Genomic DNA, 57,671 nt, shown 5'->3' on the forward strand with positions numbered 1-57,671 from the left:
TTTAGACTTAGTCGACAAAGGCGAAATTTACCGTAATAATCAACCAATGTTGTGGGATCCAGTTGATCAAACGGCTTTATCTCAAGCTGACATTGAAGACCAAGAAAAAACTACAATGATGAATGATATAATTTTTCATACCAGCAAGGGTGAGAAGATTATTATTGCTACCACTAGACCAGAAATGCTACCAGCTTGTGTTGCAGTATTTTACAATCCAAATGATGATAGATACCAACAACTGAAAGACCAATTTGCCATAACACCGCTATTTGATGTTAAAGTACCTATTCTAGCGGATGATTTAGTTCAAATAGATAAAGGAAGTGGACTTGTGATGTGCTGTACTTTTGGTGACACAACCGATATAACTTGGTGGAGAACTCACAATTTACCTATGAAAATTATTATAGATAAAAAAGGTATCATAAATATCCCGACTGAATTATCAAATTCACATCAGTTAAATGGTTTAAAAATAAAAGATGCTAGAAGTAAAATTATAGAAATCTTAAAAGAGCAAGACCTATTAGTTAGACAAATAGAAATTACTCAAACAGTAAAATGTGCTGAACGTTCAGGCTCACCGCTAGAGATACTTACGCTACCTCAGTGGTTTGTTCGCACGATAAAACATAAAGATGTTCTAATGCAACGTGCATGTGAGCTGAATTGGCATCCAAAAACTATGAAAATTAAGCTTGAGAACTGGATAAATAGCATATCATGGGATTGGTGTATAAGTCGTCAACGCTATTTTGGTGTACCTTTCCCTGTTTGGTATTCTAAAAGAATTGGCGAAATAGGCAAACCCCTATTTCCAGATATCAAACAACTGCCAGTAGACCCTCTTCGAGACCTACCAATTGGCTATTCTAGAGAAGAAGTAGAACCGGATTACGATGTTATGGATACTTGGGCTACCAGTGCAGTATCACCACAATTAAGTAGTCATGGTATCTCTGAAAAGTTTAACGTAGATATCGAGCGTCATAAAAAATTATTTCCTGCTGACCTACATCCGCAAGCTCATGAAATCATTAGGACATGGGCCTTTTATACAATACTTAAAGCCCAATTACATGAGAATACCCTACCTTGGAAAAACATTATGATTAGCGGGTGGTGTCTAGCGTTTGATCGTAGCAAAATGTCAAAATCTAAAGGCAATGTTATTGTGCCACAAAAATTGCTTGAGCAATACGGTGCTGATGTAACACGTTATTGGACTTCTAAATCTAAGCTTGGGGCAGACACTGTTTACTCTGAAGACGTAATGAAAAATGGCAAGAGGCTTGTTAATAAATTATGGAACGCTGCTAAATTTGCTACTATTCACTTCGATAAATTAGACTCACTAGATAAAAATGCTGAAATATCTGATATAGAAAGCAAGATTTGTCATAAGTTTGACCAGTGGTTAATAGTTAAACTAGTTGAGTTAGTAAGCAAAGTTGAATCAGATATGCAAAATTATGAGTATGCCAATGCTGTGGATTTGATAGAAAAGTTTTTTTGGTCAGTATTTTGTGATAATTACCTCGAGATAACTAAAACCCGAGCTTATAATATGGATGGTTCAGATAATAAAGGGCAGTATAGTGCCATAATAACCTTATATCATTCTATAAAAATCTTACTTAAATTATTAGCTCCTTTCCTTCCACATATAACAGAAGAAATTTGGCAAATTTTGTATAGTACAAAATCTATACATACAAGGGGCAACTGGTCTCAAATCAAAAATTTATCTTTTCCGGTAGATCAGATTCAGCCTGATAGACTTATTGAAATACTAGACTTGGTTAGGAAAGCTAAAGCAGAAAAGAATTTGTCAGTCAAAGCTGATATTGAGATACTAGAAATTATAGGAGAAAAACTTTCTGATGACCTAATAATAGATCTCAAAAACGTTACGTCTGCTCGCACCATAGAATTTGTTGAACAATTTTCATCAACAAATCAAGTATTAAAGAATGGCGATGTTGTAATTAATGTAATATATACTCAAATGCTTTGAAAAATTGATAAATCAATTTCTAAGTTTTTAGAGTTTAACACAAATAAAATTAGTATAGTTAGCTTTTAGTGAGATTAAACAAAATGACTACCATTATCTACCTAATAGGTAAACTAGGGACTGGCAAGTATACTATAGCAAAGGAAATAGCAAAAGCTGGCTACAGCATATGTGACAACCAACATATCAATAATCCTATTTTCTCACTTCTAAATTATGATGGGTTGACTCCCATTCCAGAATTTGCTTGGGATACAATTAAACATATACGAGATGGTATTTTTAATTTTCTAAGCCAAGAAACTTATAATAACTATGTTCTTACTAATTGTCTCTATGAGATTGATGGTGATCATAAGCTTTTTAATCAAGTACAACAGCTAGCATCGAACCGTAAGTCAACATTTATTCCTGTAAAATTATTGATTTCAGAAGAAGAAAATATTATGAGAATTCAACAACTAGATAGGCTGCTTCGTTACAAATCAATCGATATACAAGATGTTTATCCAAAATATCCTTTGATTCAAATTTCTCATCCTAATTTATTTGAGCTTGATGTTACACTCCTTCCTGCTAGTGAGGCTGCAAAGAAAATTTTGCAGCATGTTAGGTTATACGCGAATTCGGGATAAGAATTAACTAATTCTTATCCCGAATTGGGGTGTTATATACTCAAATACTTTGAAGAATTGATAAATCAATTTACAAGTTTGGTGTGTAATATTTTAGCCTTCCCTACGATATTATATAATTTATTTTTTGCTTTTATTTATTACGATACAAAATTTTATTTGTTACAATATAAATTTTATGATAACCTAAATATCAGGAAACTTTAAAAGGTTACGGGGGCATAGTTTATGACTACAAATCAAACAGGACAAAACAAAGTTCTTTGCCTTTCAGGTGGTGGGGTAAAAGGAATAGCTGAGTTAGTTGTACTAGCGAAAATAGAAGAAATAACCCAGCAACCTATATCTAAATTATTTAATATTATTTCTGGCACTAGTGTTGGAGGATTAATTGCAGCCTTATTAACAATTCCTAAAGAAGAAGGATCAACAGAACCTCGTTATTCAGCTAAAGAAGCTTTAGAATTATTTGAAAACACTGCTCCTGAAATCTTCCCTCAAAGCTGGTTTAACTGGGGAATAATAAAACACAAATATAGTCAAGAACCTTTGAAGAAAATGCTAGAAAAGCATTTAGGGGATAATAGATTGGATGATAGTCTATGCCGTCTTATTATACCAGTTGCTGATTTGAATGAAGGAAAGAATAGTATGAAGATTTTTGATAGTCATGATCAACATAGTCCACATGTTAGAACAAAGGACGTGCTTCTTGCAACTACAGCAGCACCAACCTATTTTAAAGCTGTTGTTAATAAAGAGGCCGTAAAAGATTATGATTATGCTGCGGGTAAGCCTTATGCTTTTGCCGATGGTGGTCTTGGTGCTAATCGTCCAGCTGCTACAGTGCTACAGGTGCTTAAAGAAGGGCTTAGTTATCATGAACAAGCAGACATTATGGAACGCACTATGATTTGTTCTATCAATTTTGGAAAAGGTGAGCAAACAAAAGCCCAAATACCATCACCTAATTTTGATGGAGCATTAGGGTGGTTGCTTAACGGCTTAATTGATACACTTATGAAAAACGACGAGGAAGCTGACGTAAATGAGGTTAGGTTAGATCTAACAGGTGAAGGACAAAATACAGAGATATGGCTGCCTATCCCAAAAGAATGTAAAAACTTAGACGATTCTAGCCAAAATAATATAACAAAGTTAAAGCTAGTCGCTGAGCAATATTTAGAAAATAATTCCAAGTTAGTACAAGATCTGTGTGATAGGTTAAAAGCTGATTGGAATGATAATCTTGAGCAATCTGAAATCTCAAATGCACTGGTAAGTTCTGAGGTTAATGATGAAGGGTATGAAAATGATAGCATCTCAGAATCTGATATAACTTCTACAAAACCTAGAGTCACTGCAATGATAAATACTGAAGTTAGTGATGAAGGGTATGAAAGTGATAGCAACTCAGACTATTCTGATATAGTGGTGGCTACTGCAGAACCTGAAGTCTTAAATGCAATGGTAAGTAATGAATTAGAATCTAGTAGTACTATAGTGACTAATGGAGAAACAGATTTTGCTGTAAGTAGTGAGAAATTTACAACAACACTTCAGTGGATTAAAGAATTATATGCAAAGGATTCCAAATGTGCATTAGAATATTTAGAATATGTTAATAATGTATCTCCTGAAGAGTTAGATCTTACTACAATTGCATCACTACCTGAAGAAGTACAGAAAACCGTTCAATGGATTGTAGGGTTAGATACAGAAAGTCGTTCAGAGCTATTAGAAAATATTAAGTCATTAATAATTAGTACCTCTCATGATTATAAGGATAATATTTATTGTGTTCAAGAAGTGACTAAACTTGAGGGACAGGATACACTATACGAGCATGCTGACGACTTAGTTGACTGTTATTAGAAAGTAAAAAATGCATTACTTTGCCAGTCGATCGACTTTTAAATTTCTCTGATTGCAGACTTTAAGCTTTTGTTGTATGTTACATAAAAAACTCTAAAGAACAATGGCAATATCTATTAAAGAACTTGAAGAAATTATACGTTATAGTTTTCCAAATGCCAAAATAAAAATTGTTGATTTAGCTGGAGATCAGGATCACTATTCCTTAGAAATACAAGATGATGCTTTTCTTGGAATTAGTCTAATTAATCAGCATAAGATGGTAAAAAAAGCTTTAGCAGAAATACTGAATAATAATAAATTACATGCTATCACCATAAAAACTACCAGTTCTCCATTAAATATAGTCAAATAATCATACACCTGCATTCCCAACATTGGGGTAGTTATTGTTCTATACTACTATCATAAGCAAAAGTTAGTGTTACAGTTGTGCCTATGCCTATTTTACTTTGTATATCAAATTTACCTCTCATTAGTTCAACCAACTTTCGAGTGAGTGGTAAACCAAGACCAGTCCCTTGATATTTTCTGCCAACGGCACTATCAATTTGACCAAATGTTGAGAGTACTTTTGGAATATCTTTCTCATCAATTCCTATACCAGTATCTATAACTTGCACATAAACTAGTCCTTGAGATTCATTCTTTTCAGCATGAATTGTTATAGAACCTAATGCGTTGGTGAATTTTATAGAATTAGATAAAAGGTTAAAAAATACTTGTTTAAGCCTTTTAGGATCTGCTTTTATAATAATATGATCTTTTGGTAGTTTTTCAATTAATGCTACATTCGCTTGGTCAGCTCTTGGTTGCATTATCCTTATAGTAGAAGTAATTAATTTATTTAGGTCTAACTCTACAAAATCAACTAATAGCTTGTCAGCAGATGCTTTTGACAAGTCTAATATATCGGTTATTATACCTAGTAAATGCTTGCCTGCGTTATGAATATCTTTTACATAAGCATCATGTTCCTTATTGTAAGGTGTAGACATCATAATTTCTGAAAAACCTATAATAGCATTTAGAGGGGTACGCAGCTCATGACTAACATTGGCAAAAAATTTAGTATGAGCAGAACTTTCATTTCTAACCTTAGTTACTGCTTCCTCTAATGCTTTATTAGCCTCAAATTGTCGGTCTATAATTTTTTGTGCATAATTTGTGTTACTCATAACTATAACTAAAAATATTACCAAAATGATAACAAAAGTTAATAATACTTTTCTTTCAAGCTCTATAATACTTGACCATAAACTAGTAATATTGGTATGTATCTCTAATACACCATCAACAGGATAGTTCAATGGATCACGGTTTATTATTGGGATATAACTTGTTATACAAGATGCTTTCTTTACCTCCCCTGATATATGTAACATGGCTCTAGGAATTAATAGATGAGTTGTTATCCCTTTAAAAGCTTTGTTAAAGGCTTGTTCTATACTCAATTCTTTTAAAAAATATCTATCAATTTTGGTAATAATTTTTTGATACAGAGTATCTTCAGGAAAATTCATGTGACTTGTTACTTGAATTGGCGAACTAGTTATAATTTTATTACCTTGTAGATCATACAAAGAAATATATGCATTAAGATTAACAAAAATATCAACTGAAGTAGTTGCAAACTTAATAAAATCTGTATCTTGTAATAAATTTATATAACCAAATTCATGTATCTTATCTACAGCAGTTCTATTCCTATCCCAAACATTTTTTGTATAAACATCAGCTATTTTAATATTTGTTTCTCCGACTTGCTTTAAAATCATTTCTTCAATAATGAAGTAACGATAGTAAATCATATTTACAATAATGTTTATAAATAAGCCAATGGATGACAGTCTAATAATATATTTATTTTGAATCATTAGGTTTGCACATATATTACTTACACATATAGACACAGGACAATATTAAAGTCATAACTAATAGCTGATATTTCCTTTGTAACCTTATCATTCCTAATCACGCGAATTCGCATAGGCGTCAACTTAAGAATCTAGCATGTCATTGCGAGGAGACCATAAGGTCAACGAAGCAATCTATATGACAAGTTTCATGGATTGCCACGCTCACGTACGTTCGCTCGCTAATAGACGGTTTTTTAACTTTCAACAGTTATGCCCAATTACCCTACCCATTGTATACTGCTCGTAAATGAAGAGTTGGTAGACGATAGTATAACTTCAAGAAGAGCTAGGCAGTAGCAAAGTCGAGCTGCTAGGCGTACATGAGTAACGGAGCAGCTTCGATCTTTGGTCGCGGGAACGCCAATTCTTGAAGTTCTACCTGAGTATACCCTTTATTTTTTCAATTCATTACTACTTTTATTAGTCAAGATTAATCCCATAATTAAATCATAAGCTCTAGCAAATTGATAATCTTTTTTATAAAGATCAGATAATTGTTCTAGAGTATTTTTTGGTTTGGTATTTTTTGTAATATCATTTGTTTTCTTAATAAGTTCTTTATTTTTATCTGTAGTATCTACTTTTTTATCATCGTTTTTATTATTATCGTTTTTTAGATAATTCTTTAGAGAAGATTCAGAAAATCTCACATCTGTTGATTTTGTTTCGGGATACTCAACTTTTGCCATCTCAACCACTATGTCAGGTTCAATACCCTCTGCTTGAATTGAACGACCACTAGGAGTGTAATATTTAGCTGTTGTAAGCTTTATAGCAGCTCTAGGACTAATTGTAGCAAAGCTTTGTACGGACCCTTTACCAAAAGATTTTGTTCCAAGTATTACTGCTCTTTTATGATCTTGCAATGCACCAGCTACGATTTCTGCAGCTGAAGCAGATCCAACATTAATAAGAGCAACAATAGGGACAGATGGTGCTTTTTCTGCAAATTTATTACTAGTCAATACTGAGTTACTATTTTTGCTTCTGCCTTTGGTAGTAACGATTACCCCAGAATCAATAAAATATTCGCTAACCGCAACAGCCTGATCTAACAGACCACCACCATTATTACGTAGGTCTAAGATAATACCTTTTAGACCATTTTTACTTTCATTTTTTAAAGTTTTTATAGATTTTTTTAATTCTGAAATAGTATGTTCATTAAAACTCCCTATCCTTACGTAAGCGATATTATTTCTTTCTAAATGGGCTTTTACTGGTGTAATTGTAACTATTTCTCTAGTAAGTTCAATTTCCTTTGGCTTACTTTCACCTTCCGTGATTACCAATAATTTTACCTTTGCCCCTGGTTCTCCACGCATCTCTCTGACCGCTTTATTAAATCCTAAATTTGATACAAACTCATCATTAACCCCCACAATATAGTCTCCAGCTTTTATACCTGCCCTATAAGCGGGTAGATCATCAATAGGGGAAATGACTTTGATAGCACTATTGTCATATTGCACTTCAACACCAATACCTCCAAATTCTCCTTTAGTGTGGTCAAGAAAATATTCTAGATCCTCATCAGTAATGTAGTTAGAATGAGGATCTAGCGAAGTTAACATGCCATCTATAGCTGCATCAGTCATTTTTTGTTTTTCAGGTTCTTGGACATAGTCTCTATTAACACGTTCAAAGATATCTTGGAATTGTTTTAAATAAGCTGAATCTGGTAATTCTTTCTTCTTTACTTCTTCAGCAAATGTTATATTAGAAAAAATGATAGAACTTGATAATAATATTGTAATTAAACGTAAGAACATAGTACTCCTGTAATTTATAAGTAGTTGGTAGATGATGCAATTTTAAATATCTAGATTATTTATAATAGTATCCATTTTAATTAAAGCCTGATCATAAATAAACTGGAAACGTTTTTCTGGTTTCTTGCCCATAAGATTGTCTACCATCTTAGCAATATTATCAAAATCATCTATAGTAACTTTTAAAAGTGACCTATTTTTTGGATTCATTGTTGTTTCTTTTAACTGAGCTGGCATCATTTCCCCCAGTCCCTTAAATCTACCAATGTCTATTTTAGCTTTACTATTTTTTAATAATCTAGCAGTTAAATCAGTCTTTTGTTGATCATTTACTGCATAGTAAGTTTTATTAGACTGTGTTAGTCGATAAAGTGGTGGTTTTGCAATATATAAATGACCCGATGATACTAGCTTTGGCATACGAAGGTAAAAAAACGTCATTAACAGTGAGGCGATGTGAGCTCCGTCAACATCAGCATCTGTCATAATTATTATTTTTTCATAACGTAAATTTTCTTCTCGGTAATTTTTAAGACTACCGCATGCTAGTGCTACTTCTAGATCTTGAATTTCTTGATTATTAGTAATCTTTTCTAGAGTTGCATTGGCAACATTTAGGATTTTGCCCCGAAGGGGCAAAATAGCTTGTGTTTCTCGATCTCTTGCCTGCTTAGCTGATCCTCCAGCTGAATCTCCCTCAACCAAAAATAGCTCCGTCCCATTAGGAGACGTTCTTGTACAATCGGCTAATTTACCTGGTAGTCGCAATTTTTGTGTAGCAGTTTTACGTAAGGTATTTTTTTCATTACGCTTATTTATTCGGAATTCAGCAATATTGACTATATGCTCAACTAATTGGTTTGCGGCTACTTTATTACTGCTCAACCAATGATCAAAATGATCCTTAATAATGTTTTCTACTATTTTATTAACCCCTGGTGAAACCAATTTTTCTTTTGTTTGTCCTTGAAATATTGGATCCTGGATAAATATAGAGAGAACAATAGAAGAAGTTTCAAGAATATCTTCAATAGTAAGTATAGTTGTTTTTTTATTACCTATCATTTCGCCGTATATTTTTAAGCCGCGAAGTAATGCATTACGCAAACCTTGTTCATGAGTTCCGCCAAGGGGGGTGGGAATAGTGTTACAATATGATTGTATGAAGGGTTGGTATTCATTTTTATGCCACGCAATTGCCCATTCCACTTTTACGTGATCTTGGTCCCAGTCAATATTACCACAAAAAATCTCTCCACTAACTAAATCGTCATGATTTATTTTTGATATTAAATAATCCTTCAAACCATTTGGAAAATGGATCAGAGCTGTTGTCGGTACATCACTTTTAGTCTCAATCTCACATTGCCACTCTATCGTTACTCCCCTGTACAAATAGGCCTTTGATTTAGCTAATTCGTATATTTTTTTAGGAGAGAAACATGATTTTTCACCAAAAATTTCTGGGTCAGGATGAAAATTTATAGATGTTCCCTTTAATTTTTTTGCAACATCTTCACTTTCTAAATCATTCAATTTATGCCCTTTAGAATAAGATTGCTTAAATAATTTACCCTGCTTGTACACTTTAACTTCTAAATAGTCTGATAAAGCATTAACAACAGAAATACCAACTCCGTGTAATCCACCTGCTGTTTGGTATACATTATTCGCAAATTTACCTCCCGAGTGGAGCTGAGTTAGAATCACCTCCAAAGCAGATTTTTCAGGAAATTTGGGGTGATTATCGACAGGAATTCCTCTACCATTATCAGAAATAGTGATACTGTTATCCACATGCATTTTTATGGTTATAATGTTAGCAAAACCAGCAACAGCTTCATCCATAGCATTATCCAGTACTTCCGAAACAAGATGATGCATAGCATTTTCGTCTGTTCCGCCAATATACATACCAGGACGCTTGCGTACGGGTTCAAGCCCTTCTAATACTTCAATATCTTTTGCAGTATATGAATTATTAATTTTAGGCTTTTTATCATTAAAACTAAATAGATCAGACATATTATGGTATTAACTTACAAGTTTTTCCAAATCATTCGAGTATACTCAGGTAGAACTTCAAGAATTAAGGTCGTCGTGTCAAAGGCACAACTGTTGAAAGTTTACAAATACCTATACCACAGCGTCATTGCGAGGAGACCGTAGATCGACGAAGCAATCTATATGACAAGCTTTATGGATTGCCATGCTCACGTACGTTCGCTCGCAATGACGGTTTAAGCCTTACCACAGCACTTCGCGATGACGATTTTTTAACTTTCAACAGTTGTGCCCTGAAGACGACAACGCAATTCTTGATTTTCATCGAGTATATATACTATTTTGAAAGATAGAGGAAAGCAAGCAAACATACAGCAACTGCCTGAAATATAACCCGTAGCGACATTAATTTTGAGCTAAATCTTTTATCAAATTTTCCACCAATAGCCATAGATACAATCCCTATCACTAAGACTAATGTAGTCAAGCTTAAAGCAATTAATGTATATATCATTAAAATTCCTCGAAAGAGTTATTATAACCTATTAACAAATAATATAAAATCCGAAAATTAATTATCTTTCGTTCAAGAGATTTATTGCATCTATACAGGCAAATGTGGCAATTTTTGTTATCTCACTTGCCGATGATCCCATTTGTACTATTTGTACCGGATATTCAAAACCATTAATTATTGGTCCTATAAAAACACCTCCAGCTAATTCTTGCAGCAGTTGTGTTGATATTGCAGCCGAATGTAGACCGGGCATAATTAATACATTAGCAGAACCTGATAGCCTACAAAACTTATATGAATTACGATTAGGGTTCAGAGCAACATTAGCTGACATTTCACCATCATATTCAAAATCTAGACTCATACTATCTAAAATTCTAACAGCTTCCCGTACTCTATTTGCCTTTTCCCTCATTGGATTACCAAAAGTTGAGAAAGAAAGTAGTGCAACCTTTGGCGTCATTCCCATATTTTTTGCTATATTAGCAGTCTGCAAGGTTATTTCTACAATGTCCTGCTCATTTGGCAGTTCAGCCACACTATTATCAGCAATAATTATATTATGCTCCTTGGCAATCAGAATGGAATAGCCTAAAATTCTGTTATTTTCTTTGGCTTCCATTACCTTCATAATATCCTCTAAGCTACTATAATAGCTCTTTGTAACACCAGTAACCATACAATCAGCATCGCCACAAGCTACCATGATAGCCGAGAATATATTTCTATCACTTTTAACTAGTCTAGCACAGTCACGGTATAAGTAACCTTTACGCTGTAACCGGCTATAAAGAGTATCTATATATTTATCAAGATTTTGGTTAATAGCAGCATTCATTATGGTAATACCATCTAAATCATAATTCATACCTATTCTATTTAAAACAGCAGATATTTTATCATATCTACCAACTAGGATAGGATGAGCATGCGAAGCATCCCGCATGCTCATAGCAGCTATGATTACCTCTTCCTCCTCACCTTCAGCAAAAACTATTCTTTGAGGTGTTGACTGTTGAATTCTCTCAAATAATAGATTCATGTAATGAGAGGTAGGATTTAACCTACTTTCCAGCTCCTTTGCATAATTCTTAACATCAAATTCGGTAATTTTAGCAACCCCACTATCTATAGCAGCTTTAGCTACCGCTACCGGAACAGTGGTAATTAATCTTGGATCAAATGGTACAGGAATTATGTAATCTGGACCAAAAACCATTTTTTTACCAGGATATGCTTTATAAACTTCATTCGGAACAGCTTGTCTTGCTAATTCAGCTAAAGAAGTTGCTGCCGCTATTTTCATTTCCTGATTAATAGTAGTAGCTCTAACATCTAAAGCTCCACGGAAAATATATGGAAATCCCATAACATTATTAATCTGATTATTATAATCAGAGCGTCCGGTAGCAATAATCGCATCGCTTCTAACTAGCTGTATATCCTCCGGAGTAATCTCTGGGTCTGGATTAGCCATGGCAAAAATGATAGGATTTGCAGCCATGCTAGCTACCATTTCTTTCGATACTGTTCCTTTAACGGATAAACCAAGGAATACATCGGCTGACTTCATAGCATCACTCAGAGTCCTGAGATCGGTCTCGACTGCATATAATTCTTTCCATTTGTTCATGCCTTCTTGCCGACCTTGGTAAACTACCCCAATTTTATCACATAGTATAACATTTTTTTTGTCCACACTAAGAGCAATTAGTAATTCAATGCAAGCAATTGCCGCTGCCCCTGCACCACTTATGACAATTTTTAGACTATCAAGTGAACGATTGGTAAGATAAGCTGCATTAATTAAACCTGCAGCAGCAATAATAGCCGTACCATGCTGATCATCATGAAAAACCGGTATCTGCATACAGCTTTTTAATTTTTCTTCAATTATAAAACATTCAGGAGATTTAATATCTTCTAAATTAATACCTCCAAAACTGTAATTAAGATATTTTACTGCATTAACAAACTCATCAGGGTCAGTCGTATCTATTTCAAGATCAATAGAATCAATATCAGCAAAGTTCTTGAATAAAACGGCTTTTCCTTCCATTACGGGTTTCGACGCAGCTGCCCCTATACTACCAAGACCAAGAACTGCCGTACCGTTAGTTATTACAGCAACTAAGTTGCCTCTAGCAGTATATTTATAAATATCATCTATATTTTTCGCAATTTCGAGACACGGAGCTGCTACCCCTGGCGAATAAGCCAAAGCCAAGTCATGTGCAGTATCCAAAGGCTTAGTTGCCGCAATAGCAATTTTGCCTGGCTTACCTTTTTGATGATATTCTAAGGCTTTGAGATAATTTATTTTATTCATTTCACCCATGATGTTATTCCTTCTTAATTACTGCAAGTGTTTATTAACCTCATTATTGGATTAAAATTAAAAATTTTAATCCAATAATGGCTAGAATATCAGAAAAATGCATTCTTGAAGCGGCTGGTACGAATGCATTTTAATCTATTATCGCTAATCATCTTATTTTTATACCAATAAAAATAAGATGATTAGCAAATGAAATATTTAACAATCAGGCGTGATAGCCGCTTTAAGCCTGATTGTTTACATTCTCATTCCAATTTCGGATTAATGAAATTAATCCGAAATTGAGTTTATTAGTTATATCATCCACATAAGAACTGACAATGATACTATTGAAAAAAGTGTTGTGAACGTAATGATTGATGCCATAGATTCCGGATCACCACCAAGCTGGCGTGATAGAACGTAAGCCGTGCTAGCACACGGCAGGCAGCTATACAGGACACCAACTGATTTAGCAGTACCAGTTATTGACATTAGTGACAACACAATTATTGTGACAACAGGAAAAGCCACTAACTTAACAAAACTAGTAAGCAATACATTTTGTAAAATAGCACCACGCATAAAAAATTTGAGACTTGCCCCAACATTTAGCATACCTATAGCTAAAGCAGAGTTGGACAAGCTAGATAAGGTTTTTTTTATACCAAGATGTAATTCTAAACCAGAATAATTAAAAAGAAATCCAATTATACTAGCTATAATCAAGGGATTTTGTACTATCAATTTAAGTATCAATATAAAGCTAGCTTTAGGCGACTTAGCTACTGAACTATCAGGGATATAACGTGCAAAAATCATTACTGATATGATATTAGTAAAAATGATCATATAGGATGAAATCACAGATACTATAGCAAGTCCCTCCTGACCCAAAAGAGGACTACTAACACCAAAAAAGATATAACTATTAAAACGTATTGCACCTTGGAAAGTTGAAGTAAACTGAACCTTGTCAAAATTGGTTTTCTTCTGATAAATAATTAAAGCCAAAGAAATAATAGAGGTGGAGATGATTAATGCAAATACCAGTTTTATTATAGACGATGCATTTAAATCGGCTGCAGATATATTATTAAAAAGCATAATAGGGAAAAGAAAAAAATATGATAATTTCTCTAATCCTCGCCAAAATTCTTCAGAAGTCAACCATTTCCTTTTGATAATACTACCAAACAAGGGAATCAACAAAACAGGTAATGTACTAGAGAAGATTTCGTTCATCAGTTTACAATTATCCCAATTACCAATTGCTAGACAATTAGCAATTGGCTGTAAATATATGTTATACCCCAATTCAGGATAAGAATTGACAAATTCTTATGCCGAATTCGCGTGTTACTCGATAATCAAGTTTTTCCTTAACCGTCATAGCAAGGCTCTTTAGATGCCGTGGCGATCTAGGTAAACAGCGAAGCTGTTTTTTTAGAGTAACGCTTCGCGTATCCTAGATTGCCGCGTCGCCGCCTTCAGCGGCTTCTCGCTAATAGACGTATTTTTTAATAATTCTAAAAAACTTGATTATCGCGTGTTACGATTAAAATTTTACTTCGCATAATATCAGAGTTTGATTGCAAATCAAGACGTATACTCATCCTGATTTGAGTATACATCAAATTTCTTGATTATTTTGCTTAAATCTTATAGAACTCATAGGGAAGTCTAATGAAGGTTCTAAGATGAGGGAGCTATTTTTATTGTATGTACCTAAATTAATTATATATAAAATACTTAGTGGAATCAAATATTCTGATATACTCTAGAATAGAAAATCAAGAATTGCGTTGTCGTCTTCAGGGTTCGTAGGTAGCCAGTACTAAATGTACGCTCCGACCATCGACCCTTCGACTCCTGCTACTATCATGATTTTGATTCTATCGTCTATCAACTCTTCATTTACGAGTAGTATATATTCTAGTAAACTTAAATTATTTTTAGACCGTGATGAATCATAACATAGTTAACTTAGCAGCTGCCATTGTCTTGTCCCTTGGTATTATTTTTGGATGGCAATATTTTTACGATAAACCAAGATTACAAAAATTAGAACAGCAAAATAAAATATATAATAAGCAAGTTCAAGAGTTAAAGAAAAAGAATGTTCAAGTAGAAGCATCTAAAGAAGCTGAATCCTTTGTTGCTACCAAGAGAATTCAGATAAACTCAGAATTACTTTCCGGATCGATTGCTTTAAAAGGGTTAAGGTTTGATGATTTGGTTTTATTGAAGTATAAGCAAGATCTATCAAAAGACAGTAAACCTGTTGTATTATTTGCTCATTCTCAGTCAGAAGAAGCCTATTTTGCAGAAATAGGTTGGTTTGATAAAACTGGTAGTGCTATTCTTCCTAACAGTGAAACTCTTTGGCAAGCTGATAGTGATGAGCTTACTCCTACAAAACCTGTGAATTTATCATGGATCAACAAAGATGGGGTTAAATTCTTGGTTACTATTAGCATGGATAGTAATTACTTGTTCACCATAGATCAGACTACGGTGAATGATAGTAAGCAGCCAATATCAGTGCAGTATTATGGACTAATTAACCGTAAATATACTGGCAAAGAGAAAGTAGCTAATATCCTGCATCAAGGACCAATTGGTGCTATTGATGGTAGGCTTAAAGAACATTCCTTTGATGACTTAAAAGATAAAAAGACTGAAAAATTTCCGCAAGGTGTTGTTGATTGGATTGGCATAACAGATAAATATTGGCTAGCTTCCTTAATTCCGGATAAAATTAGTAAGTATAGTTCTAATTTCAATTGTGTAATAAAAAACGGTATTGAAAAATATCAGGTTGACTTCATCTCACCAACTCAAACCATAGAAGTAGGAAACAAATTTATTATATCACAAAAATTATTTGCCGGAGCAAAGAAAGTTGATTTATTAGATAAATACGAAAAGCAATATAATATTACGCTATTTGACCGTGCAATTGACTTTGGTTGGTTTTATATAATCACTAAACCACTCTTTAACGTTATGAACTTTTTTTATCACTATGTTGGTAACTTCGGTATTAGTATCTTGATCGTAACTGTTATCATAAAACTGCTAATGTTTACTCTAGCTAATAAATCATATCGTTCGATGAAAAAGACCAAAAATCTTCAGCCTGAAGTCGAGAGAATTAGGGCTTTATATGCCGATGATAAAATGAGGCTTAACCAAGAAGTTATGGCATTGTATAAAAGGGAAAAGGTTAACCCCATAGCTGGTTGTCTCCCCCTTATTGTACAAATCCCAGTATTTTTCTCGATTTATAAAGTGTTAAATGTAACTATTGAGATGCGTCAAGCACCATTTTTTGGTTGGATAAAAGATTTATCTGCTCCGGATCCAACAACAATTTTCAACTTGTTTGGATTACTGCCATTTACTTGTCCAAGCTTCCTGATGATTGGTGTATGGCCTATTCTCATGGCTCTGACTGCGTTCTTACAGCAAAGGATGCACCCAGAGCCAGCTGATCCAGTTCAAGCTCAAGTAATGAAATTTATGCCACTGGTTTTTTTAGTAATGTGTAGTAGTTTTCCAGCTGGAGTAGTGATTTATTGGTCTTGGAGTAATATTTTATCAATAATTCAGCAATATTACATCAATAAGTTAGACAATAATGTCGGTTGATAAGGTTACAAAACTTTTCCGTCAAGAAGTAAAATTCATAGCTGGTGTGGCAAAAATAAGTCAGTTTCCTAGTATGTTTTTGCCAGAAATTGCATTTGTTGGCAAATCAAATGTTGGCAAGTCAAGTTTGATTAATAGTATATGCAATAATTCAAGTCTTGCTAGGGTGTCTAATACTCCTGGTCGTACTAGGCAAATAAATTTTTTCTCCCTTGCCGATAAACTTATGTTAGTTGATCTTCCTGGATATGGCTTTGCAGAAGTGCCAATATACATCAGACAGCAGTGGGAAACCTTAATAGCATATTATCTCAGAACGAGTTTAAACCTCAAATTAGTAAATTTATTGATTGATGCTAGAAGAGGAGTGAAGCAAAATGATATGGAAATTGCTAAATTGTTACTTTCTTGCAATAAAGATTTTCAAATTGTTTTCACAAAGTCAGATAAGATAACACATAGAGAAAACCTAACGACGATAACACAGAATTTTCTTGCAACTTTAGGCTACTCCTGTAATGTAATTTATACAAGTAGCAGGAGTAAAGAAGGTGCAAAAGAATTGCAGTTTAATTTGGCAAAATGCATTAAATTATAAAGAAAAGGAAGGTAAAGGTTTTGCCCGTGTCAAAGATACTAGCCTAATTAAAGACATAATAAGACGTAGTAGTGAAGTTAGAGATCAAGTCATGGTATTTAAGCTACCGTCATTAATTATTGATGATGACAAATTGTTAACGAATTTTGCAGAGGTAATACAGTTACTTGACAGTTGTGGCATTAAAATCTTTATAGTTCATGATCATACTAATTTGGTAAATGATACGCTAAAATTGTTTGGCTGTGATGAAAAATTTATCAATAATATTAAGGTAGCCGATTATAAGAGCTCACAGATTATGGAAATGGTTCTGTCTGGCTATATTAATAAGCGTATAGTTTCAAAGCTCTGTAGTTTAGGTTGTTATGCTATTGGTATTTCCTGCAAAGATGCTAATCTTATTCAAGCTAAGAAATCAAAATTATCATATAGGAGAGACAGTAATCAAGCTGTAATAGATATTGGATTTGTCAGTGAACCAGTTATAATAAACCCCGAGATTTTAATAAATTTTGAAGATAGCAATATTATTCCTGTTATAACACCAGTAGCTAGTGATGAAAAAGGCAATACTCATCTGCTGGATGTAAATCTGACGACCTCGATAATTGCTTCCTCATTAGATGCAGATCATTTAGTATTATTATGTGATGGGGTAGAATTTGCCGGAGAGAAGTATATACGAATACGAGATGTTAATGTATTGAAAGAGATGTTGAATAATACTGTTGATCCTGAAACAGTTAGCTTGCTTGAAGCAGCTTTAAGTGCTATTCAAAACAGTAGCAATTATGTACATTTTCTCAATTCGGCTTTCCCTGAGTCTATATTGTTAAGTATGTTTACAAGTAAAGAAAGTGAGTTGCCAATTATATAAAAAGATGTGGGCAGTAATATATGTTACCTTAGATAGGCGATACATACAAAATTAGCAAGATATATGCTCCTAGCTTAAACGTCATTGCGAGGAGCCACTTTGGTGGCGACGAAGCAATCCAATAAATGTGGATTGCCACGACCACTACGTAGTCTCGCTAATAGACGTCTTGTACTTGTTCTGCAATTTTTAAATTGCCATGGGGATTATACGCAAGGTGGGTTAATTAGAGTTAAAGAGGGTTAATTTATGTCAGGCAGTTTAGTATCAGACCCTTTATTTGTTGGTTTAACAAGACCCGCAATGATATTTGGTGTGAGTATAAAATTTGCAGCACTTAATATGATTATATCTATGTCATTATTTATTCAAAGTAATAGTATCATGAATTTGCTTGTTGCTTTTGTGATTCATATGATAGGGTATGTAATATGTTTTAAAGAACCAAGATTTATAGAATTGCTTTTAAATAAATCTTCTAGATGTAGTCAGTGTCCTAATAAATCATTCTATGGAGCGAATTCATACGGTATCTAGGTTTTATGAGCAAAGTATAAAATGACAAAATGATAAAATGATAAAATTATCTGTAACAAAAACAGCCAAAGAGTCGAGATCTAGGAAAGAAAAACCTACTTCTCATTTTATTCCTTATAAATGCCATTGGGATAGTAATACTATTTTAACTAAAAATAATGAATTATTACAAGTAGTAAAAATAGGTGGTTTTTCCTTTGAAACAGCCGATGATGAAGATTTAGATATTAAAAAAAATATCAGGAATTCGTTACTTAAAAATATGTCATCAGGCAATATTGTGATGTATTTCCACACGATCAGGAGACGTAAACCAGTGGTTTTTGATGGGTTTGAATATACCTCTGACCCTACCATAAGAGTACCTAATGATTTCACAACTTATTTATCAAATGAATGGCGTAAGAAACATGCAGGTTCTAGGTCGTTTTTTAATGAATTATATGTTAGTATTCTTTATAGACCAGATAAAGCTGGAGTTGCTATAATCGAATATTTCATTAAAAAGCTGATGCAAAAGTCTGATAAATCAGCTTGGGAAAATGACATGCGAGATATGCAGGATAGTTTGCGAGAAATGTCCTCAAGGGTAGTTAATACATTCCATAGTTATTCGGCGAGGTTACTTGGCGTACGCAAGTCAAATAGTGGCTATTGTTGTGATATTATGGAATTCTTGGGTACTTTGGTAAATTGTGGATCTTCAATGCAAATGGCCGTTCCAAGAAATTCAATAGACCAATATCTTCCAACCCATAGATTGTTTTTTGGTTCTAGATCTATAGAAGCACGTGGTCCAAAGGGTAGAAGATACGCCGGTATATTAAGTATTCTAGAGTATGGACCATCTACATCAGCTGGAATTTTTGACGGATTTTTACAAATGCCTTTTGAGTTTGTAATGACCCAAAGTTTTGTTTTTGCTAATAGGACAGTGGCGATTGGCAAAATGCAACTACAACAAAATAGAATGATTCAAGCAGGGGATAAAGCTGTATCACAAATTGCTGAAATCTCTCGAGCACTTGATATGGCTACCAGTGGTGATATTGGTTTTGGAGAGCATCATTTTTCGCTTCTATGCTCTGATAGTAATTTAAAATCCCTTGAGGATACCCTATCTATGGCTTCTGTTGAACTCTCCAATTCTGGAATTCAACCTGTTAGAGAAAGAATTAATATGGAACCAAGTTATTGGGGGCAGCTTCCTGGAAATATGGATTATATAGTAAGGGGTTCGACTATAAATACTTTAAACATGGCTAGTTTTGCATCTATGCACAATTATCCATTAGGTAAGGTTTTTAATAATCACTGGGGAGAATATGTAACTGTACTCGATACTACCTCGGGAACACCTTTTTATTTCAGTTTTCATGTTAGAGATGTTGGGCATACTCTGATCATTGGCCCAACTGGTGCTGGTAAAACAGTATTAATGAATTTTTTATGTGCACAAGCACAAAAATTTAAACCTAGAATGTTTTCCTTTGATAAAGACCACGGTGCTGAAATATTTATTAGATCACTTAATGGGATTTATACTACAATTGATCCAGGAGGAGCATGTAACTTTAATCCTTTACAGCTTGATGATACTGGGGAGAATAGAACATTCATATTAGAATGGCTTAAAGTATTAGTTACTTCTAATGGAGAGCAGTTATCATCAGAAGATAATAAGATTTTATCACAAGCAGTAAGTGGTAATTTTAAGCTAGAGAAAAAAGATAGAAGATTAAAAAATGTTGTAGCATTTTTGGGCATAGATGGTCCTAATAGCTTAGCAGGCAGGATTGCTATGTGGGTTGGTAAAGGCTCTCATGCTAGAATATTTGATAATGAGGCAGATAATATTGATTTGCAGCAAGCTCGAGTATTTGGCTTTGATATGACTGAACTGTTAAAAGATCCAGTTAGTCTTGCTCCTGTGCTACTATATATTTTCCATAGAATTAGTATTTCTTTAGATGGTCAAAGAACTATGATAGTTCTTGATGAAGCGTGGGCTTTGATTGATAATCCAGTATTTGCTCCCAAAATTAAAGACTGGCTAAAGGTTTTGCGTAAGTTAAATACTTTTGTAATTTTTGCTACCCAAAGTGTTGAAGATGCAGCTAAAAGCAGGATTAGTGATACCTTGATCCAACAAACTGCAACACAAATATTCTTACCAAACCTTAAGGCAACTGATATTTACCGTAGTGCTTTTATGCTTAGTCAACGTGAATATATTTTGATAAAAACTACAGATCCAACATCGCGTTATTTCTTAATAAAACAGGGGGTAGATGCAGTTGTTGCAAAAATAAGTTTAGATGGTATGACTGATATTATCAATGTTCTTTCTGGCCGGGTTGAAACAGTGTTATTGTTAGATCGGATTAGAGAGAAATATGGTAATGATCCTGAAAAATGGTTACCGATATTTTATGAGGAAGTAAAATCACTTTAGTTAATTTATGCATTATAATTTTATAAAAAATTTACTTAGTGGAGCAAAAATATTTGCTAGAATAGTAGTGCTATGCAGTCTACTAAATTTTACTATTATCCATAATAGTTATGCAGAAGAACCAAAACAAAAAGATACTTTAGATACTATAATTGATATTCTCTCAAATTTGACCTGTGAAACTCAAGGTATCGGTGATTTATTACGTACGGAATTTTCTCACACTTGTATACCGGCATCATTTTTTACCTTTGCTGTTTCTAATATAATCTCGCCAGGATTATATGCAAATACCATGCTACGTCTTAAAATAAATGACCATGAATTATTTGATGGAGATTACCCTGGAGGACAATGTGCAAGAAATAATAAAATTGATCCAAATGACCCTAAATTAACCTTTGCATTGTGTAATAACGTTAAGCTAGCAGCTGTTAGAGTGAAGGCGATAGCCCTTTCTGCTCTTGCTATTGCCAAAGCCGTATTAACCGGTTCCGATCCTTGGAAAGATATTATGGACGCATGGAAGAGCAATAAAGCATCATTTCATAATATTTATAAGGACAAAAAAGATGGTTACAAAGATGCGATGATAGACTTGGTCATATCACCTATACCTATACCAGCTATTATATTTAAAGTAGTAAAAATAAAAGATACCATGTGTGTGGCTGCTCCTAGTATATTAGCAGATTGGGTACCGGTTGGCTGTAAGTATATTAGAGAACCTTACCCTGAATCAATTTATGCGACTTTTATGAGTCTTGATGGTGGAACTAAGAAAGGTCCTAATACCGCTACTGACCCAATGGCAATAGTTGATTGTGGTTTGTCATCTTCTAGTTGTTACCAAAGAGCTTATAATAATTCTAAAACAGCCATTGTTATCTCTTCACCATTAATAGAATGTATTAAAGAAATGACAGCAAGATTACTGGTTAGTAAAGATGTTTGTACATTTGATGATATTAATAAAGTAATTAATTCAAGCAAAAGAGAAAGTAGCATATTATTTCAATTTCAACGTAATATGCACCGAACTGTTACCGCTTTATTGACTATATATGTAATTTTCTTTGGTTTTAAAATTATACTTTCTAGTGATGTTCCTCCTAAAAATGAAATAATTAATTTTGTATTAAAGATGTTGTTTGTAACCTATTTTTCTGTAGGTATAAACATTACTCCTAGTAGTAATTCTGACTATAATCGACTAGATGGTATGGTGCAATGGGCTTTTCCTTTATTATTAGGAGGAATAGATACACTTGCTGGTTGGGTTATGAATGCTTCTCCATCAGAGTTGTGTAAATTTGATGCTAAAGATTACGATAAAAATCTTTCTTATATGGCATTATGGGATTCATTAGACTGTCATGTAAGCCATTATTTAGGATTAGATATCCTATCAACCTTACTGGTAGAAAATCAATATAAAAATCATGATTTCAAGAGTTTTGACTTTTTTAGTTTCTCAGCCCCACCTTATGTATATTTACTGATTCCTGCTATTATTTCAGGTAACATGACTCTAGTATCTCTGGCACTGTCCTATCCTTTATTAGTGATTTCTGTTGGAGCGTTTATGGTGAATGCTACAGTGATGTGCATGATATCTATAGTAATATTAGGTGTTTTAGCTCCTCTTTTTGTGCCAATGTTTTTATTTGAATATACTCGTGGTTACTTTGAATCATGGGTAAAGTTATTAATATCATTTTTGCTACAACCTATGGTAGTGGTAACCTTTCTGATTATGATGTTTTCAGTTTATGATTTCGGTTTTTATGGTCACTGTAAATATACAAGTAAAACTATACAAAATAGTATAGAAAGTGGGGGAGATGGAAAAAGAAAGGTAAAAATATTTTATGTTAATACTAATTGGGATAAATATGAGAAAGATGAAAGTAAAGGTATAGATAATGCTAAAAGCTGTCAAAATAGCCTAGGTTATATGCTTAATAATCCACTGTCAACAGTTTTTAATTTTGCTAAAGATAACCTCAACGAGATGGTCAAAAAAAAACCAGGTAGTGGCAGTACAAGCGATTATTTATCTGAATACCCGTTTTTGCAGGGTATTATTATGGGACCTGGTATGTTCTTTGTATCACCCAAATTAGTTTTTGAGAAAATTAAGGATATTGCTCTAGCTTTAATTACTGCCTGCTTTACTTTGTATTTAATGTATCACTTTAGTAGCCAATTAGCAGAGTTTGCAGCTGATATGACTGAAGGTGTACCTCTTAGTGGTGTTGCCATACATCCACAGGCAATATACAAAGCTGGTATGGCTGCTCTTGGAGCTGCTGGTAAAATGCAGGCGGCTGATAAAGTAGCTAGAGGTGCTGGAGGCGCTACTAAGGATATGGGTGGTGGAGGTGGATCAGCCGGAGATACTGAAGCTACTGGTGGTGAATCAGCAGGAGATAGTTTAGACACTAGCGGTTCATCTAGAGATACTGTATCAACAGCAGGAGGAGGTGGTGGTAAGTCTCTAGGTGGTGGTGGACTTCCTCTCTCTCCAGCCCGTCATATAGCAGAATCTACTGCAGCTGGTGTATCTGAATCGAGTTCTTCAGATGCAGGAGGTTCTTCAAAGGAATCAAGGGTTAATTTGCAGACTATTGACGAACCTATTCTACCTCCAACTAATAAAATAGTAGAAACAGAGGATTTTGTTAATAGATCACCACAGATAGCTACAACAAATACACAAGAATTAGGAAGGACAGTAGAGAAAGCAAGTCCTGCTAAGGAATTACCAAAAGAGCAAAAGACCCATGAGTTACTTTCTAAAACTTTGGGAGGACTTGAAGATTCTACGGTGCAAGCTGGAAAGGCTGGTGACATTCAACAAGAAATAAAAAATCGTGAGGAAAAAGCTAGGAAGGAGAGCGATCTTAAAACTAAACCAGCTAAGAAAACTACAACTGCTAGAACTAATGTAAAAAAAGATGGCTCTAATGAAAATTCATAAAGTCACCAACTGTACAAGTTTAAGTAGGTATAATAGTCCTCGATGTCATTCCAGCGTAGGCGGGAATGATATTAAGGGAAACAGGAATAGACCTCTTTCGAAACTCGCTTATGCGCAAGGGTGTGAAGGAGACGCTTCACCTCGAACCGCAGCGTACTCTAATGTACGTGAGGATTCGAGTACAAACGTCGCGTACAAATCGCCAGCAGAAGTAGAGTTTCGAAAGAGGTCTAATGATATAAAAGGAAGCAGGAATAACACATTAGGGCTGTTATACCTACTTAAAACTTGCCCACTTGGTAAAGTCATAAAAATTTTTATACAATGTTGTTTGGTACTTTTTTCAAGCAAAGTTTTTGCTGGTTTTGGAGATCCGTGTCCATCAGCTACATTTGCAGTAGATGATTATCTAAGACAAAACACAGCTTACGGGCATCTTCTATATAGTATTGATATAACCGGTACTCCTAATGGGTGTGATGCAACTGACCCACAATTTAAATTCTGTCTCAAAAATAAAGATGGTAGTCCTCTAGAGTGTAAAGTTATTACTCTTAATTTAAATGATTCTAAGCGTCTTAGTGAGTTAAGCACTGATAATAATCCTGATTTAGGTGGAAATACTTTATTAAAAGATATTATTTTAACAGTAAAAATTGTCGATAAAAGATTGTGCCTAGTCATGGCTACCTCAAAAGGACAACTTCCACTAGCTTGTAAAAATACTACCACACCAGCTCCGGTAGCACCACCAGACGAACAATGCCGGAATATAGGTAAAACTTGTTGTATGGGTACTACAAGGAGTCAGTCATTACTTAATTTTTCTGGCTTAGCTGTAGATTGTGTAAAGGAAACTCTTGATAAAGTTTTTTTTCGTTATAGTAGCTGTGATCCAAAAAATGATCAGATTAGTTTGACTGCCCTTAATCCTTTCTCAACCTTCCAAGAATCTTTGAAAATATCTATTAGGGCGGCGTTAATATTATATGTTATGTTTTTTGCTGTTAATATGATTTTAAACAAAGAATATGGTAATTTAGATAAAATAGCATCTTTTGTTATGAAGCTAATAGTTGTCACTTATTTTGCTACAGGTCTTGGACCAGCGTATTTTAAGGGTGGAAAGGAAACTACCGAAAATGGTATGCTGCAGTATGGTTTACCATTACTCACGGAGCTTACTCCACAATTTGCGCAAATAGTTTTTAATGCTGGTGGCTCTCGAGGATTATGTGAGTACGATACTAGTAAGTATAAAGATGGGTATAAGTTTTATGCACTTTGGGATGCTGTTGATTGTAGGATAGGTTATTATTTGGGTATGGGGCTATATTACAACACAGAATCCGTTTTAAACGGTATTCCTAATGATGTGCCGGGTGGAACTAAAGGTACTGCTGTAAACTTTAAAAAACCTGGAAATGAAGCTCCGGATGCATTGAGAAAAGTGGGAGGATTCAGATTTTTTACTGTAATGTTTGGTTTATTCTTATCTGGACAAATAATAATAGTAGCATCTGGAATAATATTTTCCGTAATATTTGTTTCAATAATTTTATATTTTATAACACACTATTTAGTATGTCTAGTTACCATATATGTCATGACCTATATTTCTCCTATATTTATTCCTATGGCTTTATTTACTAGAACCAAAGCGTATTTTGATGCATGGCTAAAAATTTGTATATCTTGTGCAGTGCAGCCTGCAGTGGTAGCTGGTTTTATTGCCTTATTACTTACTATGTATGATTCGGCAATATACAAGAATTGTGAGTTTATGAGGCATGACTATACGTATAGCAGTGATGCTCAGTTTAGTACTTTTGAGCTTAGATTACCAAATACTAATACTGAGGATTGTAAAAATAGTGCTGGATATAAATTATTACGATATTATTCAGGGGAAGGTTGGGAGAAGCATCTTTTAATTCTTTTTCCAATTAAATCAATTGTTATAGATGTCGTATCACTATTAGTAGACTTACTTTATGTATTAATTTTTTCAATTATTTTCTATTATTTTTCAAAATCAATTAGTCAATTTGCTGCCGAGCTTACTGGTGGTCCTATCATGGATTCTGTAACAGCTAGTCCTACTAAGATAGTTGATATGGTTAAAAAAGGGGCAGAGTTTATTGCCGATGCTGCAAAAAGCTCCGGTGGAAAACCACCGCAGAAAAATCCTTTAGAAAAACCAAGGAAAGGAGGAGAAGAAGCAAAAGATTCAGGTGGGGGTGATAGTGGTGGCGGTAGTGAAGGTGGTATGAGTTCTGGAGGTGGTGGCGGTGGTTAACTTGGATATTATTGTATGAAAGGAAATTTATCAAAACTCATAATGGTATTAGGCATAGCGGCTCTAGTGGTTAGCATTGTTATGGTATTACTTGCGATGATAGGGTCAGTAAAAATTACCAATGGTTGCCTCCTTAGATATGATCAAGATGCAGAGGGAGGTAGTACTGATCGTATTACTAATACAATCATGCTTAACGCAACAGCAAACTATACTGTTATTACCACAACAAAACCAGATGGTTCAATTGAAACTAAGTATGATCCTAAACATTATGGAGAATGGTTAAATACTAATCTAGCTGTTACAGATAAGCAGGATGTTAAGTTTAAAATAGAGGGCAACATAAGTCTTTGTAGAGCTTATATTCCAAAAAATAATATTCAACAATCTTCAGATCTAGATACCAATAATAACATGGTTGCCATCCCTAGGATTGAAGAAACTAATGCAGAACCACTATCTTTAATTTTTGATGCTAAAACTGATGAATGGCGAAATATAGCTGAATTGTTTATTAATGATCAGGTTATAGTATCAATTTTACCGGATCACAAAAAATTGCCGAATTTGCCAAATAATATGGCTAGTGTAAAAAATATCTTTAAGCTTGTTAAGCAAGATGGTGAATTTAAAAATTTTATAGAGACAGCAGATTGTTCAGAAGGCAAGAGAAAATACAGCCCATTATGTGGTAGATATTCAATATATTCCGGACAGTATGTTGATAATTGTAAGTGGAATAGTAGTTATTATAATAAACAAACCAAATTTTGTCACCCAGCATGTATTTCGTCACCGTGGGGATGTGATAAGGCAAGTTGCTTTTTTGATAGTGGTTGTTGTCCAAAAGAATGTTCTAAAGCAGGTGCATATATTAGTACATATAAAACTGCTCCGGAAGTTTACAAAGAAGATAATAGTTATAGTTTTCCTTGGTCGGATGACTTCAATAAGTTATATTTTAATGCAGGGTTACGTTGTACTTATACGGATAATGTTCCAACAGGTAACTGTCCTGACCCGGGTAATTATGATACCAAAGATGCCACTATAATAATGAGTGATACCTACCAAAAAAGTCAAAAACGTTTTTGGTACTCCGCCGATGGTCCAACAGGTTTATTATATAGAATGGATAATAGTGAGACCCCAACTAATGCTAAATCTTTAGGGACAGGCTATGAATTTGCTAAAATAATTGCTGGAAACAAAGATTATGATCCAATAAATAGTAGTCAAGATGCTAATATTAAATATCAAATCATTTATAACAAGACTCTAGCTGGTGTATCAAAGAGCTATTTACAATATCGTTTATGGTCAAAAGATGACAAATATACCAATAATACTGGTGGCTATGTCTTAAACATTAAGCAGACCAAATGTCGAAGAACTAATGGTGAGAGTTTTGATGATGTTGTGGCTGATCGTGGTAAAATACAATATTTAGTAGTACCATATGACGAAAATCCTAACACATCTAGTAAATCCTATACAGCCAATAATATTAGTATGGATGATGCAGAAGGTAATGCGAAGATTACTGCGAATAATGATGGATATCTATGGATGAGAATTCTCAATAAAAAAGAGGATTATAAAGAAAGTTATGGTAGGTATCAAGTACAATTCTTTACCTCAGAAAAAGTTGGTAGTTTTACTTTAAATATTTTAACCCCTTTATTTGAGTTATTAAAAGATAAAATCAAGGGTGCAGCTGTGATGATTTTTAAGAACATGACTTGCTATGGTGGGGGAGTTACTACTTGTACTAACTTTTTTAACTATATAAAAGCCGTACTAATTCTTTACGTTATGTCATACGGAGCAATGTTTTTATTAGGTATGGTCAAAATCAACCAACAAGATTTGGTAATTAGGATAGCAAAAATCGCTATAGTTAGTGGGTTAATGAATGAAAGTACTTTTGAATTTTTCAATAATTATATATTTGATTTTGTAACTAATTTTTCAGATGGAATCATTTCCAATATGAGTGGCTATAGCATGTTTTCATCGACGAATAAGATAACAAATCCTTTCATGTTCCTAGATGCATTAATGAGTAAAATATTGTTCAGTAAAACTTTTGCTGGTCAAGTGCTTTCTTTAATCTCTATGGGTCTTAGTGGATTGATTTATTTTGTTATAGTATTTATTGCTACAATGATAGTAATCATCACCGCTCTTCGAGCCGTGGCAGTTTATATTATGGCATTTATGGCAATCGCTATATTAATTGGTGTAGCTCCATTGTTTCTTACGTTTATGCTATTTGATTTCACTAGATATTTATTTGATAATTGGGTGAGGTTTACTTTTAAATATATGATAGAGCCAGTAATTTTAATGGCAGGAATTATTATACTTACTCAGCTATTTACAATTTACTTGGATTTTGCAACTGGTTATAGTGTGTGTTGGAAATGTGCTTTACCTATAAAAGTTCCATTCCCTGCTATCCCAGGTCTTCCTGCGATTTTCTCTAATTTAGAGATTTTTTGTATCAATTGGTTTGTACCTTGGGGAATGGATTCTCGTTCTGGCATGATGGGTTTGAATATGCAACATTATATTGCATTAATTATAATTGCTTATGGAATGTATGGTTATGTTGAATTTTCTGGAAAAATGGTGGCAAAGTTGACTAGTACCGCTGGACCTTCTGCTACATCTATGGGGCATGCAATGTCATCGGCAATGGAACAAGGAGCTTTAAAAAAGGTTGGTTTAGATCAGGCATCTAGAGATACAATTAAGAAAGAAGCTGCCGGTAGATTAAAAGATAGGAATAAAGCAATCGATAAAGGGAATAAAGCTAGGTCAAAAAGTGATAAGGATAGTGATGGTAATAATAAGGATCAGAATCCAAGAAGTGGTGTTGAGAGTGATAGTGGTAATGAAAGTGCTTCTAATACGAATCCAAAATAATAACTGAAAATGAAGTGAATAGGATGAGAAATTTCAGGTATCTAATTTTGTTGGTAGATTTTCTACTTAAAGGGCAACTGTTTATTGCCTTAGTAGTCCTATTAGCCTGTAATCCTGTCAAAGCTGATGATAATGAGAAAGATGCTAAATTTGATTGGATGAGTTCGAGTTTAAGTGGACTTGCAGCTCTATTTTCAGCATGTCTAGAAGTACCAAAATTCAATAGTTTTCAAGAAGGTAGCATTTCTTTAGACCTTACAAAACCAAATGAATGGAATTCTACTGGTAACTATGTCAAAAAAGATAAAGCCATTAAGTTTGACTGGAGTACTAGTGGAGCTGTAAGTAGTCCAAGAAGATACCGAGTGATGTACCGTATAGATCCAAGGTTCAATAGACCACAAATATTTATTAAAACTTTTAATTATTTAACTAAAAAATATGAAGCTACTAATTTTCCTAAATTTAAGGCAACTGATCCAACTAAAGATTATATAAGTTTGGCATTTAGCAAAATGCAGAATTATGTAGACTATTTTAATTTTGCTGAAAATCGTCAGAAGATTCGGGTAGAAAAAGGTGATGTAATAAATATAACTCTCACAGGAGCAGGAGATTTTTTTAGTGTAGCTACTGACGAAGATTTTTTAAAGTCAGAGCTTGACAATAATATATTAGGAGTCCCGTCACTTTATACAAATAGCAACCTTGATAATAAAATACTATATTCAACTGCAGAAAAATTGTGTGATTCTATTGACCCCTCATCAAGGGATAAAGTGTGTCAGGATACTGGAGCAAATACGAAATACAAAGTGTTAGATAAGTTAGCATTAGTTGGTAAACCGTTAACCCAAGGCTCTATACAACAGATTATTATAACTTGTCCTGATTTTGCTAATGATAAAGATAACTCTCCAGTGTGCTTCTATGATCAAGGGAGAGGGATGAGGATACTAGTAAATAACCAGATTATAAAGAGAGAAGCGGAAAGTTTTGTATATTCTAAATTTCTAAAAAAGAGTTTCTTATATTATAAATCTGATATTGCTGGAGATTTAGATTTTTTAACTGATTGGTCAATCCAAGGCATGTTTACCTCCCTAGACAAACCTTTAATGAGTGATTGGACTACATTTTCTGATCTTGACAAACTTAATTCTTATATTAATGACTCTACTGTTGTAGACTTAAGTAGTAGTTTTTTACATTTTGGACGCTACATTATGATGGTAGAAGTAGGTAATGGTGATAAGAGTATTAGTGATGCACAACAAAAAGACATAGAAGTTGAATATATTATAATGAAAGATGGCGGTACACCACTTGCATCGCTAGTGGGTACACAAATCAACCAAGATTTTGCAACTGATGCTGACAAAGATGGCTATTTATGGGTTAGAGTAAAGAATCCTAATAAAGAGGTAATGGGAAAAATTAAGATAAATTATGCTAATTATATGGGGAGTACTTGGTTCTCAGATATTGTATATAACGGAGCAGTTAAACCTATTACCAAGGAGTTTCATAAATTTACTATGAATTTTTATACTAAACTAACTAAAAATGTAACATTACACCGAATCATAAAAGCTGCATTGATTCTTTATGTAATGATATATGCTTTAACCTTTTTAGCGGGTGCTATTCAAATAACTGCCAAAGACTTATTAACGAGGATTATAAAAATAACTTTGATAGTTATCCTAATAGGAGATGATAGTTGGAACTTTTTCAATAATTACTTATTTAATGCCTTTATTAAGGGTACTGACTATCTAATGACCAATGTAGTAGGGCTTACTAGTTCTACAGCTAACATTTTTGGTTTTATTGATCCAATATTTGATAAATATACCAATGGCAGATTTTGGGGGCTTTTATTTATACAATTACTCCAAATCCATAATGGTCTTACCCTTGTTGCTATCATGACTATTTATTCTCTGACGCTTTATTTTAGAGCCATTTTGGAAGTTATCATAGGTTACGTTATAGCCTATATTGGTCTTGCGATTATGATATCTTTAGCACCATTATTCATAATTTTGGTACTATTTGAGAAGACAAAAAGCATTTTCGATAACTGGTTATCTACTTTATTTAGTTATATGATGCAACCAACCATATTATTAATATTTTTTCTATTAATAGATCAGGTGATGTCTGAACAACTTTTAAAGATTGTGGTAAGAGCATGTTGGGATAGTACGTTCATCCCAATAGAGATAGGGTTAGATCTAACGCATATGAACATACCGATTAATTTTTCGTTTAAATTACCATTTTTACCTGGGATACCTTTCTTCGCACCGGATGTTACGGAAATTAATAATGCACAGGATTTATTAAATTCTACTGGTACATTCTTGGTAATATTTACCAGTAGCTTGTTATTCTATGCTTATTGCCTAATGTGTTATGGACTTGTCGATTATGTGACTATAGTAGTTGCTCAATTGACCAACGTAACACCTGCAAGACAAGAGGGTGATTTCCAAAGGCCTGATAATCCTACAAAATCTATTATGCAGGATATGGAATCTGTGGCAAGACCAGTCAAGGATTTAGCTTTTGCTCCAGCTAGGATATTTAAGGATAAGGTTATAGATCAAAATTATAAAGCTAGGAAAAGTGATCCTGACGGCAAGAAAGAATATACTGGCAAAATATTTGCCTCAAGAAATGATTCAGACACTGGTGGTGAAGCAGATGGTGGATCTAATAAAAAGGAATAATTACTATTTAACCTGAATTCGATGTAACAAGTTACATCGAATTCAGTATTATATATAGAAACAATCAGGTTTGAAGCGGCTGCCCACCTGATTGTTAAAATATAATACTCCATTCAATATGTGATTTTAATTATTAAAATCACATATTACCCCAATTCGGGATAAGAATTAGTTAATTCTTATCCCGAATTCGCGTATATTGAATGATGAAAAAAGTTAAAATGCACCCACGTCAGCCGCTTCAAGAGTGCATTTTTCCTTATAACAAAGCCAGTTCGATATAAGAATTAATAATTCTTATATCGAACTGAGGTTATTTAAGCCTAGGTTTCTATAAATGAAGAATATTTTTGCTATTTTATTAATTTCTATGTTGTGCCTTTCAGGGTGTACTGGCGATAGGTGCATTGATGCAGATGATTTTGGCTTTATAAAATTTGTAATTTCTTCAAGATATAAAAAAGAAAAGTTAAGCGGGCAACAAGATAATCAAACAGCTCCTTGGATCAATACTGGATATAATGTAAATGGTCAACCACTCACTATATTGGTAAAAACTTGGGATTATTCTAAAGGAGATAAAAACAACTCTACAGAATTATCAGCTTGGAGTGCGTGGTATGGTCAAGAAAAAAATACCAATACTTTATCCGAATTTTGTAAGAGACTACAAGTATGCAAATTTATAGATGACAGGATGTGTACTAAGAGTAAGGATGCCAAAATTAGTAACGCACCATGTTTATTTAAAAATGGTGTAGGGCTATACATGTTAATTGCTGAGCATGATACAAATCCTAATCTCTCTTTGGATACACAGCGTACACCAAAAGGCATTACCGCCCACCTTGGTGAACCTCTTGCTGGTTATGAACTTTATGATCTTAATAAAAGAGGGGAATTAGTAAAAGCTGGAGGAATAAGTTATCAATATGAAGGTAAAGGTGAAGTTAGCCCATTATATTTTAAGATTTTAGATAAATTTTATGATGATAATAATGGTCAGTATCGTGTAGTTATTAAATCTGGGGTCACTGACACTAGACCTGACCCTATTGAATTTTTAACGAATTTAATAAAAGCTGAGTTATTTGGTGATGATGAGAATCATGGGCTAGTTAGGTCAATTTACGAGGGTATTATTAAAACACCAGGATATCGTGTATCTGTTTCAGCTCTGTTAACTTTGTATATTATGTTTACAGGATTTTCTTTCCTAATTGGTAATGTTAATCTCACACATACTGAATTAATAATTAGAGTAGTAAAAGTTAGTATAGTATCTACGTTACTTAGTTCAACTAGTAGCTGGCAATTTTTCCATGATTACTTATTCGTGTTTTTTATGGAAGGGGTAGAAGAAATATTACGAATAATTAAAGAAACAGCGGCTACCGGACCTGGATCTTGGAGTATTATAGGTTTAATGATAGCCCCGCAAACTATGGCAAAATTATTTTCATTACTATTTGTCGATCCTTTAGGGTTTATATATATAATTTTATTCTTGATAGCCCTTTATTTTATCTTCATGATGGTATTTAAGGCTACTATTATATATCTTACAGCACTGATAACTGTTGGGATGATTATCATAATGGCGCCAATATTCATTTGCTTTATGTTATTTGGTATCACGCGTTCATTGTTTGAAAACTGGTTAAGACAGCTGATTTCCTATGCACTACAACCAATTATATTATTTACTGGTATTGCTTTTATTTCAATGATTATCAGAACAGAAATATATTCTTCACTTGGTTTTGGAGTATGTAAGTATGACTTCCCAAATTTAGGACCGATAAATGAACTGTTTGGTAGTATAAATGAAGATCTAGACACTAGTCTTGGAGACTCAATATTTTATTGGTGGTTTCCATCTCCAATGAAAGCTGGCAAATTTTCTAAAACAAAAGCTAATATATTAGTGCCTGTTGATCATCGCATCGATGATGGCTCGCCTGATGGCAAACTATGTTTAGCTTATCAATGTATCGAGGAAAGATATGTTGAATTACCATTTTTAGATCTAGTCAACGATGTAAGAAGAATTGATAATTTTTTCAGTGGTCACTTTGTTCAGCTGGATGGATTATTGTTAATTTTTGTATGTGTTTATTTACTAAGTAAATTTAATGATATAGCTGTTTCAAGTGCTAAATTCTTATCTAGCACCTCAGGTAATCTAACAAATTTACAAGCAATTGGACAAGCCGCTTTTGCCCCTATTCAACAGCAAATAGAAAGACCTGCAAATTATGTTGTAAAGGCTGCTAAGAAAAGGGTGAATCAACACATTATCGAAAAAGCTAGTATGTTTTTTGCCGAAGGGTTTGAAGACAAAATGATGAAGGGTGTAACACGAGAAGCACTGAAATCACCAAAATCTAGTGTTTTAGATGAAGTAAAAAGAACTTATGGTATAGATTATAAAGATGTTAATGTTCATGCTCAAGATGATTACCAAAAGGGTATTAGTGAAGTTATTAAAGTAATCAAACCGGATGGAACGGACAAAGAATTTAAGGGTAATAGTTATTCCGAACTTCGTGATTATTTAGCGGGTCTTAAATTTGGAGAAGGTAAAAAACTTGACAAAGATCAGCAGAAAGAGCTTGATGATTTAATGAAAACTAAAGATGGTAAAACTTTACGAGAATTAGCGAGTGATGCAAAGTTTACCAAAGATTTCCAGCAAGCTTATGTGGATACACATCAAGCAATGTCAACAAGGGGAATAGGGTTATTTGGTAAAAATATAGCACCTCTCAAAAGTTGGCAAGAGATGAATAGGCGTGTTGATGAAAAGAGAGAGCTACGTGATAAGAAGCGTAAAAATATAGGAGAGAGAATATATGCTGGTTATGAAGGATTAAAACGAGAGGCACTTACTGCTATTGTTGGTAAAGATTTACGGGATGCTTTTGAGGGTAACTTAACTGGGGCAGAGTGGGAAGATTTTAATTATAATGATTCAAGACTTAGAACCCATAGTGAATCACTTAAGGATCAGCAAAGATCTTTGGAACATCAAGAACTTCTAACTAAAATCAATAAAGAAACCATTGCTGTTCAGGAAGATATTTCATCTCCTGAATATCTAGCCAAGCTTGAATTACAGGGTAGAACAGCAGATATTGCATATTATGCAGAACTATCTAACAAAAAACTTGCCTTTGAGATATATGATGCTTTAGCTAAAGGTGAAGGTGATGACGGGGAGAATCCCGTGTTGATGGGCGAGCGATTCATGCGAGAAAAAGCAACGGATACTCAAACTCGTAATATGATTGACAGTGCTTATAGAATTGAGCAGACACTAATAGATAACGATAAATATGCACGCAGACAAGAACATTATGAAATTATGCGTGAGAAAGCTGAAGCTAATGGGGATAATCAATCTTTAGAGTATAGTAAAGCAGTACTAAAGAAAATAGAAGAAAGAAAAGAACTTATTAAGAAAGAAGTTATATCTCACATTGATGGAATTAATCAATATCGCTTAGGTGCTAGAATGCCTAAATATGAAAAAAATGATTAACAATAGTCTATTACCCCTTACCAATCACTACTATGTCACCCCGCAGGGGTTAAATATATAAACACCTCCTCCTTCAGGAGATTTTTTTAGATCCCCACCGTAGCTCCATAGTTTTGACGTTAGCACTACAATTGTAGCATTAAGTATAGCATATATTTTTTAGGTACTAATAGATTTTTGAAAATTTTTTATAACAAAATTCAATTTTTATATAGAACTTAAGATTATTTATTAGTTGAAAATTTATTAAAATATCTATTTATTAAATTTATAATAGTTGTATTTTAGTAAATTTAAACTATCAATTGTTATTTGGGTGAAAACAACAACCATATTTATACTCCTGTTTATAATTTCTGTAACAAATAAGATTTATGCATCAGCTTGGTTAATTGACTCAGGCAAGTACAAATATACGGTTACTGCTAGCAATATTGATAAAAATTCTAAAAATATTAAACAAGTAAGAGCCAATCTTTTTCTACAAATTCAGTGTAAATTGGCATATTTAAAAGATCGTATTAAGTTGGTTAATAATTCATCGGCTCTTTATAATAAGTTATTTAGGCAAATTCAATTTTTAGAGCGTAGATCTAGAGAAATATCCTCATACCAAGACGAATTAATGCGAATCTTTGCTATCGAATATGGAATTAATAAAAACCAAAATTTGGAAATTCAATTACTTTATAAAGAAAATAAATTCCAAGGAAGTAATGACATGAACTACCTGTCTAATGATAAAGAAATTGGTATATTTTATAAAATTAAGCTCTTTCAGAACACTAATAAGATAGTTTCAGTTCAGCCAAGAATATACATGACCAAAGATGGTTGCCAACAGCAATTTTCTTATGAATTATTATTGCTATCAGCATTTTCCAAAAAAATTCGTACAGTTTCAGTATTTGCTGAAAGTGTTTTTAGTTTTGGGCAAGCCCTAAATAACTCATATACAAGAAGAAGTCATTATAGTTTTTCAATATCTGAAGGCATTGAATTTCAAAATGGCATTATGTTAGTAGACTTTACCAAATATTATACTAGGAGAAATTACGGTTCTATTTATAATAGAACTTTATATAAGCAATTTTCAGTTGCAAAAAAGATTAAATTTGGTAATCTAAAGAAGAATAGCCTAACAACACAAATAGGGTATTTTTGTGATAAAAGCCTAATTAATAAACATTATAAAATATCAGGAGTAATATTTTCAATATGGATGGATGTATAAAAAATATTAATAGAGAGTTTTTAGATATTCTACTAAAAGAACAACTACTTACGGATTTACAAATATCTCATGTTAAGTTCAAATTAATTGAGAGTACTGGTGAGAATGATTTTTTTAATGTGATAATTGCAGAAGGAATTATTAATAATGAGATGGTTATAGATATTTTGTATAAAAATAAATTATTGCCTCTATTGAATGTGCAAGAAACACAGGTTAAGATTTGTGATTATGCAAAAATTGATCAATATGTAGAAAATGGTTATTTCATTTATGAAAACGATAAAAGCAATAAAGTGCTTGCTATAAATGACCTAGCTTATTTAAGGAAGTTATCAACAATACATTATAATGTACAGATTAATTTGGTCAAAAAGAATGACTTCTATCAGCTACTTGAACAAAATTTTAGCCATTTGAATATAATCAAATCCAAATATTTTCTTGAATTTATCTCAGTATACATGGTAGCAAAAAATATCAATTACACTAAGTCAATTATCATATTTTTTGTGATATATTTTGGAATATTATTTAATTTTAAACATATTTTTCATGTGATTAACATTATTTGCTATTTTTCACAAAATATTTTAAAAATTATGTTATTTAACCAAGCTGTAATTGTACAAAATACAGCGTTTAAAGGTAGTGATATCTCCATTTTAAAAAATGATTCTCTACCTATTTACACTATTTTACTTCCATTATATAAAGAATCAGGCAAGCTAAAGTCAATTATTAGTTATGTCGCTAATATTAATTATCCTAAACATAAATTAGATGTCAAAATCATTATTGAAGCAGATGATTATTTGATGATCAAGGAAAATATCCTATATGAATTACCTTCTTATATACATTTGCTTAAAGTACCTTTTAGTTTACCTAGGACTAAACCTAAAGCCCTTAATTATGCCATGCAATATTGCAGAGGAAAGTATGTAGTAATATATGATGCAGAAGATAGGCCTGATACTGATCAACTCCTTAAAGCAGTAATAGCCTTTGATGAATTACCGAAAGAATATGTTTGTTTGCAGGCTAAACTTAACTTTTATAATGAGAATGAAAATTTACTCACTAAACTTTTTAGCATAGAATATTGTTTATGGTTTAAATATCTTCTGAAAGGTTTAAGCTTGATGGATTTACCAGTAACTCTTGGAGGAACTAGCAATCATTTTAAGGTTGACGCCTTACAAACAATAGGATTTTGGGACGCTTATAATGTTACTGAGGATGCTGATTTAGGAATTAGATTATATTCTTTTGGTTATAAAGTTCATATGATAGATTCTTATACTTTAGAGGAATCACCTATAGATATTATAAGTTGGATAAATCAAAGATCTCGTTGGATAAAAGGATTTATCCAAACATTTTTGGTATTTCTTGCCCAAAAAGACAAATATAAAAGGTTTAAATTTTATCAAATAACTACTATTTTCATTTTTATTGGTTTTTCTTCTTATGGTTTTTGTTGTTTGCCATTTCTAATGCTAACTATTAAAATTAATACATTCGCCATAATTAATTATTTATGGATAATTAACAGTTTTTTTGCTTTTTCATACCTTTACGGAAGTGCTTTTTTTATTTTACTGATTAAAAAAGGAAAAATAACTAATTTTCGAATATTAGATATTGCTGCCTTGTTTGTGTGGCCTCTGTATTTTCTACTACATACGATAGCAAGTTATAAGGCGATTTGGGAGATTATTTTCATGCCCTTCAAATGGGATAAAACTCAGCATGGGATTAGTACTCTAGACCTTGAATAAATCAAGGTATACTCTAGAATAGAAAATCAACAATTGCGTTGTCGTATCTAAATATCTCCGCTGCTCCGCACAGGTGTCATTGCGAGGAGGTACAAAGTGCCGACGTGGCAATCTTGTGAAGAAGAGCTTAAATTACCTCGAGGCCGCCTAACAAAGGCAGATATTATTTCATGAGATTGCCACGTCGGCGATTTCATCGCCTCCTCGCTAATAGACGGTTTTTTGGCTGAAACCTTTCCGGTTTAGCTATACGAGCAGTATATATACTTTAAAGCAGAAGAGTATGGTTTGGTAAATTACCGGTGAACATTAGAACGCTTGATACTAACACCACCCAAAATAAAGTAAAAGGTAAAAATACTTTCCAACCTAAACGCATTAATTGGTCGTAACGATATCTAGGTAATGTTGCTCTTATCCATAAAAAACAAAATAATAAAACCCCGGTTTTTAGTACAAACCACATAAAACCTGGCACAAAATTTAAGACTTTAATGCCAAAAGGTGGCAAATAGCCACCTAAGAAAAATGTGGTGGTCATACCGCTAGCTAAAATCATATTAGCGTACTCACCAAGAAAAAACAATGCAAATCCCATGGAAGAATATTCAACATTATAACCAGCAACTAGCTCAGACTCAGCTTCTGATAAATCAAAAGGCAATCTGTTCGTTTCTACAAGTACTGATATGAAGAATATTACTGCCATAGGTAACAGCATCAAATCAACCCACCAAGGAAATAATCTTTGTCTTTCTATGATTTCTGAAAGATTAAGAGTACCTGTTGTTAAAAGTACAGTAACAATCACCAACCCTATAGATACTTCGTATGAAATCATCTGAGCCGACGAGCGAACAGCCCCAAGGAAAGCATATTTCGAATTACTTGCCCAGCCCGCTATGATTATACCATAAACAGCTAACGATGAGATGGCCATAATATACAAAACACCAACATTTATGTCGGCTAGTACAAGTTTCTTATCAAAAGGTATTACCGCCCAACCAATTAAACTAAGTACGAGGGTAATCATAGGTGCTAGGGTGAATAATATTTTATCAGCTTGGTTTGGTATAATTGTTTCTTTAAATAATAGTTTTACTGCATCGGCAATTGGTTGTAATAACCCAAAAGGTCCTACTACATTTGGACCTTTTCGGAGTTGCATTAGCCCTATTACTCTTCGCTCAGCATAGGTAAGGTAAGCTACGCACAGCAAAAGAGGAATAGTGATAGATAAAACTTTCAAAGCCACAATAATTAACGGCAATAGATATTGTTGAAAGAACGATATCATGCAACTTTGTCCCTTTCTTGCTTTGACTCTACACATTTTGCCATAGTAACAGATGCTCTACTAATCGAGTCTGTCATATAGTAATTTATAGGTTTAGTCACTATATCAGATTTAAGTAAATTATCGAGGGAGGTAAATTTTATAAAATCACAGCTCGTTATCTCAGAAATATTGGCAAATACCGGGAATTCTGCAGCCAACCTAGTTCTTATTTCATCTAAATTATTCATGCCAAGATTTAGCCCTAAACTATTAGCTAGATTATTTATAATAACCCAATCTTCTTTTGCTTGTCCTACTGGATGAGTTGCGGCTTTACCATATTGAGGTCTTCCTTCAAAATTTACGTAAGTGGCATCTTTTTCTGTATAGCTACTAGCAGGAAAGATTACATCTGCTACATTTGCTCCATTATCACCGTGATGTCCTTGATATACTACAAAAGATGATTTTATTTTGTTCATATCAATTTCATCACTGCCTAGTAAATATACAAACTTAATCTCACCCCTTTCTGCCTTTTGTAAAATTTCAAAAACTCCATTACCACCGTTTTTAGGACTAAAGCCTATATCTAAACTACCGACCATTGACGCATGATTATGTAGTATATTAAAACCATTCCAATCATCTCTAACTATCTTATATTTATCAACCATTTGGTGAATGAGTGCCAAAATAGCATAACCATCATCCCGAGAATATACACCATCACCAATAATTATAATTGGATTTTTTGCATGTTCTAATTCCTTAGCAAACTGATGTTCCTCTGATATTATTGCCTTAATTATGTCAGGGCTAGCCCCTAATTCATTTATATAATAAGTTTGGTTAGTAATATTGCCAATTCGAGCTACTTTTAGCTTTCCTTCTCTTTGCAATATGCCAATACGAGCATTTAGGATAGGAGCTACTTGTCTGATATTTGCACCAATTAACAAAGCTAGATCAGCTTCTTTAAGTCTAGAAATTGTTGTGTTAAATAGATAGTTCCCCCTACTAGATTGGTCTATTTTATAATTAAACTGGTTACTGTCAAAATTGTTACATCCAAGTTTCTGTAATAATGTTTTCAATAAAAACATTGATTCGGTGCATGCTAGCGTTCCAGCTATTGCTGCAATCTGGTCACCGACTTGATCAGCAGCAAGAGACTCTAATTTTTGTGCTACTAATGCAATAGCATCATTCCAAGAGGCTTCGACTAATTTGCCGTTTTTCCTGATATATGGAGAATCTAACCTTTGATATTTCAAACCATCATAAGCAAATCTTGCTTTATCTGATATCCACTCTTCGTTGATATCGTCATTAACCCTTGGTAATATCCTCATTACTTCAGATCCCCTACTATCAACCCTTATATTACAACCTTGTGCATCCAATACATCTATTGACTCAGTCTTTGTTAGTTCCCAACTACGAGCTTTAAAAGAATAAGGCTTGGAATTTAATGCTCCGACTGGGCAAATATCTATAATATTGCCTGATAACTCCGATTCAAGACTACGCTCAAGATACGAGGTTACCTCCATATGCTCCCCCCTGTAAAGAGTTCCTATTTCCTCAACTCCAGCAATATCAGTGGCAAACCTTATACATCTAGTACATTGTATGCATCTAGTCATATGGGTCTTAATCAAAGGTCCCATATACTTATCTTTGACCGTTCTTTTATTCTCCGAAAATCTAGAACTTGCTTTACCATATTTAAAGGCTTGATCCTGTAAATCACACTCACCTCCTTGATCACAAATAGGACAATCTAGGGGGTGATTAATCAATAGAAATTCCATCACTCCTTCACGAGCCTTTTTAACACCTATGGTATTAGTGTGGATAACCATACCTGAGGAGGCAGGCATAGCACAAGAAGCAATGGGCTTGGGAGATTTTTCCATCTCCACCAAGCACATACGGCAGTTACCGGCAATCTTCAAACGTTCATGAAAACAGAAATGTGGGATTTCTATACCAAGCTTACTGCAGGCACGAAATACGGTTGTGCCTTCCTCTACTTCAACTTCAGTACCATCTATAGTAAGTTTTATCATTATATAATGTAGTTTTATATTACGTCGAAATTATACCACATTATATGTTACTCACTAATCTAAATTTTCCAATTTTACAAGAATTTTGCAAAATTAACTAACAAAAAAGATGCTATCCCTATGAAAGCAGAGATCTGTATATTATAACTTTTTAAGCTATTTTTTAGATCTCCGCACTAAGATGAAATTAAGAGACGACTTAAGTTCCCGTACATGCTTGACTAGCAGCAGCAGTACTAGCTACCATGTTTATAATTTCGGGAGCCTTAAACAATATTATAACACCAGTCACAATAACCAATGCAACTTCCCATTTTAATTGACCTCTAAGAGTTTGAATCCCTAGAACAACTATACCAATAATTGCTATACCACGAGCTGTATTACCACGAAATGTTTTGATCATCTTACACAACACATCACCTACTGGATCAGTAGAAGCAAAAGCATCCGATGCTGTAGTAATTAGAGCAATGCTACAAAGGATAAACAGCAAACGCCACACAAAACCACTATCAAACTGTTCAGAATAGGACCTACAAATATTCATATTTTACCTCGTTAACGAATTATTTTAGACATGTGGATGATTCTATACTGTACATTTTTACAGTTCAAGGATTAATATAGGGTGATCGTAATCTAATTGGATAATTGCTGGAAAAGAAAGGTTTACGTGGTGTTTTAGTCACAATTTTTGCAAGTTTAATTAATACTCCCGACGTTATCCCTGCACTTTCGGATGTCATCAACTATGATTTTAAACCGATGTCTTACATTAAATTGAGGTTACACTATGTAGTTCTCTTTTGTGGGTAACTTCCAGAGTCTTTTTCTAACTTCTCAAAATGCAATAGCCCGTAGGCAAAAGCTATAATTGTAGGAATCATAATAATCAATATCCCCCAATTGCCAAAATAGTCAATAATATAAATGAAACCAAAAGAAGTAATAACGTACATCAAAGCACGAGATACAGAAAATATCACGCTAACACAGGTAAAACGTTTAAATATAGGAAAGCTTTTATAAAAAATTGGAGCAGCAGAGGTATGACAGTACTTAAATAAAATAATGACTATCTGAATGAGAAATAGCTCAAACGGAAAATGAAGATTATTTAGCCAATATGGACAAAATAAAATAACAATAGAATATATAATAAGTATAATTTTTGCGGTTAATAATGGATATACTCTGTAACTTACATAAGATAATATTGATAAGATTAAGAACTCTAATACAGAGACAATAAAATTATGATGAATAACCTCAATTGATGTATAACCAAAATCAGTCTTGAGAATAGTACCACAATGCAGATAGATAAAATAAAAACATACCGGTGTAGAACATTCTAATAAAAGGAACGCTATTATTGTTTTTTTATTAATTTTTTCATTAACGACTGGATCATTATATAATGCTTTTATATCAATATTAGCTTTCTCATATTTCTTTTTTAGTATAAGTTTTGCATTAGCAAATTCAGGTGTTTCCCGCAATGTTGTTTTAGCAGCAAAACCAATCAATGCCACTATTGCACCTATCCAAAATGCTAGACGCCAGTTAAAACCATAGGAAGTAACAAGTGAGGCAATTCCTAAAGCACCCATACTTCCTAAGACAGCAGATAGCCCTACCAATGTCACACTTACATACTGGATTGGTGGGTTAATTGTTTCGGTTAAATAAAGTCCTGCCCCTACTATCTCCCCCATAGATGTCATGCCTTGAACAATACGGCAAATTGTTATTATCCAAGTAGCAGCTACTCCTATTTGAGCATAGGTAGGAAGATTAGCCATGACAAAACATGATACAGCCATCATAAAAGTTGTAATTATAACAGTAGATTTGCGTCCTATATTATCACCCAACCAACCAAATATTAAGGCACCAACCGGCCGAAAAACAAAGGTAGTACAAAAGGAAAAAGACATCATTAAAGAAGTGAAGTGAGAATCAGCAGGTTCAAAAAACAACTCATTAAGAAATGCTGCCATATGAATATATAACATCAAGTCAAAATATTCTAAAAATGTACCAATTGAAAGTAAGCCCACTGCTTCTTTCTGTTCTCTAGTTAAACTTCTCTGTTCATGCGGATACTTTATCATTTATTTTTCTCCTTTAATGTTAAAATGAGCTTATATATTCTGCTACTTTAAAGAATTGGAGTCTACTTAACCTCAAGTATCAATGTAATAAATTAATAGTAGGCTCAAGTAATCATCGCCATTAGGGGTCACCCTTGTCATTATGTCACTCCTACTCGCCATTATGTCATCCAAACGAAAGCTGGGATATAAAACCATATAACATACCTTTTATGCTATTTTTTAGACCTCTGCCTACGCACAGGTGTGACATTCGAAGGCAAGGATGGACTATTAAACAGATGTCTTACATCGAATTTAGGTACATTATATAAATTTTTTAGATACTGGATTTTCCATGAGTCTCTTAGCTATCTCACTATCTGATATGGAATCGTTTTTTGTAGATTGCATATATATAGCTACTAATTCTAGCATTTTATCACAAAACTCAGATTGTAGCATTTGAGAAGCTTCTAGCTTTTGCCTATTCATTAAATCTATAGTCTCAAGTTTTTTGCTTTCTAGAAACTTATCAAATTCTTCGTTTTGCTGCTTAATTATATTATTGGCAGTTTCTTTGCCATCTTTGATCATTTTTTCTCTTAAAACTTCAATCTGTTGTATTTGGACTGCAGCATTTTCAAATAACAACGTCATATCTTCGTTAAGCTTTTGGGCTTCTAAGACTTGGTCTTTGATAGCTGTAATTTTGTCATCTAACGATTTTAAAATTATATTTTTTATCGGTCTATAGACTAAATACACAAAAATTAGGAAACAGATGGCTAGCCAAAATTTTTCGTCAAACAATTGCATTATTTTATCTTTTTGTAAGATTCTTTTAGTAATTCTAAATCAACTTCTTGATTAGTAATTTTTTGAATTAACAATTTTGCTAAATCGATGCATGAGTCATTTTCATCAATCCAAAATAATTTATTAGTTGTTTCTATATCATGACGATTATTGGCAATTTGTGCTTTCAACTCATTATGGAGTTGAATTTTTTTTGATAGCAGAGATGCTTCCATTGCATCCCTAGCTTCTTTTTTAATATTTTCCACTATATTTGATATCTCTGCTAATGTACTTGCATATTGCTTGTGCAAGCTATCAGCTTTTTCCCCAAGACTTTCTGCACTAGCAATATTGCTATCTATATAAGCTTGCCTATTCTCAAGAATCTTTTCAGTTAGCGGTGCAATGAACTTATGAACTAGAAGGTATAAGGTACTAAAAACAACCCCCAGCCAAAAGATTTGTGAACAATAAAAGGTAACATCAAATTGAGGCATAGTTATTTAAGAAAATATTAATAAAATTGCAATTACGAACGAGAATAAGCCCATAGCTTCCGTAAGTCCAGCTCCAATGAATGCCATTCTTTGTAATTGATCAGTAGCTGAAGGGTTACGGGCAATTGAAGACAGCAATGCACTGAATATACTACCTACGCCAATAGCAGCACCTGACATACCAATAGCCATTAATCCTACACCAATAAATTTTAGAGATGTTCCGTCCATATATAAGCTCCTAAATATAAAAAATTCTAGGTTCTTGCGTATGACTTCATTTTTATCTATAAGAGCATAAAAATGAAGCCTTCGCAAAACCTAATGTGAATTTACAGCATCATTCAAGTATACACAAGAAAGAATTGTAAATATATAAGCTTGAAGTATTGCTATAAAAATTTCAAATCCAATAAGGATCACAATTAGTGGAATTGGCAAAAATTTAAAGAAAATCATTAATGAAACTATAAATCCTGCCATCACCTTTAGTAATATATGTCCTGCCATCATATTAGCAGCTAACCTTAAAGATAAACTTATAGGTCTTGCTAGATAGGCAAATAATTCTATCAAAATCATAAGCGGAGCTAGCCAAGATGGCGTACCTTTAGGCAAAAATATTGATAAAAAATGTATACCGTGATTAATAAAACCGATAATTGTAACCATAAAAAATATCATAATTGCTAAGGCAAATGTTACTATAATATGGCTAGTAACAGTGAATCCGTAAGGAAGCATACCGAGCAAGTTACATAACAAAATAAACATAAACAAAGTAAAAATGAACGGTATAAACTTACGCCCCTTTTCTCCAACATTTTGATTGAGCATCACTGTAATTATATCATAAATTATTTCAGCACTAAGCTGTAATCTAGATGGTATAATTTTTTTACCTTTTAAGGCTAAATAAAAATAGGAGAGGCTTACAACTCCAGCAAGTAACATAAACAAACTAGAGTTAGTAAAACTAATATCGAAACCAAATAAATTAATTTCTACTAGTTTCTTTATTGCAAATTGATCTAAGGGACTATGGGACATTATTTCTTATTTAGTTTTTGCCAAATTATTTTAAAACCTGCAAGCATACCTATCAACAAAAATATTATAATACAAAATGGTTTAGAATTAAACAATTTATCTAATGTAAAACCAATAATAAACCCCAGCATCACACTAGAAAACAAATCTAACGCTATAGCCAACGCATCAATTTCTTTTTTTGGATTAAGTTTAGGGTGAAAATGATTATTTGTTTGATTATTTGCTTTAAGTGTCTTAATCCTTTTTTGTATCTTATCTAACTCTTTTTGTTCCAACATATACATTAATACAAAGAAGTCTATTTAAACCTCAATTTCGGATTAATTTCATTAATCCGAAATTGGAATGAGAAAGTAAACAATCAGGCTTAAAGCGGTTTGACGCCTGATTGTTAAATATGTTTGTCCACAAACGGAGAGTAATAAGGTAATATTTGACTCAACTTCTATTTGGTCAAGGGAGCAATTAGCATCAGGTTTACAGAGCTTGCTAGTTAATCCAGCAATGAATTGGTTTAATCTTACTATAGTTGCTGAAAATGATGAGCAACAGCAATATTTAACCACCGCTGAACGCAACATGCTAGCCCAAATGCTAGAAAAAACCCTAATGGATATATTTAATAATCCGGCTTCTAATTTTTATAGTCAGATTCATCAATTTTTCTTGAATTTATCAGCTTTTGGTACTGCAATATTCTATGTTGAAGAAGATTTAGAATTAGCACAGACCCTGTTCTTTCGTAATATTAATTTGCAGGAATGTTATTTTGAAGAGGATAAGTTTGGTTTTGTTAATACAATGTACCGACTATTTAGCATGCCGATAAAATCGGCATCAGCGAAATGGGTAGATTTTGCTCCTTTCAAAGAAAGGTTAGCCCGAAATCCTGATGAAATAGTAGAAATATTGCACATAGTTAGCCCACAAGCTCAAAATCAGAAAAGTAAAGGTAGAAGAGCAATGGTAACAGCTAGTCCTTCAACATCTAGCTCATCGCTACTGCCCTATAGTTCAGAGTACATCTATCTCGCTGAACAAAAAATTATCAGTCAATCAGGTTATTCTTATTTCCCATTTTTTGTAACGCGGTGGGTAAAAGAAGAAGGTGAAGTATATGGTTATGCTCCGGCTCATCATGTGCTACCTGATATTAAATTACTCAATAGTTTAAGACAAATTACCCTAAAAGTAGCCCAAAAACAACTAGACCCACCATTATTAGTGCCAAAAGATGGATATTAGAGCTTGTCCGCAAACTAAAATTAAGGTATGATGAAGTGAACAAAGTATTATTAGTAAGAAGTATAGAAGAATGAGCAGAAAAAATTATCCAACAGATTTAACAGATGAAGAATGGTTAAGGATAGAGGGTTTGTTTCAAGTATCGTATGTAAAGGGAGGTAGACCTTTAAAACATAGCAAAAGAGAGATTTTGAATGCAATTTTTTATGTATTACGTACTGGGTGTCAGTGGAGATATATGCCGCATGACTTTCCAATTTGGAAGACAGTATATGAACAATTTAGAAGATGGAAGAAGCAAGGTGTATTTGAACGTATGAACCATGAACTTATCAAGGATGTTAGACGAAAATTAGGTAGAAATGAGTATCCTAGTGCTTGCATAATAGATAGTCAGTCTGTCAAGACAACAGAAAAAGGGGAGCTAAAGGTTATGATGGAGCTAAGAAAATTAAGGGCAGAAAGAGGCATATTATTACCGATACACAAGGCTTTGTATTAGGTTGTTATGTCGGTTCTGCGAATGAGAATGATCGATACGGAGCTACAGTGCTACTCAGTAACATGCAAAAAGAGTACACTACTATTAAACAAATGTGGGCTGATATGGGGTATCAGTCTAAAGATTTAAAGGGTCTCATTAAGGAAAAGTATAACATAGATTTAGAAATTGTTAAACGCCCAGTGTGCAGATTTTGGATACCAAAAAATACACCACTAGAACTATTGCCAACAAGGGAAGTTGGGTTTAAAGTACAGCCAAGGCGATGGGTTGTTGAGAGAAGCTTTGCTTGGATAAATAGAAATAGAAGGCTCTCCAAGGAATATGATTTTCTTACTGATTCTAGTGAAAATATAATTTTTTTGGCTATGAGTCGATTACTTCTTCGTAGGATTACTTCTATTACTTAGTTTGCGGACAAGCTCTTATACTAATTCCCTAATTTAAATTAGTATAAATAGTAGAAAAAAGATGAGATTATGTTATAATATTCCAAGTTTATGAATAAATTAAGGAAAGGAATATAATGGGATGTCATCAAAGATTAATAACAGAAGAGTTATACCAACGTGCTATTGAGCAACTTGCAAGCATGAACCGAGATAATAGAGTTGCTATTAGACTTATGGCTATAATTGCTGCTAAAGAAAATGGTGTTGGTGTAGTATGTAAGGTATTTAATATAACAACCAATACGCTTAGGAACTGGGTAAAAAGCTTTGCTCAAGGTAATGATAAAAGCCTTGAATATAAACAAGGTAGAGGACGAAAAAGTAAATTAACAAAAAATTGTTGTGAAGCAATAAATAAATGGTTACAAGACGATTGTAACATGACAATAAAAAATATCATCATAAAACTTAAAGAAAATTTGGAGATTGATGCTAGTAAATCGGTTGTACATAGAGTATTACAGAAACTTAAATTTGCATACATTACCCCAAGACCAGTGCATTACAAACAGAATAAAGAAACTCATGAAGGGTCTAAAAAAAACTTCAAGAAACAATAACAAATAACCCTAGCAGTTACTTGTATTTCTTTGATGAATCACGTTTTGGGACTCATTCTAAATTAGGTTATGGTTGGTTTCGTAAAGGTAGCAGAACTCAAGTTAAAGCCAAAATGGGCTTTCAAAATTTCTATGTTTATAGTGCGGTTAACCCAATCACAGGTGATGATTTTACTTTAATGATGCCAAATGTCAATACCGTTTGTTTAAATATATTTTTGGCAGAGATGTCTAAACAGATAGGAGAACAAAAAGCGATTATTGTTATGGATTGTGCTGGATGGCACAAAGCTAAAGAGCTAATTATTGCAACAAATATAGAAATTCTTTATTTACCCCCATATTCTCCTGAATTGAATCCTTACTTTTACCCACAATTCTGGGAGAGAAATATAGATAATATTTCGATACTTTCTGTAAGATTTTCGTAGCCCCTCCATAGTGTCATAGTTCCTGGTAATTTATCATTTTTTCTATTCATAAATCCTCCTAATTTACCAAGCCAGATAATAGCTTGTTTCATAGTTGGAGGTTCTTCAGGTATGAAAATAGTTTTATGCTCTCGAATATAAAGAGTTTGCCATTCTTGTGAAGTTAAAATCTTAGTACACACTTCTTGCGGATGAGATATTGCTACTTTTGATAAATATAAAATTTTAAATGCAATGATGCTTTTTATGGCAATTAATTTTTCTAGTCTTTCTTTTGTAGCTAAACGAGAATTTTCTATTTTACATCCAGATTTTAGAACTCTGAAATATTCTTCAATTCTCCATCTTAACTTATACCAATTTATCCTTTCAATCGCATCTTCAAAATTACTGACAGGAACATTAGTTAGCAAGAGCCAATCAATTGCTTCCACTCCTTTAGGGGGGACTTGTTCTTTAGCTCTTACAACATAGAGCACTACTTTATCACTGATTTTGTGTTCAGTATTTTTTGAACCATATAATGAAGGGGTTCTAATTGGTATTAAACCAGACATATATTTTATTTCAATATTTGCCATTCTTGCTGCTTCATTGTTCTTTTTTGGAACTTGAATTACTATTTCTTTCTTTGCGGATATCTGATTTATATGGGTTTGCAAATTTGTTTTTCTTCCCTCTGTAGAAATAAATTTTCTATTTTGTCTATTACGAACAATAAACAAACTACCCTTTTCTTGACACGACCATAATAGTTCAAAGATATCTGCTTCTCTGTCACCAATAGTTATAACTTTAGTATCTTTAGGTATAATATGCATAGTGTCCTTAAGTGCTGCTATCCACTTATAACTTTCTTTATCTTCAGTAGAAGATATATATTTTCTTCTTGATTTTTCTTGTGCAGTTTCTTCACGTATAACACGAGCCCAACATTGTTGAGAAGATAATCCTAAAGGTAATCCTTCCATTGTAAACATCAAGGCACTATGCACAATCAGCCCCATTTTATGTTTTGTATAAGACTTTGAGACGCTACCGAGCCCTTTAGTTTTAATATGAGAATCAAAATCTAGGTATGTTGTATCCTGAACTGAAAATACAAACTCATTACCTTTAATCCTTTCTTGTGTTTCTTTATAATGTGAATAATAAATTCCCGCTGGATCAAATTTTTTATTGCTAAATAATCTATACGCTCCTTTAGCCTCTTTCCAACTTCTGCAACTTTGATTTATTGAACCAAAAGCTTTGCTTTCTATAAGTGAGCTAGTTTTAATAAGTCTTTTTATAAGCCTTTGATCTCCAAAGTTAACATGCCTAAATTCCCTTTCTAACCACTTATCACCTAAGTTGTAAGCATTAGATAACGCTTGCATATTCCTCATTCTTTCCCCTTCTTATATTTTAAGTATATAATTCAATATTAGTTTATACTTAATTTTATATTTGTGGGTAAAAGTAAGAATTGAATCCGACAGAAAAATTGTGGCAATATTTAAAGTCTAATACTATAAAGAATAGAGTATATGACACAATCGAACAACTAGAAATAGTAGTATGTTCCTGCCTTAAAAATTTAAGTGCCTCACTAATTAAATCGATTTGTTGTATGAATTATTTGCTAAATTAAATTAGGGAATTAGTATTACTTACCGCTATACACTACGCCGGGCAGTGTTAATTTCTATCGTAACGGTATGGCAGATAAAATAATGCCCCTAACTGGTATGGAGAATATCCTACCGACTGAAATCGAGCAGAATCAATGCCGCGATGCTATATTTAAGGCATTCTATGTTGATATATTCAGAATGCAGAAAGAAAACAAAGAAATGACTGCCACTGAGGTGCAAATTAGAACGGAAGAACAATACCGTTTAATGTCCCCGATGGTTGGAAGAATTGAGAGTGAGTTGTTAAATCCGTTAATTATGGCGATATATCAAACACTAATCAAATATAACAGAGTACCGATCTTAGAGGGGGCAAATAGCCCACCTGAGATAGAGATTGGATATGTTTCACCACTATCTACTCATCTTCGAGACGAAAAAGTGCTTGAAACGTCTAAAGAATCAGGTTCGCAGTGGTTTTGGTATGAAGTTTGTAGTCATGTAAACATCACTTTTCTACTTGACATACTAAAAATTAGTCAACATAATGCTTCTTATGTGTATTACCATTGTTTTGTTTCAAATAAAAACTCTTGTCATTAAAGTACACTTTTATCAGTATTTCTTTATTATAAAATTCCACAGGTGAAAAAATGTAGTCAGTAACGAGAATTTAATTCTACACTCCACTCGTCGCATAATACTCACGTTCTATAGCATAATTTCTGCTCATATTTATCTCGAAGATGAGTATCTAGGGTACAAAAAACATCAGCAATAGCCAGCGTTGAACAAGTATTAGGTTTTTTCCAAAGAAGTGGTATAAGTAACTTTTTTCCTGAGATTTATGATAATATTAACTGGGATGAGTGTTTTAAACTATTTTTTGAACTACGAGAAGCCCCAAGCTCAATCCCCCGACTTCCGCATTTTTTAATAAGGCATAAGCTTAGAAGGCTCATAGTGCTGGGATTTTTAAAATTTAGGCACAACATTATTTTGTTATTTTAAATATATTGCAGCATGGTCTGAACGTTTGATGTTAAAGGTTTTATAGATTTTTCTAGCTTCGTTTTTTATTGCACTTGGTAGTCTATAAAGATCACCAGTCTTTGTATGTCTTAAGATTGAAGCCTGTACTGATATTAATAATTCAACGATGTTAGTTACACTGATCTTTTGGGTCAGAGCAACCTTGTATTCTATAGTTTTAAGCACTGCAAAACTCATATAACACACAGCTATGTGTGCTTCTATCCTTTGTTTAGTCCAGTGAAAAATTGGACGCATTTGTAAATTATGTTTATTGATTCTAAATTGCTCTTCAATTACCCATAATCTAGCATATTTTGCTATTGCTTCATGTGGAGTTATAGTTTGGTCATTGGTGATTACCCCATGCATGCCATCCCACAACGCATCCTGCTCTATCTTCTCTGCGTCAATATAGCTCTTGCCATTTTCACTAGAAGTATATTTTTTTACTCCACTATTAGATATAAGTTTTTTAGTACTACCAGACTCACCAATAGTCTTATTAATTTTATCTAAAATTTTTTGTCGCTCCTATGCATCATTAATAGCCCTTTTAGATTTATAACTGGTAATTAGACGTTTACCATCATGCTCTAGATCGGCAATCCAAGTAAGATCATTGCCTATAACAGTAGGCTTATAGTTTTCCTCTGATAATATTTCTTCTTTCTTTTCTTTCTTGAGTGTTTTAAGCTTTGCTGCCACAATATAACGATAACCACCTTCATCGAGAGCTTGCAAGTTAGCTTTACTAAACATTGCACGATCAGCAATAAAACAGACATCTTTAACTTTAAGATACGCTTGCCAGCTATTTATTGCTTTAATTAACGTACTAACTTCTGCAGTGTTGCCACTAAATAATTCGTACCCCAGTGGCAGTCCATCCTCATTAGTTGCTAGGGCAAGAACTAATTGCGTAGTATTAAAGCGATGATCTTTACTATAGCCAAAGGCTCTTAGCTCATCTATTTCTACTGATTCAAAGTATAGTGTAGTGACATCAAAAAATACTAGGCTAATCTCTTTATTAGGAATCAGGGTTAGGGTGTTTTTAAAGCATAATTCTTTAATTTTAGGTATTTGCTCATGTAATTTGTCCATCATCCGATAAGTAGCATCTAGATCATGATGCTTGTCAAATTGATCGCTTAAATACTCAACTATCCCTTTTTTACTATCTGGTCTTACCATGTGGGCTAATACTAAATCCTTCAGCATCCCAGCATCACGTTTCCTTGCTAGTAACTGGTTAAAATGCAGCTGATCATAAACATGCCCACCTATTTGATGCACCCCTTCCACAACTCGCTTGACTTCTACAACCTCATTTAGTTTTACTTCATTAACAGGTAAAATATCTTTTAACTGTTTGTTAGTTGGACGACCTCTTTTAACCTCGTTAGTATCATCAGTAAACAAATTCCCCTGCCCAGTTGCAGCTTCTCTCTCAGCTTTGATCTTGGCAATCAAATCCTGTGCTAAAGCGACTAATTTAGCTTCTTCTACTTCATCTACGAAGACTCCTAAATGACGTACTATACGCTGTTTGACGTTACCTTTACTATCACGATAACCTTCTACTATTTGGATAGATTGCCTTGGACTATTAGGACTTTTTTTACGACGTATGTACATATTAGGGCTATAAAATATGGGGCTATATTCAATTAATTAAATAATAAACAACATCGCAGTTAAAGTCAATAATAAAATATCTACTAGGCACAATAGAACGAGAGTACCACTTCACCTCCTTACTACTCATCTTCGAGACGAAAAAGTGCTTGAAACGTCTAAAGAATCAGGTTCGCAGTGGTTTTGGTATGAAGTTTGTAGTCATGTAAACATCACTTTTCTACTTGACATACTAAAAATTAGTCAACATAATGCTTCTTATGTGTATTACCATTGTTTTGTTTCAAATAAAAACTCTTGTCATTAAAGTACACTTTTATCAGTATTTCTTTATTATAAAATTCCACAGGTGAAAAAATGTAGTCAGTAACGAGAATTTAATTCTACACTCCACTCGTCGCATAATACTCACGTTCTATAGCATAATTTCTGCTCATATTTATCTCGAAGATGAGTTACTAATGCCACTTATAACAACTAATATCAAAAAATCTGCGGAAGTCAGGGGAACTCGGTCGGAGACCCCTCTGTTGTAGGGGTCTCTTGCTTGTTCATCAATTACCCTTATAATTTGGTAAAATCTTTGCCTTAGCATAGATTTTTAATATACTAACTGGATAAGGCTTATCGACCTTAAAAGTCACATCAATATCAGTTTTAATTTCTCCGTGCATAATAAAATTCACCCAGCCTGATTGGTAAGGAGTGGCAAATAAGTCACATACTTCTTTAGTAGCTGTTGATGTTGTTAAATATTTCTTATCATTCACCAATCTAATCAATGCATCACTATCTACATATCTACTATTAATATGTTGCCTGTCTATTTGTCCATTATCTAACCTTTCTTCAATATAACCACCTTTACTATTAAAGACCTTTAATCCAAGTTCTGCATCTTTTTTCGGAGCGTGTTCTACTTCATCCGGGAATATTAGGGGAAAAGTTTGTAATATCGAAGAATAAGGAAAACCTACCGACAAATGTCTTACTGGATGTTTTAGCTTAATCAGCTCATTATCGATAATCCTTAAATCATGTAATTCCTCATCACCAATAATAGATACAGCAATTTTCTGAAAGATTGGTAATATAGTGGCAATATTGATTTGCTGGAATGATGGCAGGCAGTTACGAGCTATACTACTTAACTCATAAGCACCAATATCAGGAAACAGCTTTTTAAAAACAGGAAAATATCTTTTTGACAGAAGCAGGTACTTTTCTAATTTAATACTCTTCTCATCTTCAAGGATATCTTTCAGTAAAGCCGGATGAAAGCTCGGCATAATTAACTGACAATACTCAATAATGTTACGCTGCAAATAAGCTAGCCCTTCTTTGAGTTCTTGCATTTGCTCAAATATTCTACTCGCTAATGCCTCAGTATAACCTTCTTCGCTATATATCGATGCTCTAGAGGACGATAATGAGGACTTACGATCTCTGCCCATTATTGGGGCAATTCTGTTTAGTACTTCATCTACAATTCCATCGATAGTTTGACTAAAAATATCAGATAGAATATATTCCCTAACATCTTTGCTTAATGGTTTATCGAGTATGATACTCCTTAAGCATTCAACTATTTCTTCTCGTCTTTTGGAGTTACTAAGTTCATTAATCTTGTTATCACTATGTATTTGTTGTAATTTATCGATTAACTGATTAGTAATGCTTGATAGTTTATCATTTATTTGTTGCTTACTAGTATGTTGATTAAATCCAATAATTTGCTGGTCAATTAATTGTTTGGTTTGCTCACCAAATATATATTGAGTCAGTTCCGGATGAGCGATATTTAGCAATTCCCGGTAAAAATCCATTCTAGTTTTGGCAAAAAACTTTTGTAAATTAACTAGCAGTCCGGATTTTTTACCACTATCCTGCTCGGCATAATATAGCAATATTTTCTTATTGAGGTGACTAACCGCTAGTCGCATCTCTTGTATTTCTCTACTTATTTCAAATTGCAGATCAATATTTTGCTTAGCAGTTGCCATAATATCTTGCACCGTACCAGCAATGAACCTAATTAGTTCGGTATTTAGCTTTTTTATTTGTACACAAATAGTTGGACGAAAAGAAAAAGCACTATTAGGCAAATATTCCATCAAACCACCATCTCTTAAAATAGCTGGTACATCTATTTCATTTAGTAGCTCCACGGCTTCAATGATATCACCACCAAGCCGCTCACCGTCATATAATAATTGCTCGATTGTAACAAAACTTTCAGGATTATTTAAAAATAGATTGTCTAACTCCGCATAAATACGCGAGAATATTCGATGATAGGCAAAAGATACCGCCAAAATATTCATAATCTTCGGTAAATAATTTTGATAATATTTTTGTAAAAAATTCTCTATCTCTGCTCTATGTTCATCATAATTAGCAACCAGCCTATTTTTGTATTTAAAACAATCACTAACATTATCTAGCTTAAGTCTTAGAATAGTTTCTGCTTGAGCTTGTACAATATGCTCTAATTTTGTTATATCACCTCTAAACTCATAAGCACTGTCGTCTTTTAATGCTTGTATGATTGAACGGTAGGCGGCATTCTCTCCCGGCTGTTGGATATTAACATGACAATCGGCATATACTGCTTTGTCCATCACAAAATTATTGGCAGAAAAATAGCGAGTTTGCAGCACTTCTAGATATTCCTTGCTGCTTCTACCAGTATCATCACTTCTCCGAACATGCAAATATAACATATCGCTACTTTCAGCATAGATTGGCGTGATGCCTAATACTTGACCATTACCACCTAGCCAATGTTGTGACCAGCCCATAATTTTTAAATCATGCGAATAGATAAAACTAGCAAAAGAGCCATTTTTTAGTACTGCCACTACCATTGAAAATGGGCTATTACAACCGACAATTTGTCTGATGCCACCAGCAAATATATGTTCAGCATAGGCAGTAATGTCTGATATCTGAAAACCGCCTTTTTCTTGTGAATAATACAAACTATTTATTTTACAGCCATTACCTTCAACAAAGAAGATAGTCTTACCGATTACTACTGGTTTCAGTGGTGATATCGGTAACTCAATCTCTTTATGGATTTTGACAAATTCCCCCTTAGCTCGATCTCCTTCTTTGACTAAATAAATGCCATCACTAGTACCTAATAATAATTCATCAGCAAAAGGTACTGACCACAGGACATTATCAAAAGTAGATGAAGAGAAAGTTGCTGAAAAAGCGGTTAATGGGTTTCGTGCTTCTAGTAAGGTTCTATATGCCATCCTAAAATCACTAAAATCTCCCTTATAACTTGCCCAAATTGAATGAATATTTTTATTAACCCCAAAGCACCATAATCGGTTTTCAAAAGTAACCACTGAAGTACAATATAACTTCTCCTTATTGGCTTGGTAGATATTGCTTTGTCCAGCTGACTGGCTAGCTGCTCGTTGGTGAATAGCTTTTAGCTCATCGTTAATTTTGTCTACCTCTGCTCCGTAGATTACTTCATTAAAAGGTTTTTGTATTAAGCGTTCTCTTTGGTCACTTCGTCCTGTCGAAAAATAGTTAACATGACATTTCAATGCTTCAATGATAAACATCTTATCTTTGTTAGGGAATAGCTCATAGCTGCTACTGGACGCTATCTCAGCTCTTTCACCATATTCTACCTGTCTCTTTCTTGCCTGCTCTTCAATATGTTG

40 protein-coding genes (2 of these 40 only partly in view) are annotated in these 57,671 nt (G+C 33.5%); 21 read left to right on the forward strand and 19 right to left on the reverse strand.

All coding sequences use genetic code 11. From position 1 onward, the window contains the following. The 4 genes from AAGD53_RS07005 to AAGD53_RS07020 form a co-directional block, all read left to right on the forward strand. A protein-coding gene (locus AAGD53_RS07005; RefSeq protein WP_341762699.1) for a valine--tRNA ligase crosses the window boundary here: on the forward strand, positions 1-2,020 show its 3' portion. Its footprint begins 470 nt before the window's first position; only the last 2,020 of its 2,490 coding nucleotides appear in the window; its start codon lies beyond the left edge, outside the window; it ends in the stop codon at positions 2,018-2,020. A gap of 83 nt (positions 2,021-2,103) precedes the next feature. Further along, the gene (locus AAGD53_RS07010; RefSeq protein ID WP_341762700.1) at positions 2,104-2,655 is read left to right on the forward strand and encodes a hypothetical protein; all 552 of its coding nucleotides are present in this window, start codon (positions 2,104-2,106) and stop codon (positions 2,653-2,655) included. Between the two features lie 228 nt (positions 2,656-2,883). Then, entirely contained in the window at positions 2,884-4,530 is a 1,647-nt protein-coding gene (locus AAGD53_RS07015; protein ID WP_341762701.1) for a patatin-like phospholipase family protein, read from the forward strand. 103 nt (positions 4,531-4,633) lie between these two features. Further along, positions 4,634-4,885 (forward strand): BolA/IbaG family iron-sulfur metabolism protein, encoded by a 252-nt coding sequence (locus AAGD53_RS07020; RefSeq protein WP_341751523.1) that lies wholly within the window; start codon positions 4,634-4,636, stop codon positions 4,883-4,885. A 31-nt stretch (positions 4,886-4,916) separates the two neighbouring features. Here AAGD53_RS07020 and AAGD53_RS07025 read toward each other — a convergent pair whose 3' ends face one another. The 6 genes from AAGD53_RS07025 to AAGD53_RS07050 form a co-directional block, all read right to left on the reverse strand. Continuing rightward, positions 4,917-6,407, reverse strand: coding sequence for a sensor histidine kinase (locus AAGD53_RS07025; RefSeq protein ID WP_341762702.1), 1,491 nt, complete (start codon positions 6,405-6,407; stop codon positions 4,917-4,919). Between the two features lie 434 nt (positions 6,408-6,841). Beyond that, complete coding sequence (locus tag AAGD53_RS07030; protein WP_341762703.1) at positions 6,842-8,221, reverse strand: S41 family peptidase; 1,380 nt, start codon at positions 8,219-8,221, stop codon at positions 6,842-6,844. 42 nt (positions 8,222-8,263) lie between these two features. Next, entirely contained in the window at positions 8,264-10,246 is a 1,983-nt protein-coding gene (parE, locus tag AAGD53_RS07035; protein WP_341762704.1) for a DNA topoisomerase IV subunit B, read from the reverse strand. Positions 10,247-10,562: 316 nt separating this feature from the next. Then, the gene (locus AAGD53_RS07040; protein WP_341762705.1) at positions 10,563-10,739 is read right to left on the reverse strand and encodes an HIG1 domain-containing protein; all 177 of its coding nucleotides are present in this window, start codon (positions 10,737-10,739) and stop codon (positions 10,563-10,565) included. A gap of 61 nt (positions 10,740-10,800) precedes the next feature. Then, the gene (locus AAGD53_RS07045) at positions 10,801-13,080 is read right to left on the reverse strand and encodes an NADP-dependent malic enzyme (RefSeq protein WP_341762706.1); all 2,280 of its coding nucleotides are present in this window, start codon (positions 13,078-13,080) and stop codon (positions 10,801-10,803) included. A 294-nt stretch (positions 13,081-13,374) separates the two neighbouring features. After that, positions 13,375-14,304 (reverse strand): AEC family transporter, encoded by a 930-nt coding sequence (locus AAGD53_RS07050; RefSeq protein WP_341747908.1) that lies wholly within the window; start codon positions 14,302-14,304, stop codon positions 13,375-13,377. Positions 14,305-15,024: 720 nt separating this feature from the next. Here AAGD53_RS07050 and yidC point away from each other — a divergent pair. The 12 genes from yidC to AAGD53_RS07110 all read left to right on the forward strand — a co-directional run bounded on the left by yidC (position 15,025) and on the right by AAGD53_RS07110 (position 38,699). Continuing rightward, positions 15,025-16,713, forward strand: coding sequence for a membrane protein insertase YidC (yidC, locus tag AAGD53_RS07055; RefSeq protein WP_341762707.1), 1,689 nt, complete (start codon positions 15,025-15,027; stop codon positions 16,711-16,713). Beyond that, positions 16,703-17,311, forward strand: coding sequence for a ribosome biogenesis GTP-binding protein YihA/YsxC (gene yihA, locus AAGD53_RS07060; RefSeq protein WP_341761591.1), 609 nt, complete (start codon positions 16,703-16,705; stop codon positions 17,309-17,311). Before yidC ends, yihA begins: the two co-directional genes overlap by 11 nt. Continuing rightward, complete coding sequence (locus tag AAGD53_RS07065; RefSeq protein ID WP_341762708.1) at positions 17,265-18,191, forward strand: acetylglutamate kinase; 927 nt, start codon at positions 17,265-17,267, stop codon at positions 18,189-18,191. The genes yihA and AAGD53_RS07065 overlap by 47 nt, the downstream gene beginning before the upstream one ends. Positions 18,192-18,440: 249 nt before the next feature. Continuing rightward, a complete protein-coding gene (locus AAGD53_RS07070; RefSeq protein WP_341753466.1) occupies positions 18,441-18,728 on the forward strand; it encodes a VirB3 family type IV secretion system protein in 288 nt (95 codons plus the stop codon). Between the two features lie 40 nt (positions 18,729-18,768). Continuing rightward, complete coding sequence (locus AAGD53_RS07075) at positions 18,769-21,183, forward strand: VirB4 family type IV secretion/conjugal transfer ATPase (RefSeq protein ID WP_341763446.1); 2,415 nt, start codon at positions 18,769-18,771, stop codon at positions 21,181-21,183. A 7-nt stretch (positions 21,184-21,190) separates the two neighbouring features. Next, on the forward strand, positions 21,191-24,166 hold the full coding sequence (locus AAGD53_RS07080) for a type IV secretion system protein (protein WP_341762709.1): 2,976 nt from the start codon (positions 21,191-21,193) through the stop codon (positions 24,164-24,166). Beyond that, a complete protein-coding gene (locus tag AAGD53_RS07085; RefSeq protein WP_341762710.1) occupies positions 24,153-26,465 on the forward strand; it encodes a type IV secretion system protein in 2,313 nt (770 codons plus the stop codon). The genes AAGD53_RS07080 and AAGD53_RS07085 overlap by 14 nt, the downstream gene beginning before the upstream one ends. A 15-nt stretch (positions 26,466-26,480) precedes the next feature. Then, positions 26,481-29,399, forward strand: a complete 2,919-nt coding sequence (locus AAGD53_RS07090; RefSeq protein WP_341762711.1) for a type IV secretion system protein — start codon at positions 26,481-26,483, stop codon at positions 29,397-29,399. 23 nt (positions 29,400-29,422) lie between these two features. Continuing rightward, positions 29,423-32,137, forward strand: a complete 2,715-nt coding sequence (locus tag AAGD53_RS07095; RefSeq protein WP_341762712.1) for a type IV secretion system protein — start codon at positions 29,423-29,425, stop codon at positions 32,135-32,137. Between the two features lie 337 nt (positions 32,138-32,474). Beyond that, positions 32,475-35,681 carry a type IV secretion system protein gene (locus AAGD53_RS07100; RefSeq protein ID WP_341762713.1) on the forward strand — a complete coding sequence of 1,069 codons (3,207 nt, stop codon included), beginning with the start codon at positions 32,475-32,477 and terminating at the stop codon, positions 35,679-35,681. Positions 35,682-35,997: 316 nt separating this feature from the next. Then, complete coding sequence (locus AAGD53_RS07105; RefSeq protein WP_341762714.1) at positions 35,998-36,915, forward strand: hypothetical protein; 918 nt, start codon at positions 35,998-36,000, stop codon at positions 36,913-36,915. After that, the gene (locus AAGD53_RS07110; RefSeq protein ID WP_341762715.1) at positions 36,900-38,699 is read left to right on the forward strand and encodes a glycosyltransferase family 2 protein; all 1,800 of its coding nucleotides are present in this window, start codon (positions 36,900-36,902) and stop codon (positions 38,697-38,699) included. The genes AAGD53_RS07105 and AAGD53_RS07110 overlap by 16 nt, the downstream gene beginning before the upstream one ends. A gap of 268 nt (positions 38,700-38,967) precedes the next feature. Here AAGD53_RS07110 and nuoH read toward each other — a convergent pair whose 3' ends face one another. The 9 genes from nuoH to AAGD53_RS07155 form a co-directional block, all read right to left on the reverse strand. Next, positions 38,968-39,999, reverse strand: coding sequence for an NADH-quinone oxidoreductase subunit NuoH (gene nuoH, locus AAGD53_RS07115; protein ID WP_341762716.1), 1,032 nt, complete (start codon positions 39,997-39,999; stop codon positions 38,968-38,970). Next, positions 39,996-42,056, reverse strand: coding sequence for an NADH-quinone oxidoreductase subunit NuoG (gene nuoG, locus AAGD53_RS07120; RefSeq protein ID WP_341762717.1), 2,061 nt, complete (start codon positions 42,054-42,056; stop codon positions 39,996-39,998). The genes nuoH and nuoG overlap by 4 nt, the downstream gene beginning before the upstream one ends. A 199-nt stretch (positions 42,057-42,255) precedes the next feature. After that, entirely contained in the window at positions 42,256-42,606 is a 351-nt protein-coding gene (locus AAGD53_RS07125) for a TrbC/VirB2 family protein (RefSeq protein ID WP_341762718.1), read from the reverse strand. 244 nt (positions 42,607-42,850) lie between these two features. After that, positions 42,851-44,176 carry an MFS transporter gene (locus AAGD53_RS07130; protein WP_341762719.1) on the reverse strand — a complete coding sequence of 442 codons (1,326 nt, stop codon included), beginning with the start codon at positions 44,174-44,176 and terminating at the stop codon, positions 42,851-42,853. Positions 44,177-44,482: 306 nt separating this feature from the next. Further along, complete coding sequence (locus AAGD53_RS07135; protein WP_341762720.1) at positions 44,483-44,974, reverse strand: ATP F0F1 synthase subunit B; 492 nt, start codon at positions 44,972-44,974, stop codon at positions 44,483-44,485. Next, the gene (locus AAGD53_RS07140) at positions 44,974-45,453 is read right to left on the reverse strand and encodes an ATP F0F1 synthase subunit B' (RefSeq protein WP_341762721.1); all 480 of its coding nucleotides are present in this window, start codon (positions 45,451-45,453) and stop codon (positions 44,974-44,976) included. The genes AAGD53_RS07135 and AAGD53_RS07140 overlap by 1 nt, the downstream gene beginning before the upstream one ends. Positions 45,454-45,459: 6 nt before the next feature. Continuing rightward, positions 45,460-45,684 carry a F0F1 ATP synthase subunit C gene (locus AAGD53_RS07145; RefSeq protein ID WP_341748043.1) on the reverse strand — a complete coding sequence of 75 codons (225 nt, stop codon included), beginning with the start codon at positions 45,682-45,684 and terminating at the stop codon, positions 45,460-45,462. Between the two features lie 90 nt (positions 45,685-45,774). Then, on the reverse strand, positions 45,775-46,503 hold the full coding sequence (locus tag AAGD53_RS07150; RefSeq protein WP_341762722.1) for a F0F1 ATP synthase subunit A: 729 nt from the start codon (positions 46,501-46,503) through the stop codon (positions 45,775-45,777). Further along, positions 46,503-46,784: an AtpZ/AtpI family protein gene (locus AAGD53_RS07155; RefSeq protein ID WP_341761575.1), complete on the reverse strand. Its 282-nt coding sequence runs from the start codon at positions 46,782-46,784 to the stop codon at positions 46,503-46,505. Before AAGD53_RS07155 ends, AAGD53_RS07150 begins: the two co-directional genes overlap by 1 nt. 169 nt (positions 46,785-46,953) lie before the next feature. On the opposite strand from AAGD53_RS07155, the gene AAGD53_RS07160 reads away from it, so the two are divergent. The 4 genes from AAGD53_RS07160 to AAGD53_RS07175 all read left to right on the forward strand — a co-directional run bounded on the left by AAGD53_RS07160 (position 46,954) and on the right by AAGD53_RS07175 (position 49,696). Continuing rightward, a complete protein-coding gene (locus tag AAGD53_RS07160) occupies positions 46,954-47,751 on the forward strand; it encodes a portal protein (protein WP_341763447.1) in 798 nt (265 codons plus the stop codon). A 70-nt stretch (positions 47,752-47,821) separates the two neighbouring features. Next, a protein-coding gene (locus AAGD53_RS07165) for an IS5 family transposase (RefSeq protein WP_341762384.1) occupies positions 47,822-48,663 on the forward strand; the annotation gives its coding sequence in 2 pieces (ribosomal slippage) (positions 47,822-48,194 and positions 48,194-48,663; 843 coding nt in all). Between the two features lie 116 nt (positions 48,664-48,779). Next, positions 48,780-49,265: a helix-turn-helix domain-containing protein gene (locus AAGD53_RS07170; RefSeq protein WP_341762723.1), complete on the forward strand. Its 486-nt coding sequence runs from the start codon at positions 48,780-48,782 to the stop codon at positions 49,263-49,265. A gap of 20 nt (positions 49,266-49,285) precedes the next feature. Continuing rightward, a complete protein-coding gene (locus AAGD53_RS07175) occupies positions 49,286-49,696 on the forward strand; it encodes an IS630 family transposase (RefSeq protein ID WP_341762724.1) in 411 nt (136 codons plus the stop codon). Here AAGD53_RS07175 and AAGD53_RS07180 read toward each other — a convergent pair. Further along, a complete protein-coding gene (locus AAGD53_RS07180; protein WP_341762352.1) occupies positions 49,633-51,075 on the reverse strand; it encodes an IS4 family transposase in 1,443 nt (480 codons plus the stop codon). The genes AAGD53_RS07175 and AAGD53_RS07180 overlap by 64 nt on opposite strands. A gap of 321 nt (positions 51,076-51,396) precedes the next feature. On the opposite strand from AAGD53_RS07180, the gene AAGD53_RS07185 reads away from it, so the two are divergent. Further along, positions 51,397-51,915: a portal protein gene (locus AAGD53_RS07185; RefSeq protein WP_341762725.1), complete on the forward strand. Its 519-nt coding sequence runs from the start codon at positions 51,397-51,399 to the stop codon at positions 51,913-51,915. Between the two features lie 399 nt (positions 51,916-52,314). On the opposite strand, the gene AAGD53_RS07190 is transcribed toward AAGD53_RS07185, so the two are convergent. From AAGD53_RS07190 to AAGD53_RS07200, 3 genes are all read right to left on the reverse strand, one after another. Next, the gene (locus AAGD53_RS07190) at positions 52,315-52,716 is read right to left on the reverse strand and encodes a hypothetical protein (RefSeq protein ID WP_341762726.1); all 402 of its coding nucleotides are present in this window, start codon (positions 52,714-52,716) and stop codon (positions 52,315-52,317) included. Between the two features lie 162 nt (positions 52,717-52,878). Next, complete coding sequence (locus AAGD53_RS07195) at positions 52,879-53,985, reverse strand: IS1634 family transposase (protein WP_341762727.1); 1,107 nt, start codon at positions 53,983-53,985, stop codon at positions 52,879-52,881. 554 nt (positions 53,986-54,539) lie between these two features. Further along, positions 54,540-57,671: the 3' portion of a hypothetical protein gene (locus AAGD53_RS07200; RefSeq protein WP_341762728.1), read on the reverse strand. 468 nt of this gene lie beyond the right edge of the window; 3,132 of the gene's 3,600 nt are visible here — the last part of the coding sequence; its start codon lies off the right edge, out of view; the stop codon is at positions 54,540-54,542.

Origin of the sequence: Candidatus Tisiphia endosymbiont of Melanophora roralis, assembly GCF_964026575.1 — a bacterium.
Classification (GTDB): domain Bacteria; phylum Pseudomonadota; class Alphaproteobacteria; order Rickettsiales; family Rickettsiaceae; genus Tisiphia.

Coding starts and splice junctions, on each gene's coding strand:
- nuoH (WP_341762716.1), bottom strand. CDS start 39,999: ATGATATCGTTCTTTCAACAATATCTATTGCCGTTAATTATTGTGGCT.
- AAGD53_RS07040 (WP_341762705.1), bottom strand. CDS start 10,739: ATGATATATACATTAATTGCTTTAAGCTTGACTACATTAGTCTTAGTG.
- AAGD53_RS07185 (WP_341762725.1), top strand. CDS start 51,397: ATGGCAGATAAAATAATGCCCCTAACTGGTATGGAGAATATCCTACCG.
- AAGD53_RS07190 (WP_341762726.1), bottom strand. CDS start 52,716: ATGCATGGGGTAATCACCAATGACCAAACTATAACTCCACATGAAGCA.
- AAGD53_RS07015 (WP_341762701.1), top strand. CDS start 2,884: ATGACTACAAATCAAACAGGACAAAACAAAGTTCTTTGCCTTTCAGGT.
- AAGD53_RS07050 (WP_341747908.1), bottom strand. CDS start 14,304: ATGAACGAAATCTTCTCTAGTACATTACCTGTTTTGTTGATTCCCTTG.
- parE (WP_341762704.1), bottom strand. CDS start 10,246: ATGTCTGATCTATTTAGTTTTAATGATAAAAAGCCTAAAATTAATAAT.
- yihA (WP_341761591.1), top strand. CDS start 16,703: ATGTCGGTTGATAAGGTTACAAAACTTTTCCGTCAAGAAGTAAAATTC.
- AAGD53_RS07125 (WP_341762718.1), bottom strand. CDS start 42,606: ATGAATATTTGTAGGTCCTATTCTGAACAGTTTGATAGTGGTTTTGTG.
- AAGD53_RS07150 (WP_341762722.1), bottom strand. CDS start 46,503: ATGTCCCATAGTCCCTTAGATCAATTTGCAATAAAGAAACTAGTAGAA.
- AAGD53_RS07170 (WP_341762723.1), top strand. CDS start 48,780: ATGGGATGTCATCAAAGATTAATAACAGAAGAGTTATACCAACGTGCT.
- AAGD53_RS07100 (WP_341762713.1), top strand. CDS start 32,475: ATGAAGAATATTTTTGCTATTTTATTAATTTCTATGTTGTGCCTTTCA.
- yidC (WP_341762707.1), top strand. CDS start 15,025: ATGAATCATAACATAGTTAACTTAGCAGCTGCCATTGTCTTGTCCCTT.
- AAGD53_RS07145 (WP_341748043.1), bottom strand. CDS start 45,684: ATGGACGGAACATCTCTAAAATTTATTGGTGTAGGATTAATGGCTATT.
- AAGD53_RS07140 (WP_341762721.1), bottom strand. CDS start 45,453: ATGCCTCAATTTGATGTTACCTTTTATTGTTCACAAATCTTTTGGCTG.
- AAGD53_RS07130 (WP_341762719.1), bottom strand. CDS start 44,176: ATGATAAAGTATCCGCATGAACAGAGAAGTTTAACTAGAGAACAGAAA.
- AAGD53_RS07045 (WP_341762706.1), bottom strand. CDS start 13,080: ATGGGTGAAATGAATAAAATAAATTATCTCAAAGCCTTAGAATATCAT.
- nuoG (WP_341762717.1), bottom strand. CDS start 42,056: ATGATAAAACTTACTATAGATGGTACTGAAGTTGAAGTAGAGGAAGGC.
- AAGD53_RS07085 (WP_341762710.1), top strand. CDS start 24,153: ATGAAAATTCATAAAGTCACCAACTGTACAAGTTTAAGTAGGTATAAT.
- AAGD53_RS07025 (WP_341762702.1), bottom strand. CDS start 6,407: ATGATTCAAAATAAATATATTATTAGACTGTCATCCATTGGCTTATTT.
- AAGD53_RS07030 (WP_341762703.1), bottom strand. CDS start 8,221: ATGTTCTTACGTTTAATTACAATATTATTATCAAGTTCTATCATTTTT.
- AAGD53_RS07135 (WP_341762720.1), bottom strand. CDS start 44,974: ATGCAATTGTTTGACGAAAAATTTTGGCTAGCCATCTGTTTCCTAATT.
- AAGD53_RS07155 (WP_341761575.1), bottom strand. CDS start 46,784: ATGTTGGAACAAAAAGAGTTAGATAAGATACAAAAAAGGATTAAGACA.
- AAGD53_RS07110 (WP_341762715.1), top strand. CDS start 36,900: ATGGATGGATGTATAAAAAATATTAATAGAGAGTTTTTAGATATTCTA.
- AAGD53_RS07070 (WP_341753466.1), top strand. CDS start 18,441: ATGTCAGGCAGTTTAGTATCAGACCCTTTATTTGTTGGTTTAACAAGA.
- AAGD53_RS07095 (WP_341762712.1), top strand. CDS start 29,423: ATGAGAAATTTCAGGTATCTAATTTTGTTGGTAGATTTTCTACTTAAA.
- AAGD53_RS07090 (WP_341762711.1), top strand. CDS start 26,481: ATGAAAGGAAATTTATCAAAACTCATAATGGTATTAGGCATAGCGGCT.
- AAGD53_RS07080 (WP_341762709.1), top strand. CDS start 21,191: ATGCATTATAATTTTATAAAAAATTTACTTAGTGGAGCAAAAATATTT.
- AAGD53_RS07020 (WP_341751523.1), top strand. CDS start 4,634: ATGGCAATATCTATTAAAGAACTTGAAGAAATTATACGTTATAGTTTT.
- AAGD53_RS07010 (WP_341762700.1), top strand. CDS start 2,104: ATGACTACCATTATCTACCTAATAGGTAAACTAGGGACTGGCAAGTAT.
- AAGD53_RS07195 (WP_341762727.1), bottom strand. CDS start 53,985: ATGTACATACGTCGTAAAAAAAGTCCTAATAGTCCAAGGCAATCTATC.
- AAGD53_RS07180 (WP_341762352.1), bottom strand. CDS start 51,075: ATGCAAGCGTTATCTAATGCTTACAACTTAGGTGATAAGTGGTTAGAA.